The organism is Paenibacillus sp. KS1, from assembly GCF_001680695.1.
Lineage (GTDB): Bacteria > Bacillota > Bacilli > Paenibacillales > Paenibacillaceae > Paenibacillus_B > Paenibacillus_B suaedae.
Map to the genome: position 1 here is coordinate 1 of NZ_MAIS01000031.1, position 57,671 is coordinate 57,671.

The 57,671-nt window shown below is 50.0% G+C and carries 51 protein-coding genes (1 of these 51 running past the window's edge); 13 read left to right on the forward strand and 38 right to left on the reverse strand.

Going from position 1 to position 57,671, the window contains the following annotated elements; genetic code table 11:
• Window positions 1-80: 80 nt before the first annotated feature.
• The 13 genes from paaD to BBG47_RS12430 form a co-directional block, all read right to left on the reverse strand.
• Entirely contained in the window at window positions 81-581 is a 501-nt protein-coding gene (paaD, locus tag BBG47_RS12370) for a 1,2-phenylacetyl-CoA epoxidase subunit PaaD (protein WP_483310720.1), read from the reverse strand.
• A gap of 15 nt (window positions 582-596) precedes the next feature.
• Window positions 597-1,430 (reverse strand): 1,2-phenylacetyl-CoA epoxidase subunit PaaC, encoded by an 834-nt coding sequence (paaC, locus tag BBG47_RS12375; protein ID WP_065291951.1) that lies wholly within the window; start codon window positions 1,428-1,430, stop codon window positions 597-599.
• Between the two features lies 1 nt (window position 1,431).
• Entirely contained in the window at window positions 1,432-1,776 is a 345-nt protein-coding gene (gene paaB / locus BBG47_RS12380) for a 1,2-phenylacetyl-CoA epoxidase subunit PaaB (protein ID WP_065291952.1), read from the reverse strand.
• Complete coding sequence (gene paaA, locus BBG47_RS12385; RefSeq protein WP_065291953.1) at window positions 1,773-2,765, reverse strand: 1,2-phenylacetyl-CoA epoxidase subunit PaaA; 993 nt, start codon at window positions 2,763-2,765, stop codon at window positions 1,773-1,775. Before paaA ends, paaB begins: the two co-directional genes overlap by 4 nt.
• Window positions 2,758-4,200: a dihydrolipoyl dehydrogenase gene (lpdA, locus tag BBG47_RS12390; RefSeq protein ID WP_065291954.1), complete on the reverse strand. Its 1,443-nt coding sequence runs from the start codon at window positions 4,198-4,200 to the stop codon at window positions 2,758-2,760. Before lpdA ends, paaA begins: the two co-directional genes overlap by 8 nt.
• The gene (locus BBG47_RS12395; RefSeq protein ID WP_065291955.1) at window positions 4,201-5,550 is read right to left on the reverse strand and encodes a dihydrolipoamide acetyltransferase family protein; all 1,350 of its coding nucleotides are present in this window, start codon (window positions 5,548-5,550) and stop codon (window positions 4,201-4,203) included.
• 22 nt (window positions 5,551-5,572) lie between these two features.
• Window positions 5,573-6,556, reverse strand: a complete 984-nt coding sequence (locus BBG47_RS12400) for an alpha-ketoacid dehydrogenase subunit beta (protein ID WP_065291956.1) — start codon at window positions 6,554-6,556, stop codon at window positions 5,573-5,575.
• A complete protein-coding gene (gene pdhA, locus BBG47_RS12405; RefSeq protein WP_397376489.1) occupies window positions 6,553-7,659 on the reverse strand; it encodes a pyruvate dehydrogenase (acetyl-transferring) E1 component subunit alpha in 1,107 nt (368 codons plus the stop codon). Before pdhA ends, BBG47_RS12400 begins: the two co-directional genes overlap by 4 nt.
• A gap of 86 nt (window positions 7,660-7,745) precedes the next feature.
• Window positions 7,746-8,534, reverse strand: a complete 789-nt coding sequence (locus tag BBG47_RS12410; RefSeq protein WP_065291957.1) for an ABC transporter ATP-binding protein — start codon at window positions 8,532-8,534, stop codon at window positions 7,746-7,748.
• A complete protein-coding gene (locus BBG47_RS12415; RefSeq protein ID WP_065291958.1) occupies window positions 8,521-9,471 on the reverse strand; it encodes an ABC transporter permease in 951 nt (316 codons plus the stop codon). The genes BBG47_RS12410 and BBG47_RS12415 overlap by 14 nt, the downstream gene beginning before the upstream one ends.
• Before the next feature lie 27 nt (window positions 9,472-9,498).
• Complete coding sequence (locus BBG47_RS12420; protein ID WP_065291959.1) at window positions 9,499-10,500, reverse strand: ABC transporter substrate-binding protein; 1,002 nt, start codon at window positions 10,498-10,500, stop codon at window positions 9,499-9,501.
• 685 nt (window positions 10,501-11,185) lie between these two features.
• The gene (locus BBG47_RS12425; RefSeq protein WP_065291960.1) at window positions 11,186-11,710 is read right to left on the reverse strand and encodes a hypothetical protein; all 525 of its coding nucleotides are present in this window, start codon (window positions 11,708-11,710) and stop codon (window positions 11,186-11,188) included.
• Between the two features lie 109 nt (window positions 11,711-11,819).
• Window positions 11,820-12,581, reverse strand: coding sequence for a DUF3891 family protein (locus BBG47_RS12430; protein ID WP_065291961.1), 762 nt, complete (start codon window positions 12,579-12,581; stop codon window positions 11,820-11,822).
• Window positions 12,582-12,723: 142 nt separating this feature from the next.
• On the opposite strand from BBG47_RS12430, the gene BBG47_RS29905 reads away from it, so the two are divergent.
• Both BBG47_RS29905 and trhA read left to right on the forward strand, forming a co-directional pair.
• On the forward strand, window positions 12,724-12,900 hold the full coding sequence (locus BBG47_RS29905; protein ID WP_175400524.1) for a hypothetical protein: 177 nt from the start codon (window positions 12,724-12,726) through the stop codon (window positions 12,898-12,900).
• 153 nt (window positions 12,901-13,053) lie between these two features.
• Window positions 13,054-13,701, forward strand: coding sequence for a PAQR family membrane homeostasis protein TrhA (trhA, locus tag BBG47_RS12435; protein WP_065291962.1), 648 nt, complete (start codon window positions 13,054-13,056; stop codon window positions 13,699-13,701).
• A 126-nt stretch (window positions 13,702-13,827) separates the two neighbouring features.
• Here the strand turns inward: trhA and BBG47_RS12440 are convergent, their stop codons facing one another.
• Both BBG47_RS12440 and BBG47_RS12445 read right to left on the reverse strand, forming a co-directional pair.
• Complete coding sequence (locus BBG47_RS12440; RefSeq protein ID WP_065291963.1) at window positions 13,828-15,021, reverse strand: GntR family transcriptional regulator; 1,194 nt, start codon at window positions 15,019-15,021, stop codon at window positions 13,828-13,830.
• Window positions 15,022-15,166: 145 nt separating this feature from the next.
• Window positions 15,167-15,724, reverse strand: coding sequence for a GbsR/MarR family transcriptional regulator (locus BBG47_RS12445; protein ID WP_065291964.1), 558 nt, complete (start codon window positions 15,722-15,724; stop codon window positions 15,167-15,169).
• 323 nt (window positions 15,725-16,047) lie between these two features.
• Between BBG47_RS12445 and BBG47_RS12450 the strand changes: the two genes are divergently transcribed.
• Genes BBG47_RS12450 through BBG47_RS12460 form a run of 3 tightly spaced genes read left to right on the forward strand, consistent with a single transcriptional unit; the run spans window position 16,048 to window position 19,119 of the window.
• Window positions 16,048-17,367 carry a quaternary amine ABC transporter ATP-binding protein gene (locus BBG47_RS12450; RefSeq protein ID WP_083189256.1) on the forward strand — a complete coding sequence of 440 codons (1,320 nt, stop codon included), beginning with the start codon at window positions 16,048-16,050 and terminating at the stop codon, window positions 17,365-17,367.
• Window positions 17,348-18,187, forward strand: coding sequence for an ABC transporter permease (locus BBG47_RS12455; protein ID WP_065291966.1), 840 nt, complete (start codon window positions 17,348-17,350; stop codon window positions 18,185-18,187). Before BBG47_RS12450 ends, BBG47_RS12455 begins: the two co-directional genes overlap by 20 nt.
• A gap of 5 nt (window positions 18,188-18,192) precedes the next feature.
• The gene (locus BBG47_RS12460) at window positions 18,193-19,119 is read left to right on the forward strand and encodes a glycine betaine ABC transporter substrate-binding protein (RefSeq protein WP_065291967.1); all 927 of its coding nucleotides are present in this window, start codon (window positions 18,193-18,195) and stop codon (window positions 19,117-19,119) included.
• 209 nt (window positions 19,120-19,328) lie between these two features.
• Here the strand turns inward: BBG47_RS12460 and helD are convergent, their stop codons facing one another.
• Together helD and pcp are read right to left on the reverse strand one after the other, a co-directional pair.
• Window positions 19,329-21,626 (reverse strand): RNA polymerase recycling motor HelD, encoded by a 2,298-nt coding sequence (gene helD, locus BBG47_RS12465; protein ID WP_083189258.1) that lies wholly within the window; start codon window positions 21,624-21,626, stop codon window positions 19,329-19,331.
• Window positions 21,627-21,704: 78 nt separating this feature from the next.
• Complete coding sequence (gene pcp, locus BBG47_RS12470; RefSeq protein WP_065291968.1) at window positions 21,705-22,364, reverse strand: pyroglutamyl-peptidase I; 660 nt, start codon at window positions 22,362-22,364, stop codon at window positions 21,705-21,707.
• A gap of 84 nt (window positions 22,365-22,448) precedes the next feature.
• On the opposite strand from pcp, the gene BBG47_RS12475 reads away from it, so the two are divergent.
• The 3 genes from BBG47_RS12475 (at window position 22,449) to BBG47_RS12485 (ending at window position 27,390) form a co-directional block, all read left to right on the forward strand.
• Window positions 22,449-22,901: a DUF441 domain-containing protein gene (locus BBG47_RS12475; RefSeq protein ID WP_021260612.1), complete on the forward strand. Its 453-nt coding sequence runs from the start codon at window positions 22,449-22,451 to the stop codon at window positions 22,899-22,901.
• Between the two features lie 613 nt (window positions 22,902-23,514).
• Window positions 23,515-25,251, forward strand: coding sequence for an ABC transporter ATP-binding protein (locus tag BBG47_RS12480; RefSeq protein ID WP_065291969.1), 1,737 nt, complete (start codon window positions 23,515-23,517; stop codon window positions 25,249-25,251).
• 24 nt (window positions 25,252-25,275) lie between these two features.
• The gene (locus BBG47_RS12485; RefSeq protein WP_065291993.1) at window positions 25,276-27,390 is read left to right on the forward strand and encodes an ABC transporter ATP-binding protein; all 2,115 of its coding nucleotides are present in this window, start codon (window positions 25,276-25,278) and stop codon (window positions 27,388-27,390) included.
• Window positions 27,391-27,472: 82 nt separating this feature from the next.
• Here the strand turns inward: BBG47_RS12485 and BBG47_RS12490 are convergent, their stop codons facing one another.
• The 12 genes from BBG47_RS12490 to BBG47_RS12535 all read right to left on the reverse strand — a co-directional run bounded on the left by BBG47_RS12490 (window position 27,473) and on the right by BBG47_RS12535 (window position 38,335).
• The gene (locus BBG47_RS12490; protein ID WP_021256963.1) at window positions 27,473-27,661 is read right to left on the reverse strand and encodes a hypothetical protein; all 189 of its coding nucleotides are present in this window, start codon (window positions 27,659-27,661) and stop codon (window positions 27,473-27,475) included.
• A gap of 334 nt (window positions 27,662-27,995) precedes the next feature.
• Entirely contained in the window at window positions 27,996-28,133 is a 138-nt protein-coding gene (locus tag BBG47_RS29910; protein ID WP_175400525.1) for a hypothetical protein, read from the reverse strand.
• 108 nt (window positions 28,134-28,241) lie between these two features.
• Entirely contained in the window at window positions 28,242-29,039 is a 798-nt protein-coding gene (locus tag BBG47_RS12495) for an ABC transporter ATP-binding protein (protein ID WP_065291970.1), read from the reverse strand.
• A 2-nt stretch (window positions 29,040-29,041) separates the two neighbouring features.
• Window positions 29,042-29,953, reverse strand: a complete 912-nt coding sequence (locus tag BBG47_RS12500) for an ABC transporter permease (RefSeq protein WP_094183158.1) — start codon at window positions 29,951-29,953, stop codon at window positions 29,042-29,044.
• Window positions 29,954-30,193: 240 nt separating this feature from the next.
• Window positions 30,194-31,240, reverse strand: coding sequence for an ABC transporter substrate-binding protein (locus tag BBG47_RS12505; protein ID WP_065291995.1), 1,047 nt, complete (start codon window positions 31,238-31,240; stop codon window positions 30,194-30,196).
• A gap of 398 nt (window positions 31,241-31,638) precedes the next feature.
• The gene (gene sda, locus BBG47_RS31070; protein ID WP_083189260.1) at window positions 31,639-31,779 is read right to left on the reverse strand and encodes a sporulation histidine kinase inhibitor Sda; all 141 of its coding nucleotides are present in this window, start codon (window positions 31,777-31,779) and stop codon (window positions 31,639-31,641) included.
• 10 nt (window positions 31,780-31,789) lie between these two features.
• A complete protein-coding gene (locus tag BBG47_RS12510) occupies window positions 31,790-33,223 on the reverse strand; it encodes an NAD-dependent malic enzyme (RefSeq protein WP_021256967.1) in 1,434 nt (477 codons plus the stop codon).
• A 38-nt stretch (window positions 33,224-33,261) separates the two neighbouring features.
• A complete protein-coding gene (locus BBG47_RS12515; RefSeq protein WP_065291971.1) occupies window positions 33,262-34,398 on the reverse strand; it encodes a M20 family metallopeptidase in 1,137 nt (378 codons plus the stop codon).
• Window positions 34,399-34,414: 16 nt separating this feature from the next.
• Window positions 34,415-35,233: an ABC transporter permease gene (locus BBG47_RS12520; protein ID WP_021256969.1), complete on the reverse strand. Its 819-nt coding sequence runs from the start codon at window positions 35,231-35,233 to the stop codon at window positions 34,415-34,417.
• Complete coding sequence (locus BBG47_RS12525) at window positions 35,230-36,093, reverse strand: ABC transporter permease (protein ID WP_065291972.1); 864 nt, start codon at window positions 36,091-36,093, stop codon at window positions 35,230-35,232. Before BBG47_RS12525 ends, BBG47_RS12520 begins: the two co-directional genes overlap by 4 nt.
• A 3-nt stretch (window positions 36,094-36,096) precedes the next feature.
• Complete coding sequence (locus BBG47_RS12530; RefSeq protein WP_065291973.1) at window positions 36,097-37,206, reverse strand: ABC transporter ATP-binding protein; 1,110 nt, start codon at window positions 37,204-37,206, stop codon at window positions 36,097-36,099.
• Between the two features lie 31 nt (window positions 37,207-37,237).
• Window positions 37,238-38,335: an ABC transporter substrate-binding protein gene (locus BBG47_RS12535; protein ID WP_021256972.1), complete on the reverse strand. Its 1,098-nt coding sequence runs from the start codon at window positions 38,333-38,335 to the stop codon at window positions 37,238-37,240.
• A gap of 236 nt (window positions 38,336-38,571) precedes the next feature.
• Between BBG47_RS12535 and BBG47_RS12540 the strand changes: the two genes are divergently transcribed.
• Window positions 38,572-39,324 (forward strand): IclR family transcriptional regulator, encoded by a 753-nt coding sequence (locus BBG47_RS12540; protein ID WP_065291974.1) that lies wholly within the window; start codon window positions 38,572-38,574, stop codon window positions 39,322-39,324.
• Between the two features lie 135 nt (window positions 39,325-39,459).
• Here the strand turns inward: BBG47_RS12540 and BBG47_RS12545 are convergent, their stop codons facing one another.
• The 5 genes from BBG47_RS12545 to BBG47_RS12565 form a co-directional block, all read right to left on the reverse strand.
• On the reverse strand, window positions 39,460-40,992 hold the full coding sequence (locus BBG47_RS12545) for a copper amine oxidase N-terminal domain-containing protein (protein WP_065291975.1): 1,533 nt from the start codon (window positions 40,990-40,992) through the stop codon (window positions 39,460-39,462).
• A 411-nt stretch (window positions 40,993-41,403) separates the two neighbouring features.
• Window positions 41,404-42,276, reverse strand: coding sequence for a hypothetical protein (locus tag BBG47_RS12550; protein WP_028531373.1), 873 nt, complete (start codon window positions 42,274-42,276; stop codon window positions 41,404-41,406).
• Window positions 42,277-42,557: 281 nt separating this feature from the next.
• Complete coding sequence (locus tag BBG47_RS12555; RefSeq protein ID WP_065291976.1) at window positions 42,558-44,168, reverse strand: UDP-glucose--hexose-1-phosphate uridylyltransferase; 1,611 nt, start codon at window positions 44,166-44,168, stop codon at window positions 42,558-42,560.
• Window positions 44,169-44,181: 13 nt separating this feature from the next.
• Entirely contained in the window at window positions 44,182-45,168 is a 987-nt protein-coding gene (gene galE / locus BBG47_RS12560) for a UDP-glucose 4-epimerase GalE (protein ID WP_065291977.1), read from the reverse strand.
• A 4-nt stretch (window positions 45,169-45,172) separates the two neighbouring features.
• On the reverse strand, window positions 45,173-46,378 hold the full coding sequence (locus BBG47_RS12565) for a galactokinase (protein WP_065291978.1): 1,206 nt from the start codon (window positions 46,376-46,378) through the stop codon (window positions 45,173-45,175).
• A 168-nt stretch (window positions 46,379-46,546) separates the two neighbouring features.
• On the opposite strand from BBG47_RS12565, the gene BBG47_RS12570 reads away from it, so the two are divergent.
• Window positions 46,547-47,500 carry an AraC family transcriptional regulator gene (locus BBG47_RS12570; protein WP_083189262.1) on the forward strand — a complete coding sequence of 318 codons (954 nt, stop codon included), beginning with the start codon at window positions 46,547-46,549 and terminating at the stop codon, window positions 47,498-47,500.
• Between the two features lie 35 nt (window positions 47,501-47,535).
• A complete protein-coding gene (locus BBG47_RS12575; RefSeq protein WP_065291979.1) occupies window positions 47,536-47,748 on the forward strand; it encodes a hypothetical protein in 213 nt (70 codons plus the stop codon).
• A gap of 170 nt (window positions 47,749-47,918) precedes the next feature.
• Here the strand turns inward: BBG47_RS12575 and BBG47_RS12580 are convergent, their stop codons facing one another.
• The 4 genes from BBG47_RS12580 to BBG47_RS12595 all read right to left on the reverse strand — a co-directional run bounded on the left by BBG47_RS12580 (window position 47,919) and on the right by BBG47_RS12595 (window position 53,740).
• Window positions 47,919-49,403: an FGGY-family carbohydrate kinase gene (locus BBG47_RS12580; protein WP_065291980.1), complete on the reverse strand. Its 1,485-nt coding sequence runs from the start codon at window positions 49,401-49,403 to the stop codon at window positions 47,919-47,921.
• A 4-nt stretch (window positions 49,404-49,407) separates the two neighbouring features.
• Window positions 49,408-50,187 carry an NAD-dependent protein deacylase gene (locus tag BBG47_RS12585; RefSeq protein ID WP_251482243.1) on the reverse strand — a complete coding sequence of 260 codons (780 nt, stop codon included), beginning with the start codon at window positions 50,185-50,187 and terminating at the stop codon, window positions 49,408-49,410.
• 206 nt (window positions 50,188-50,393) lie between these two features.
• Window positions 50,394-52,700 (reverse strand): thiamine pyrophosphate-dependent enzyme, encoded by a 2,307-nt coding sequence (locus BBG47_RS12590; RefSeq protein ID WP_065291981.1) that lies wholly within the window; start codon window positions 52,698-52,700, stop codon window positions 50,394-50,396.
• A 29-nt stretch (window positions 52,701-52,729) separates the two neighbouring features.
• Window positions 52,730-53,740 carry a 2-oxoacid:acceptor oxidoreductase family protein gene (locus tag BBG47_RS12595; RefSeq protein ID WP_065291982.1) on the reverse strand — a complete coding sequence of 337 codons (1,011 nt, stop codon included), beginning with the start codon at window positions 53,738-53,740 and terminating at the stop codon, window positions 52,730-52,732.
• Window positions 53,741-54,858: 1,118 nt separating this feature from the next.
• Here BBG47_RS12595 and BBG47_RS12600 point away from each other — a divergent pair.
• Together BBG47_RS12600 and ilvD are read left to right on the forward strand one after the other, a co-directional pair.
• A complete protein-coding gene (locus tag BBG47_RS12600; RefSeq protein ID WP_065291983.1) occupies window positions 54,859-55,950 on the forward strand; it encodes an acyltransferase family protein in 1,092 nt (363 codons plus the stop codon).
• 288 nt (window positions 55,951-56,238) lie between these two features.
• On the forward strand, window positions 56,239-57,671 hold the 5' portion of the coding sequence (gene ilvD / locus BBG47_RS12605) for a dihydroxy-acid dehydratase (RefSeq protein ID WP_065291984.1). Its footprint extends 253 nt past the window's final position; 1,433 of the gene's 1,686 nt are visible here — the first part of the coding sequence; it begins with the start codon at window positions 56,239-56,241; the stop codon falls past the right edge of the window.

Genomic DNA, 57,671 nt, shown 5'->3' on the forward strand with positions numbered 1-57,671 from the left:
AAGCATTAAGCATTAAGCATTAAGCATTAAACACTAAGCACTAGAGCATTAAAGGCATTACGAACCATACAAGCCTAGCCTTACAACACTTTCAAAGCTTCGAACGGATTTTTGCAGTGCCTGCAGTATAAAATGCTGCGGCAAGCCGCCGGACCGAACATATTGTCCATGCGTGTGTACGGAGAATCGCAGTAGGGGCACCGCACCTTCCACTCTTCGCCCGGCGTACAACCGCGCGGCGGTGCAACAATGCCGAATGAACGCAGCTTCTCCCGGCCTTCGTCGCTAATCCGATCCGAGATCCAGGCTGGTTCCCGCAGGAAGTGGACGATCGCCTCGCGCACTTCCTCGATGGAAAGCAGCTTCTCCTGAATTTCGCTCCTCATCAATTCCAGAGCAGGACAGCCAATGAAGGTCGGCAGTACCTCCACCTCAACCACGCTCTCGTCTACAACTACCCTGTGAATCATCCCCATCTCGATCATGCTGATAACGGGGATTTCTGGATCCTTGACCTCCTGCAGCAGTGCCCAAATTCGTTCCTCAAGCCCCGTTGGCATCTGCCGCATCATCTGCGTCACGATGAACCGCCTCCTTTACCAGCTGGCCGCCGGGTCAATCCGGTACACCTCCGACAAGATGGCGACGACTTTCTGCAAATCGTCGGTATGCTGCCCGTCGCGTCCAGTCCTGACAGGAATAATCCAGTCTCCTGGCCATGCGAGCCTACTCGCTTCGAACAAGCTCTGCGCCGAAGTCTTCCAGAGCCGTGCCAATTCATCGCCACCTATGCTCAGACCGAAGCGTACGATCGCCTCCTCCTCGCTGCCTAGCGGGAACAGGCTTCCTATATCGCTCCACGCCTGGGCTACGGCCGCAATCAATCGGGAACGCGCCTCGTTCGTGCCGCCTGCCAGCCGCGTGAACCAGGAGCGCCAATACCGGCTGTGATACTGATGCTCGCGCAGCATTTTGCTGGCCTCCTGCCTTAGCGGCACATACGAAGAATGGGTCAGCACTTCCAGCCGGATTTCCTTGAATATGCCGTATAGGCTGCAGCGGGCAATCGCGAACGCCCAGTCGTAATGCGGCTCATTCGCATACTCGCCTGGTCCATTCGGTCGCTCGAGCAGTATGGCATTGCGGAAAGCCTCCGGGCTGCGCAAATGCGCCAGGTCATCCGCCTTGCCAGCTCCCAACTCCTCCAGCATCTCGTATAGCATCGCTGCATGCCCCATCATGTCCTGCGCCATCGAGGAGAAAGCGACATCTTCTTCGATGTGAGGGGCCAGCCCAAGCCATTCCGATCCCCGGTATGCCAAAATATAGTCATCGTCTGCAATCTGCAGCAAGAGCTCCTGCAGCGCCCGAGTATAATCCGGGCGGCGCTTGGCCTCTTCCGCCGCCGCTACTTCGATATGCTCCGACATTTCACCCCTCCTTCTGTGCTGCGATATCCACCTTGCTCTCATACTCTTCCTTGTGGCGCCGCCACCTCGATTGGATGTCGCCATATCCCTTTGTTTCGCGGTAGCTTTTGTTGTCCAGTCGTTCGAGGCTCTCGCGTTCCTCCGGTGTCAGTCCGTGAATATCATCGCGCTTCACAACCCAGATGTTGATGCAGGGCTCGCGGCGCATGAAGTTCTCCCGCGCCATCAGGAGCGCGGCTTCCGGGTTAGGCGCCAACAAGCTGAACTGGTGCACGAAGCCGGCAGACGGGCTCTTTTGGCTGAATACCTCATAGACGGCAAATTTCTCTTTCCGTTCGCTGCTCATATCGCCCCTCCTCCAGCCGCATAGGATGTACGGGGCGGAGGCGCCACCATCGCTTCCCGCACCCATTCCGCCTCTTCGTAGGACGTTTTCCGGAGCCGCAGCCGCTGTGCCGAGCAAGGTCCGTTCCCACGCACAATTTGTACAAAGAGATCCCAATCGGGCTGCTGGTAATGCCAGACACCCTCCGCTTCGTCGTAACGAATCGTGTCGTCCGGAAGCGTCAAGCCCAAATGATAAATCCGGTTCACATATTTATGGAAAAAGGCCTGCCGCAGCTCCTCGTTCGTCTGCGTGCGAATCTTGTAACGCATGTTCATCTGCTGGTTGCTGGACACGGTTCCGCCTTCTGGCGGGCCAAAGAACATCAGCAAGGAAGGCCACCAGCGGTTTACGGCCTCCTGCAGCATCCGGCGCTGCGCTGGCGTTCCTTCGGCCAGCTCCAGTACGATGCTCTCGCCGTGCTGAGCATGGAATTTCTCTTCCGCGCATATGCGCTGGAGCGCGCGGGCATATGGCGCGTAGGATGTCTCCAGCGACATGGACTGGGTAATGATTGCCGCACCGTCTACACGCCAGGCGATGACGCCTGCATCTGCCCATGTGGGCGCCTCCATATGGAACACGTTGTGGAATTTCAGCTTTCCTGAGAACAGATTGCGCAGCAGATCCTCACGAGTCTGGCCAAGCGGCGCCATTAGATCCTCCGCGACCCGCAGCAGCAGCTGTCCATGTCCCATCTCATCCTGCACCTTGGCCATAATCGCCAGTTTGCGGCGCAGCGTCGGCGCCTTCGGAACCCATTCCTTCTCCGGAAGCGCCCCCATTATTTCACTAACGCCATGCATCGATATCAGCTTAATTAACTGGTTGCGGTAATCGTCTGGCATCCAATCGTCCGCTTCAATCTTGTCGCCCCGGTCAATTCGGTTCAGAAAATGCGCCAAACGCTCGTCGTCCAGCGATCCATCCTGGCCCTTCCGATTACTCATCTTCCAGCCTCCTCTCGTTCACAATGTGTATGGCATGCCCCAAAGCGGCGGCGGCGGCTTCCAGCCAGCCTTCACTAAGCGTCGGGTGCGGATGCACCGTCATAGCCACATCCTCCGCTCTCGCAGCCATTTCGAGGGCGAGGACCCCCTGGCCAATCAAGCTGCCGGCATCCGCCCCCACCGCATGCATGCCCAACAGCAAGCCGGTTTCCTCTTCGACGACTACTTCCGCAAAACCGTCTGTCTTCCCAGCCGCCAATGCGTATCCGTTGGCACGGAAAGGAAAGCGGCCCGTCTTCACCTTAATGCCCTGCCGCTCGGCTTCCGCCCGCGTCAGTCCCACTCCGGCAATTTGCGGGTCAGAAAAAATAACGTACGGCACATACGGCGAGTCGAAAGCACTCGGCAATCCGCCGATCACCTCCGCGGCGACCGTTCCCTGCCTCGCGGCGCGATGAGCAAGAGCAGGCCCCGGCGTAATATCACCAATGGCGAAAATGTGGCGCACATTGGTTCGGCATTCCGCATCGACCGGAACATAGCCGCGCTCATCCATTCGTACCCCGGCCTGACTGAGACCGAGTCCTTCTGTGTTCGGCATGCGTCCGACCGTCACAAGCACCTTGTCGCAGCGGACGCTCTCCTCCCCTTGCTGTCTCGATTCGAGTCGCAGCTCGACATCATCGTCATGCTCCATAATCGCGCGCACTTCCGTGCCCGTCTTGATAACCATCCCTAGCTTGCCGGCGCGCCGCTTCACTTCCGCAGCGAGGCTGCCTTCCACAAGGGGGAGAATCCGCTCCTCGCGCTCAATAAGTGTGACGCGGCATCCAAGCTTGGCGAATGCCATGCCCAATTCGATGCCGATATAGCCGCTCCCGATAATGGCTAAACGCTCTGGTATACTGTCCAATTCCAGCGCCCCCGTGGAAGTGAGGATGCGGGAACCACCTGCCGCAGCAAATGCTGGAAGATGCGGCCGCGATCCTGTCGCGATAACCGCCTGCTTGAACTTGTAGGTCTCGAAGCCGGATTCCGTCTCTACCCCGACGCGGTCATCGGACAGGAAGACTGCGCTCCCCTTCACGACCGTAACCCCGTTAGCGGCGCAGAGCTGCGCCACTCCGCTTCCCAGCCTGCCGACAATGCCGGACTTCCACAACTGCCAATCGGACATATTGAAGGAAAGAGCCCCAGGCTCTATCCGCAGTCCCAGCTTGGAAGCCGCTCTGGCTTCGTCATACAATCCGGCCGCATGAATCAGCGCCTTGGATGGAATGCAGCCCGAATGAAGACAAACACCGCCGAGCTCCTCCTTTTCCACCAACACGACCGATTTGCCCAATTGGCCCAGCCGGATCGCTGACGTATAGCCGCCAGGCCCGCCGCCAATGACAACAACATCCGTTTCTACTGAAATTTCACCGACGACCATCTATACCATCTCCGCCCATAATAAGTCAGGCTGCTCCAGCAGCTGCTTGATCCGATTCGTGAATCGAATCGCCTCCGCCCCATCGATAAGCCGATGGTCGAAGGAAAGCGCCATATTCATCATGAGGCGGATAACACCTTCCCCATTGCGAACGACCATGCGCTGCTCCATTTTGTGCAGCGCCAGGATGGCCGCCTCCGGATGGTTAATGATCGGCGTTGCGAGAAGACTGCCAATCGAACCGACATTGCTGATCGTGAAGGTACCTCCGGTAATTTCCTCAAGCTTCAGCTTTCCTTCCCGAGCCCGCTCCGACAGCTGCCCAATCTCTTCTGCCAGCTCAAATACTGTCTTCCGGTCAGCGTCCCGGATAACCGGAACAATTAGACCGTCCGGTGTATCGGTCGCAATCCCGATGTGATAATAGCGCTTCAACACAATTTCCTTCGTCTCGTCATCAAGCGAAGCGTTGAAGAATGGGAATTCCTTAAGCGCGATGACAATTGCCTTGATGAAAAACGGCAAGTATGTCAACTTCACCTGCCGTTCGGCCGCCAGCGGCCGAATCCGCTCACGCAGCGCCTGCAGGGCATCGGCTTCCAGTTCATCCACCTGCGTGACATGCGGGATGATGCTCACTGCCTTAACCAGCCTCTCGGCGATCCTCAAGCGAACGCCGCGCAGCGGAAGCCGTTCCTCGGCACAAGAAGTCGGTGCGGCCCCTTGCAACCTGGCAGCGGCATTCTGCGGCCGGACAACGGAAGCCGTTCGCTCCAGCGCAGGCTGAACCGCATTTTCCCATGTTAGGTCTGCCCCTGCCCCTTCCGCTTCCTTAGTCGTGCCCGCAGCAGCATAGCGCCGTACGTCCTCTTCGGATATCCGCCCGGCGGCTCCGCTTCCCTTCACCTGCTCGATGTCGACATTCAACTGCCTCGCAAGCTGGCGAACATAGGGAGCTGCGCGCACTCTTCCCACAGGTAATTCAGCAGACACCGACGGCGATGCCGCTGCAGACAATGGCAAGGCCTCTGCTGGTGATGGCGAAGGAGCGTTGACAACCGCTGCTACTGAAGCCGCCTGTTCCGCCTTGCCCGCTTCTATCGCAGGAATGCGCCCCTCCGCTTCGAGAAGGAACAATACCTCGCCTACTCGAACTCCAGCGCCCTCGGCGAACATCAGCTTGCGCACTACGCCGGCCGCCGGAGCGGTCAGCTCGGCGTTCACTTTGTCCGTCTGCACCTCGACGATCGGCTGATCGCAGGCCACCCATTCCCCTTCCTTAATGAGCCATTTTCCGATCTCCCCTTCGTGGATGCCTTCTCCTACGTCGGGAAGCTTGAACTCTATCATTCGCGTTCCTCCTCCTGAACGGTCAGAACTGTATCGCTGCAGCGATTCCCTCTCTTACCCGCCCGACCGTCGGAACATAGACATCCTCGAGCGAGAACTGCGGAACTGGCACATCAAAGCCAGTAATTCGCTGAATCGGAGCCCGCAAATACATCAGCGCTTCATCATTGATCAGCGAAACAATTTCTGCTCCGACGCCGGCCGTTTTCTGCGCCTCATGAACAATTATCGCGCGGCCTGTTTTCTTCACGGATGCGGCAATTGCATCCCGATCAAGCGGATACAACGAGCGGAGATCGATGACCTCACAAGACCAGCCCTTCTCCTGCTCCAGCTGCCGCGCCGCTTCAAGCGCCACCCGCATCATGGCCCCCCATGAAATCAGCGTCACATCTGTGCCTTCCCGGACAATGTTCGCCTTCCCTAGCGGAATGCGGTACATCTCTTCCGGCACTTCTGCCTTGAAGGCCCGATAAATCCTTGCCGGTTCCAAAAATACGACCGGATCGGGATCCTCAATGGCGCTAACAAGCAAACCCTTGGCATCGTAAGGATTGCTCGGTACGACCACCTTAAGCCCGGGCGTATGAACGAAGAATGCTTCCACACTCTCCGAATGAAGCTCTGGCCCTCTAATTCCCGCGCCGTAAGGCGTGCGAATAACAAGTGGGACATTGTACTGTCCCCGCGTCCGATATCGCATGCGGGCCGCATGTGTGACGATCTGCTCGAAGCCGGGATAAATGAAGGCCAAAAACTGAATTTCAACGACTGGAATGAAGCCATTCAACGCCAGCCCGATTGCTGAGCCAATAATGCCGGCTTCAGCCAGCGGCGTATCCACAACCCGTTCCTGGCCGTACTTCTCGAACAGTCCTTCCGTTGCCCGAAATACACCGCCGTTGACGCCAATGTCTTCTCCTGTAAGCATGACGCGCTGATCGTCCGCCAGCTTCTGATCGAGCGCTTCATTAATCGCTTGTAATATCGTTACGTTCCGGCTCATGCTTCACCCTGCCTTTCCGCACACAGGCCGCTCTGTTCCCGCTGCTCAGCCACAGGCCACAACATGTCAGCGTTTACGTGCATGAACATATCTTCAGGCTGGGAATTCGGATAGCTCTCCGCCTCTGCAACCGCGGCCTCGATAAGGCCGCTGATCCGATCCACCAGACGCTCCTCATGCTCCTGGCCCCAAATCCCCCTCTTCACGAGATACCGCTTCAAGCGCTCTATTGGATCGCGCTGCTCCCTCCACTCGGCAGAGAGCCGGGCCTGATCCCGATATTTGCGCGGATCGTCGCTGGTCGTATGCGGCCCGTAACGGAACGTGACTGCCTCGATAAGCGTCGGTCCGCCGCCGTTCAAGCCGCGTTCAAGCGCTTCGCGTACGGTCAGCCAGACGGCGAACACATCGTTACCATCCACTCGAACACCCGGCATGTCGTAAGCAGCCGCGCGCTGGGCGATCGTTCGGGAAGCGGACTGCGCATGGAACGGCACGCTGATGGCGTAGCCGTTATTCTGGCAGAAGAATACAGTAGCCGTCTGATATACCCCGGCAAAATTCAAGGCCTCATGGAAATCTCCCTCTGAGGTTGCCCCTTCGCCGAAGTACACGATGCTCGCCTGCTTCTCACCCTTCAGCTTAGCGGCCCAAGATGTGCCTACGGCATGCGTCAAATGCGTGGCTATCGGCACGCATGGCGGCATAATATGGCGGCCTTCCGGACTGATCGAGCCTTCCATATGGCCCATCCAATAAAGCAGCACCCTGCTGAGCGCCTGCCCATGCGTAATTGCAGCAGCATGATCGCGATAGCTGGGAAACAACCAATCATTGGGGGACAGTGCCAGTGCACTCCCGACCTGCGAGGCTTCCTGCCCCTCATAAGGGGCGTACGTGCCCATTCGGCCCTGCCTTTGCAGGTTGACCGCCTTCCGATCGAACATTCTTGTCAGCATCATGTTCTCGTACATTTTTATTGCCAGATCCTCGTCAATGGCTCCCTCGGTAGGGTGGCGAAGCTCTCCGTCCGGCGCCAGCACCTGATAGGGTTCAAGCACTTGATACGGCTCAAGCAGCCCGCGCATATCTTCATGCCGCATTCTCTTTCCTGCCTTCTCTATAACTGGCGAGGCAGACGGATGCCCCTGACTTTGAATCATCAATACCGCTCCCTTTCCCTTTTTTGCTATCCCAACAGCAAGCGGTCATCCGCGACTCCCTTCAACTGGGCGAATTTTTTCAACAATACCTCAATCGTCAAATGCTTCTTTTCCTCTTCCGGCACATCCAAAATAATCTCGCCTGCATCCATCATAATCAGGCGGTTGCCGAGCTCGATGGCTTGCTGCATATTGTGCGTCACCATCAGCGTCGTGAAGTTGGAACGCTCGACGACTTCCTTTGTCAGCGCTGTAATCAATTGCGCCCGCGCCGGGTCAAGCGCAGCCGTATGCTCATCCAGCAGCAACACCTTCGGCTGCGTGAAGGTCGCCATCAGCAGGCTAAGCGCCTGCCGTTCTCCGCCTGACAGCAGTCCGGCCTTAGCTGACAGCCGATTCTCGAGCCCTAGGTGCAGTGAGGCAAGGCTCTCGCGGAACAGATCCTTCCGCTTCTTGTTCACACCCCGGTGCAGGGTACGTCCTTTGTCACGCGAGTAAGCAACCGCGAGATTCTCCTCAATCGTCATCGTCGGCGCCGTGCCAGCCATCGGGTCTTGGAACACGCGCCCGATCTTGCGCGAGCGCTCGAATTCAGAGAGGCTGGTCACGTTCTCGCCGTCGATTTCAATGGCTCCGCTATCTGGAGTCATCCCGCCCGAGATCATATTCATCAGCGTGGACTTGCCCGCCCCATTGGAGCCGATAATCGTTACGAATTCACCCTCACGAAGCGTTAAGTTTATATGTTGCAGAGCAATTTTCTCGCTCGCCGTCCTGCGGTTGAACACTTTTCGAATCCCCTCAAGTTTCAGCATGGCTTTCCCCCCTTGCTCCGTGGTCGATGGATAGGTGTGGAGCATCTTCTTGAAAGGATCTCATCCGCCTTTCTTTCCATGTTGTTAGAACCCGTGACATGACAAGGGCGGCAACCACAATGACAGCGGTTAGCAGCTTCAGGTCATTCGGATTCAACCCAATGCGGAGTGCCAGCATAATAATGAGGCGATAGACAATAGCTCCTCCGATTACGGCGAAGGTTGCCCGCCGAATGGAAGCATGACCGAACACGGCTTCCCCCATAATGACGGAGGCCAAACCGACGATGATAATGCCGATTCCCATTGAGACATCCGCAAACTCCTGATATTGGGCAAAAAGCGCGCCGGATAGCGCTACCAAGCCATTAGACAGGCTCAGCCCGATAATTTTCATATTGTCGGTGTTCGCAGAGAGGCTGCGGATCATTTTCGTATTGTCGCCGGTGGCCCGAATCGCGAGGCCAATCTCTGTATCCAAAAACCAGTCAATGGCCCATTTGATGAGCAGAACGAATATCCCTACGGCTGCCAAAATCGCAAGCGGCTGCAGACTGGACAAGAAGGATTTGAGCTGTGTGAATAGAGTGCTTTCCCCCAGCAGCGGTGTATTCGCCTTGCCCATAATCCGCAAATTGATCGAATATAAAGCAATCATCGAAATAATACCGGACAGCAGCGTATTGATTTTCCCTTTTGTATGGAGCAGTCCGGTCACGGTTCCTGCCACACATCCTGCCAGCAGCGCCCCCAATGTAGCGAGCAGCGGGGAATAGCCGGATGTAATCATGACAGCCGCAACGGCCCCGCCGGTGGCAAAGCTGCCATCTACGGTCAAATCGGGAAAGTCGAGAATTCGAAACGTTACGTAAACGCCCAGAGCCATTAACGCGTAAATGACCCCTGCTTCCAAAGAACCTGTCAGCGCATATAGCACGATAGCATCCTCCTAATTTGGAACGACTTATTTCTCTATCAGGATTGCGCCTTGTGTCATCTCTTCCGTCAATTTGATTCCTTGCGCCTCCGCCGCCTTCGGGTTAATCATCAGATCCAACTTCTTGGAGACCTCAACGGGGATATCTGCCGGCGATGTGCCCTTCAGAACCTTCACAGCCATCTCACCTGTCGCATAGCCGAGATCATAATATTTGAATCCGATTGATGCGAACGCGCCTTCCCCAACCGATTCACTGCTCTCGCAGAAGAGCGGAATGTCCTTGTCATTAGCGACCGAAACGACTGAGCTTAGCGCCGAAATGACCGTATTATCAGACGGGAGATAGATGATATCCGCGCGGCCTACCAGCGAATCGGCAGCCTGCTTCACCTCCGAACTGTTCGTCACGGTGGCCTCGACCGTCTCCAATCCGCCTTCCTGCAGCACCTGCTTCACATTGGCGATGTTGACAACAGAGTTCTGCTCCCCGGAATTGTAGATAACGCCTACCTTGCGGGCCTCAGGGAAAAACTTCTTCATCGTCTCCATCGTCTTCTTGATCGAGTCTGGATTCGTGTCGCGCGTGCCTGTCACATTGCCTCCTGGCTTTTCAAGACTGTTGACCAGCTTCGATGCAACCGGATCCGTCACAGCCGTGAACAGCACGGGAATGTCTTTCGTCGCCTTCACAATCGCCTGTGCGGTCGGTGTAGCGATTGCCAAAATGAGGTCATTTTTATCGCCCACCAGCTTTTGGGCGATCGTGAGATTGTTGTTCATATCCCCCTGCGCATTGTGGAAATCAACTTGCAAATTAACATTTTCCTCGTACCCGGCGTCCTTCAGCGCCTGCATAAAGCCTTCTCTCGCCCCATCCAGCGAAGGATGATTTGCGAACTGCGCAATGCCGATTTTGATCATCTTTTTGCCGTCTGCATCCTTACCCATGTCCTTCGGTTCGTCTGAGTTCCCACATGCTGTCAGCAACAGTGAGCAAACCATAAAAATCGGGAAAAACAGTTTCATCCAACCTCGCTCCTTTGCAACAATAATTGGTATTGATTGCGCTTTCAATATAATAATTAGATAAAAAGCGTATTGGCGAGTTGTTTTAGATATAAGGCTTTCAAGGCTCTCTAGTGGTATCAAGACATGTTAGGTATTCGCTCTGCTGCTTCGTAGAAAATTCGTTCCTAATCTGTTGCTGTGTTTCATCTGGAAGGATAAATGTGAATGCGCTTGCCCTCGTGGCTGAGCGCTGCTGCCTGATGGCTTAGATGTGGAGATGTCGCGTATGTATGCGTTGTAAAGATCGCGTAGATGCACAGGGCCGTGCTAAATGCTGGAGTTTTTTCAATTCGAAATCGTTGAGTTGCTCAACATAATCGAACATTTGTAATACGTTTTTTCTGTGGTGCGTTATTTTAACGTTATATTATCACACCGTCATAACTAATGTCAATATTTGGACAAATTTTTATATGAAATGTATGATTTATGTTATATCCCCTGCCGTAAAAAACAAAAAACTGAATGGTACAGGGCCATTCAAGGTCGATTGAGCACTTATGCAAGCTTGTATAAATTTGTTGACTGGTCAAAAAATAAAGCGGTGACACCGCGATCATCAGATCACCAGCGTACACCGCTATCCCCTATTTAGGGCAATAATCCCTGTTCCTTTTGCTCAAAAAATCCCGTATGTATAGGCTTAAAAATCCGAAATCTCCGGTTTTTTCCACAGCATCGCTGATCCACCCACAATAAGGAGTGCTGCTAATGTAATCCCGATTAGGGAAGAGCTCGCAAACGCGCTTAATGAAAAGACGGCAAAGAACAAAAGCGAAACACAGGTCAGAATACATATCGGAATCAGGAGCCATTTATTACGGTTCCCCATGATATAAAATTCAAATAATCCGAAGGCCACCGCAAGCGGAAATCCAGGCCAAACCGTACCGAATGCATCGAACAGCATCCCAATTTGACATACTACACCGCTAACGATCAAGATCCCGCCAGGTATAAGCAGCCCCGCTGCGCGCCCCTTGGTAACAAAGAAGAACATAAAATGAAAAAACAAACCGAGTGGGATGACAAACAATGTTGGCCAAAAATAACCGAATATGCTCCCCGCAGTTGCAAATTTCTCAGCGCCCCATCCGCTCCATGTAACCAGCATCAGCAAAATACCGAAGCCGATTAATGAGAGCGCCTTAATACTTCTACTATTCAAGCTCCTCTACCTCCCTTTACTTTCCCAACCCCTATTTCGTTATCCATACGTCGCTTCATAAGACGACATTCCCTTCGTTAATCCCTTCATTATCTTTATGAAAAAAATTTTATGTGACATGAATGACCTGCTCTCTCCGTTCAGCCTCCTTATAGGCGCTTGCAATCCCTGACTTGTGTATTTGCTCCTTGGCTACAACTTTATAAGATAACACGGCGGTAAACGGTTCCGTAAATGGAGTTGGAGTTACCCGAATCGTCCTGTCATCCAGCCACACGGCTTGCAATTGCTCACCTGATTCCATATTAAAAGGCTCTGTGCGCTCGAAGCCGTCCTGGTACCAAGGGAACTCTTCTGCTTTTTGTACTCCTGGTTCATTCAGGCACACATACAGGGACAGGTCATCACAAAATTGAAGCATTCGAAAATGATTGGCTATCGTCGAATCCGACAAATCCACAACTTGTTCCCTAATTCGCTGCTGACGCTGCCGTTCATGCTGGAGAAATACGATTACGTCCTGCTGCTCCTCTACATGAAAGAAAGAGGCGAAATGCTTGCTGCACAATAGGCTGGCATATGGATTGGCTGTCTCGATATCGTCCAGCCCCTTACGATAGAACGCAAGCTTTAAGGCCATCGGATAATCCATGAATGTATACGGCTCCTGTTGTGCGTCATTCCAAATTGGTGTATCGTCAAGTCCGATCCAGCTGCAATCATGCTCGTAGGCAGCATATATGGCATCCTCATATCTGTCACGGGTACCAAGCAACTCCGTGCGGAACTTTGAAGCGATCTCGCCAGATAGATATCCATGGTCGTGCTGTGCAATGCATACGATTTCATCTTTCCTTGTCCGAATAATCATTTCCATACAACTCCTTTATCGTCGTACTACCTTTATAAAGAGAAAGAAGTGCCATCCTTGATCCTTAATTAGGACTCACGGTTATTGATTTTTCCATTGGCAGCAGTTATGCTGTGTGAGATGAACAATTAGGAGGGATATTATGAGCAAGACATCCAACAAGCGCCGCAAGTCAGAGCGCGCAGGACATTTAGACCCGAGCTTACTGCGGGGAAGCTGGACACGGAAGCCGTATACACAAGTCGTGCCGAATAAGAAAGCAGAGCAGCGCCGAAGCCTATGCCGGAAACGGGTAGATGACGGCGCTGTTGCTTTTTAACGACATCTAATCTTTTTGTATCTCCTCATCTCCTCGAATTTGTTATCTTTTCGAAAAGTGCCTTTGATCATTTGCAGCTTCTTCCCTGCTTCGATACAATATGAATAAGCAGATCCGATTGGACGGATCCCACAGAAAGGAAGGTGCCGCCGTATGGCTAACACTCACACCTATTCGCGCGGCGAAGAAATCGCTAACGCGATTACGCACGGCATTGGAGTCGTTATGAGCATAGCTGCCCTGACGCTGCTTATCGTATTCGCCTCATTGTATGGACAACCCATCCATGTCGTCAGCTTCACGATTTATGGCATATCGATGCTTCTCTTGTATACCTCATCGACATTGGTGCACAGCTTTCCTGAAGGAAAAGTAAAGGACTTGTTCGAGACCTTCGATCACGCATCCATCTATTTATTCATCGCGGGCACTTATACACCGCTTGTCTTAATCGCATTGCCTAAGCTTATCGGCTGGACACTGTTCGCCATCGTATGGACTATTGCTGTCGGAGGCGTTGTATTCAAAGCCTTCTTCACGAAGCGATTCCTCTTCATGTCCACGCTGCTCTATATTGCTATGGGGTGGTTGATCGTGTGGGCGTGGCATCCACTGACAGAGGCTATGCCATCCTTCGGACTGACGATGCTGATCATTGGCGGTATCCTGTATACACTTGGCACTATATTCTACGTATGGAGAGGTTTCCCCTTCCATCATATGATATGGCATCTATTTGTGCTTGCAGGTTCCGTTGCTCACTTCTTCTCCGTACTGTCCTTAGTCCAAATTCACGTATAGCTCGTAAGTAGAGGTTGTTCACAAAGTCCGCTTTTGATCACGTACTGTAGGATTTACCCGATTGATGAAGCCGCCAATCTCCTCTTGCCGCAGAGATTGGCGGTTTTGTGTAGGTTATTGCAGAAGTTATTGTTCGCTCTGGCATGGGCCAGTTGAACGTCTATTTACGAATTGAGGCTCGAGGATAACCTTGTGGTACGCTTCCTTGCCGGCTTGGCCTTCCTGATCAGGACGCTCCATAATATCCGCTAATATAGTAGCGGCACGGCGTCCAATCTGTGCTTCATTCTGATAAATATGACTAAAGAATGTCTCTCTCTCCTCCAAGTGCTCCGGGTCATCAAACGTTACGATCGAGATATCCTCTGGCACTCTCAGTCCCGCCCGCTTCGCGATCTGATGCATGCGCATGCCAAGCTTGCCATGCAGCGCAATAAACGCAGTGGCCATCTCGCTCTTCATATACCGAGCAAGTACAGAATCATCAGCTTCCTCTCCGACAGGAAGCGTAAAATCCGTTAGAATGAGTGCTGGATTGATCATGGCCCCCCGTCTCTGATATTCATTCATATACCCTGCTATGCGATCCTGCACACTCACACAATCTCGGAACGCATCTGTGCAGATCGCAATATTCCGGTGACCGAGTTCCCATAAATGAGCTACCGCCATCTCCGCGCCTTTGCGGTTGTCCGAGCATACATAATGGGTGTCCACTCCAGGCAAATATCGATCGATAAGCACGAATGGGAAACCATTTACCTTCAGTGACAATATTTCTTCATTGTAGATATCTTCATCCACAGGGAATAACAGCAAGCCTGATATGCCCATGTCCAGCATCTCCCGAATTGTCTGCTCTTCCCGCTCCTTCGAGCCTCCGCTAAAGGCCACGATTAGAGAGTATCCACGCTCGTTCAACGTCTGCTGAATCGAATTAATAAGCCGCATCGCAAAATAATCATCCAATGTAGGCATCATGAATCCGACTACATTTCGTCTTCGTTCCTGGCTTCCAGAGCCTGCTCCATTGACATCCAGTCCTTCTGTACCTCCAGCTTGCTCCTCACGTACCGTGCTGGAGCCAATTGATTTCTGCTCCGCTACGAAGCTGCCTCTTCCGGGGACTCGATAAATCAACCCTTCCTTCACAAGAGCTGCAAGCGCATTCACAACTGTAATGCGGCTAACTTGGAACTGCTCCATCAGTTCCTTCTCTGTCGGAATCCGGTCATTCGTCTTCAATTGTTTCGTATGAATCATATCCTCAATATATCGCTGAACTTGCAAATATAGCGGCGATCGAGAATCATAGCTCATTTAGATCATCCTTAATTATTAATTTAATATATATAATATAGCATTTAGGTAGAAGAGACAATGATTAGGGAAAATTCGGAAGCAAAAAAAAGAGCGATGCACCACTCTCCACCGCTCTTTCCTCGATTCATATCTAAACGGACGACTATCGCCCGTGCTTCGGGATATACGTAAAGATATCACCGGATTCAAACGCATCTATCAATTGATTAAGCCATCCATAATACGCTTCCGCCTGCTCCATCTTGGCGATATCCTTCGCAATGACTGCCGCAAGCTGTTCATCCTCCGAGCTGCCGCGCAGAAGCTCCAGCTCTTTGACTGAACGTCGAATCGCAGATAAGTTTATTTCTACGGCTTTTCTCCATTTCAGACCGAAGTAATCCGCAAATGTCTGATGCCAATCCTGTTCTGCCTCATATAAATCCTTGCGCGTCCCCTTCTCCCACACTTTATGCACCATCTTCATGTCCACAAGTGTGCGAACGCCCGTACTCATGCTTGTCTTGCTCATCTCCATCTCCTGCTTCATGTCATCCAACGTCATCGGATGATCGCTGAAGAACAGTAGGCCGTACAAATGCCCAGTAGAATGGGTCATGCCGTACAAGTCCATATTTTGTCCGATCGCTTCAATGACACGATTGCGAGCCTTCTCCACGGCGCTCTTCTGCTCCTGTGTCAACTGTGCGAACGTAGTCATGAGTCATTCCTCCTGTGCCGAATCCTATCCCTGCAGCAATGGCAGACCGATTCGAAACCGCCCTATATATATTTGTCGAACATTGCTGTAAAAGCTCATTCTCTATGTTCCACGAACATTGTAAGAGAATAGGAACAAATTGTAAAGAAGCAAATGGGATAGCAATATTTAGCATATTGGAGTATTCAAAAGAATAAGTTCATAAAGTTTTTTCTGAACGTATCTTACAAACTGTTTTCATGGTTGTTCTCTGTTTTTTCCAAGGGTTAAAATGGATATAGCGTAAATAACGCTCAATTCCATACGCAAGAGAGGTGACAGGATTGTCCATGATCAAGGTCAACCAAGTGACTAAAATATTTGGACAGCACGAACAAAAAGCACTCACTCTACTGCAACAAGGGTGGTCAAGAGAGCGGCTCGCCAAAGAAAAACAAGCGACCGTAGCTGTGAACCAGGTATCCTTTGCCGTGGAAAAAGGAGAAATCTTCGTTATTATGGGTTTGTCCGGCAGTGGCAAATCCACACTCGTGCGCATGCTAAACCGACTCATTGAGCCAACCTCAGGTGAAATCTGGCTGAAGGATCGGAATATTTCGAGACTGAATGCAGCCGATTTGCGAGAGGTGAGGCGAAGGACAATTGGGATGGTATTTCAGAAATTCGCACTCTTCCCCCACCGTACTGTGCTTGACAATGCCGCATATGGCCTCGAAATACAAGGTCTCTCCAAGGAACATCGCTACCGCAAGGCCACTGAAGCGCTAGAGCTCGTCGGCCTAGGTAGCTGGGAAGACAAATACCCGGAAGAACTAAGCGGCGGCATGCAGCAGCGAGTTGGATTGGCACGTGCCTTAGCTAATAATCCAGATATCCTCCTTATGGATGAAGCATTCAGTGCACTAGATCCGTTAATCCGCCGCGATATGCAGGATGAACTGCTTGCCCTGCAGCAGAAAATGCACAAAACCATCATTTTCATTACCCATGACTTGGATGAAGCGCTGCGCATCGGCGATCGCATCGCCTTGCTGAAAGACGGCAAGCTTATTCAGATTGGAACCCCCGAGCAAATGTTGATGCAGCCAGCTGACGAATATGTAGAGCGATTCGTTGAAGGCGTAGACTTATCCAAAGTCCTTACCGCCTCGCATATTATGCGCAGGCCAGAGACGATATCCTTAGATCGCGGTCCGCGAGTGGCGCTGCAATTAATGAGGGATATCGGTATTTCCACACTGTTCGTCGTCGGAAAGGATAAGTCCCTTCAAGGGGTCGTTACAGCCGAACAGGCTAGCGAGGCAGCTCGCAGAGGCCTATCCTTGCAACAAGTCATGCACATCGACGTTCCCATCGTATCGCCCTCTATTGTTCTTCATGAGCTGCTAGCCTTATCTGGCGAAGCGAAACTTCCTATTGCTGTTGTCGATCCGGATGGCAAGCTAATGGGCGCCATTGTACGCGGTGCCGTACTCGGAGCGCTTGCAGGCAATCTAATTGACTCAGCGGATGAGATGGATGATTCTACGAAATCTATGCCAACTGCCTCATCAGGACTCGAGCGCCTAGAACCCTTAGCTAACGCAGACAATAGCAGTCGCTCTACGGAAGGAGTGACACTCGATGCAGCTGAGAATCGGTGATTGGGTCGAGCACGCCGTCAATTGGCTAAGCACGAACGCAGATGGATGGTTCCGACTGCTCTCCAAATGGATTGAGCGAATTGTAGAGAGCATCTCGGATCTCTTTCTGCTGCCACCGTCTTATGTGCTCATTTTCATGGCTGCATTGCTTGCCTTTGTCATCGGCCGATGGTCACTATCGCTGCTTACGCTTATCGGACTCTTTATCATCGATTGGCTTGGATACTGGGAACCCACAATGAATACACTTGCGCTCGTAATTGTCGCCACGATCCTATCAATCATCATCGGCGTCCCGCTAGGCATCGCTTGTGGGAAAATAGACCGATTGTCCCGCATTGTCAAGCCAATACTGGACTTCATGCAGACGATGCCGGCATTTGTCTACCTGCTTCCCGCCGTATTTCTATTCGGTCTAGGAATCGTACCTGGCGTGATTGCTTCTATTATTTTTGCCGTTCCTCCTACCATTCGCCTAACTGAACTCGGCATACGTCAAGTTCCGCACGACATGATCGAAGCCGCTTCCGCGTTCGGCTCTACATCCATGCAGACCTTGTGGAAGGTACAGCTTCCCGTAGCCATGCCGACACTAATGGCGGGCGTGAATCAGACCATCATGCTGACGCTATCCATGGTCGTGATCGCATCCATGATCGGGGCACAAGGGATTGGCACCGAAGTCTATCGAGCTGTCACAATGCTCAAAATCGGCAAGGGATTCGAGGCAGGGCTGTCTGTTGTACTGTTAGCCATCATCTTGGATCGTTTCTCTCAACAATGGCTGAAAAAACGGAAAACGAATAAACAAGGAGCGTGATGGAAATGAAACAACGTCGTACAAAGTATTGGGTGCTGGCTGGACTTGTTGCTATGTTAGGCTGGACTTTGGCCGGATGCGCCGACTCATCTAGCAGCACGGCTGGCAATGATGGAACCGCGAGTTCAACAGGCGGCAGCATCGGAAAGCAGGTTGATTATAAGATTATCGGAATTGATGCCGGTGCAGGCATTATGCAATCGACAGAAGCAGCTCTTAAGGATTATGAGCTGACCGATTGGAAGCTGATCGAAGGCTCTGGGGCTGCGATGACTGCCGCTCTAGATAAAGCAATCAAGAAGCAGGAGCCTATCATTATTACGGGCTGGACGCCGCACTGGATGTTCGCGAAGTATGAATTGAAATACTTAGAGGATCCGAAGGGTATCTACGGCGGCGATGAGCAAATTCATACGATTGCTCGCAAGGGATTGAAGGAAGATGAGCCAAGCGCGTACAAGACATTGGATCAATTCGAATGGGCGGCTGAAGACATGGCGAAGGTAATGGTGGACATTCATGATGGTCAGGAGCCGAAGGATGCAGCCAAGGCTTGGATCGAAGCGAATGCAGACAAAGTCCAGGCTTGGACGAGCGGAGTCGACAAGGTTGAGGGTAAGAAGCTCAAGCTTGGATATGTGGCTTGGGATTCCGAAATAGCGAGTACAAATATTATTGCTTCCGTATTAGAAAATGAAGTTGGGTATAAGGTCGATCTGATTCAGGTAGAGGCTGGTCCAATGTGGACAGGTGTTGCCAATGGTGACGTTGACGCAATTGTAGCAGCTTGGCTGCCTACTACCCATAAGGACTATTATGAGCGCTTCCAAAATAATGTGGACGATCTTGGCCCGAATTTGAACGGTACCAAAATTGGTCTCGTCGTCCCTTCTTATGTTACTATTCAATCGATTGAGGATATGAAGAAATAGACCCCACATTATGGGCAGTCCTTGTCTGATAGATAGAGCGGAAGCATCGTTCCGTGATATCCAATCCATCACAGATGATTATGCGCATCGTAATGGCGAATACACGATAACATTATCCATTTAAAAAAAAGCGCCTGTGGCAAGGATCGGATTCCCGATTCAATGTCACATGGCGCTTCTTCAATTGCTTACATATAAGTTGTTATCCGTTAGCTTCTTCCTTGATTCATGGAACCAAGGAACGGTGTCACTGATCCAACTGCCAACAAGGCAAGGCGATGCATTGCTCGCGTACACACTGTGTAGAACAGCTTGCGATCTGCTTCATTCCCATAAGCCTGCTCGTGCGCGTCAAATACAATAACTCCATCGAATTCAAGACCCTTCGCCAAGTAGGATGGGACAACCCATAGTCCGGATACGAACTGCTTCGTATGCTTCGATACCCGCTTCAATTGCGGGAAGCTGTGCTGCAGGCATTCGTGAACCTGCGCCGCTGTCGCTTCATCCTTCGTAATAATTGCAATGGAAGCAAGCTCCCCTGCCTCAGTCCATGCCGATAGCTGCTTACTAGCTTGATCCAGCTGCTCCTCCTCGTCCTCGCAGCGAATGAGAATAGGCTCTTCACCCTCTCTACTGAAAGGCTCTACCTTCTCGCCATTTGGCAGCACACTGCTCGCGAGCTCCATAATATTGCGAGTAGAGCGATAGCTCTTGCGAAGCGTAATAACATCGGACTTCTTCTCTGAGAATACAGCTTGCAGCGCGGACGCTGACCCCATACGATTCGATTCGTAGATCGCTTGATTCCAATCGCCCAATATCGTGAAGCGGCTGCGTGGGAATAATCGAGTCAGCAGCGCATATTGGAACGGCGAGTAGTCCTGCGCCTCATCGATCACCACATGTCGAATATGGTTAAAGGTGTCGAATCCTTCTACACTTTCAATTAAATACAGCAATGGGGAAGCGTCCTCAAATGGAATCATCCCTGATTCGAATTGATTTACTGCCCGCTGGCCAATTGCCCGTATCGTCTCCACGTCAATGGTTCCATTGACGCTCGCGATACCATCTGTCTGACGCGCCCAATGCTCAAGCTTGCGCATGCAGTCACAATACATCTCTTCCCAATCGACGAAGCGAAGCTCCTTCGCCTGCTTGCGGAACCGCTTCAACCACTTGTTCACCTGCTTGCGGCTCAAGTCGCGAAGCTCTTCTTCCGTCCCTAAATAATTCGGCTGCTGCTGCAGCTTGCGATAGACACGCTTCTGTTCCTTCACTGCCCAAGCACGAAGCTGTTCCAGCAGCCAATCTCTTAGCTTGTCCATCCGAGCAGGCAATGACCAATCCGCAAGCTGGCTATAGAATTGCTCCGCAAGCTGTTCGGTGCTAATTATCGTCCGCTTCGGCGTCCCAAAGCGAATGAAGCGCATGCCTTCCCGCTGCAATGATTCAATATAGCGATCGAGGATCTGCTGATAGCCCGCCGAAGCTTTCCATCTTGCCGCGGCCGCTTCGACTCTTGCCTCTCTAGAAGCTGTCCAGCGTTCCATGCCCTGCATGAGGCGTTCCGTCTGATCATAAATATCCTCAATGCTGCGCTCGGTGACGAGCCGATGCTCGATATAAGATTGGAACGTCGTCTGCGTCATATTCTCCTCGCCAAGCTCAGGCAATATGCTGGACACGTAATCGTTGAATAGATCATTCGGTGAGAATAAGATAATTTGCTCGGAACGCATGCTGCTGCGATATTTGTACAGCAGGTACGCAATTCGCTGCATGGCTGCTGACGTCTTGCCGCTTCCTGCCGCTCCCTGCACAATAAGCACATCATGCAGGTCATCCCGGATAATGGCATTCTGCTCGCGCTGTATCGTGCTGACGATACTCTTCATCTTCGTATCAGCACTCCGCTTCAGCATCTCCTTCAGCATGTCGTCGCCGATCTGAATACCGGTATCGAAGACAGCCTCCAAGCGGCCATTTCGGATGAGGAACTGACGCTTGAGCGTCATCTCTCCTTCAATAACTCCTGCTGGAGTCCGATATTGCACCGGACCTGGCGCATAATCATAGAACAACCCAGCAATCGGCGTACGCCAATCGTAAACAAGATGTTCTCCACTCTCTTCATCCGACACGGACATGAGCCCGATATAGACTGGTAGTGTCTCCATGTCTCCATCTTCTATAAAGTCAACGCGCCCGAAGTAAGGCGCCTGAATATGCTTGCGCAGCTTGTTCAGCCATTTGGCTGCATGCTTCTGTACGCGTTCGTGACTTGCCAAGTCCTTCGCCTGCTGCATGATGCTCACATACGTCTCGAACATCTCGTCATTATCGACCGATACCTCGTCCCAGAATTGGCGCTTCATCTCCACAATTTCTGCTTGACGTTCCTCAGCGGTCGCTTCTAATGCAGCGATCTGGCGATCCATTAAGCGAAGCACGCCTGTTAGATATAATTCTTCCTCATCCCTCATGGATGGTTGTTCGTTCACCTTGCAACTCCTTTCCGCCTGCTGGCCGATTCGAATCCTCTTAGGATCTGTATCGAAAAGTACTATTATATCCTAAACTTAGGCTCCGTGTAACGTCCCTGCACTTTCGTTTGCATTCTCCGCATCGTCTAAGTGAAGAATGACCGTTTCAAGCGCCTTCACCACATCATCCTGCGACATACTCGGCATGTTGGAATAACGAGCTGCCTGTACGGGCAAAAATGGGATATGAATAAATCCGCCGCGCTTATGATTTGGATCTTGCTGCTCATTAAGAAGGTGCATCAGCCGGTAAAATATCGCATTACACACGAACGTTCCCGCTGTATAGGAAATCGAGCAAGGGATGCCCTCTTCTTGTACAGCCGCGCGAATTGCCTTCAATGGCATACGGGCCCAATAGGCGACTGGCCCATTCTCGACAATGGCTCCATCAGTTGGCTGCGCCCCATCATTATCAGGTATGCGTGCATCCTTCAAATTAATGGCTACACGTTCCAGTGTAATATCCGGTCTGCCTCCGGCTTGACCGACACAGATCACGGCTTCCGGCTTCACTTGCTCCATTGTTTCCGCCAGCACGGTTCCCGCCCGCTCGACCGAGGTTGGAAGCTGGATGGCATGAACGTCGTAACGTCCGATACTGCGACCATGAAGCAGCTTAACTGCCTCCCAAGAAGGATTAATCGTTTCATTGCCAAATGGGTCAAACCCTGTGATGATTACTGTGTTGCTCATCGATACAGCACCCCGCTCTGTTTTATTTTCAATACGTAGGAAATATGCTATTCTTGTCAACGAATGTGAAAGGAGATACATACCATGTCACAACTAGATATTTCATCCCTCATCCTGCTCGGATTTGCAGGACTCGGCATTGTAAGCGGCAATTCTACCGTTACGATCGCAATGGTCGTTCTTCTGCTGCTCCGCGTGACGAACATGCAGAGCCTATTCCCTTGGATTGAGAAGTACGGATTAACTGTTGGCATCATTATCTTGACGATCGGAGTCATGGCACCGATTGCAAGCGGCAAAATGTCCATCGATACGATCGCGCAATCCTTTATGAATTGGAAGTCGCTGTTAGCTATTGCCGTCGGAATCCTCGTTGCGTATTTGGGAGGCCGCGGCGCCCAATTAATGACTCAATCTCCAACTGTGGTCGCTGGTCTGCTCGTAGGCACCGTTCTTGGCGTGGCCTTGTTCCGCGGTGTTCCGGTCGGCCCTCTCATTGCAGCAGGCATACTGTCATTGCTGCTCGGGAAATCATAACGACGACCTCGAATCATCTTCATCATACGATGATTCCTGATATACGGCAAATCACCTATTAGGGCTATTTTGCTCACATAGCAGCTGCTTTAGCTGTCGCATATTAGCAGTTCAGCAGCAAATATGATCAATGGGATAAGGCACGTCAAATGTTAAATTTGTGCAACAAAATGATTGACAATATTTCATCCACAGTGCTAGAATCAACAAGCAGACAGGACGATAACAATGAATCGTCCAACTAAATTCATGCAGAAAGGCAGGTAAACTCCATGTTGACAGTACAATTGCTAAATCAACACATTGATAACGCAGCCGCAGCACAAGCAATTTCATATCAGTGGAGCCCTGCTGAACCGAGCGATCTGATTGGTTTCTAACGATTAGATCGAACGGAAGAATGAATCCATTTCGATAGATCATGAGGTACTGATTGGGTAATCGCCAATCAAGTGCCATGATGGATTTCGGATCGTGGAATCAGGATTGGACAACGGGCGCTCACCGCTCGTACATATGACCTTATTCATCAAGGGATATCGTTTACGAACGGTATGCCCTTTTTTTATTGTCTGGCGATCAATCTGCAACAAATGACAAAGGATGTGAATGTATGTTTTCCGTACTAGGAAAGCTCGGCTGGTTCTTTAAAGAACACAAAACGAGATACTTAATCGGGGTAACCCTGCTCATCGCAGTAGGCATACTTGAACTTCTGCCTCCCCGACTGCTCGGTAATGCTATCGATGAGATCGTAACAGGTGCGATCACGTGGCAGTCTCTAACGAAGTACCTATTTTACATTCTCGGTTCCATGGTGATCATTTATGGAATTACGTATGTATGGATGTATCAAATCTTCGGAGGAGCCAACCTTGTGGAGCGCAAGCTGCGCTCCAAGCTGATGCGCCAGTTCTTGAAGATGACGCCTCCGTTCTTCGAGAAGAATCGTACAGGCGACTTAATGGCGCGATCAACGAATGACCTGCGTTCCGTTGCCATGACAACTGGCTTCGGCATGCTTACCTTAACCGACTCGACTGCATTTCTCGCGACCGTGCTTGTCGCAATGCTTATAATGCAGTGGAAGCTGACACTTGCGGTGCTGCTCCCGCTGCCCTTCATCGCCATCGCGATGAAGATATTCGGCAAGAAGATTCATGAGCGCTACACCATTGCACAGGATGCGGTCGGCAAAATGAATGATCAGGTGCTCGAATCAGTTGGCGGTGTACGCGTACTTCGCGCCTATGTACAAGAGAAATCAGATGAACAGCACTTCCGCAACATCGTACAGGACGTGTATGAGAAGAATGTCGCTGTTGCCAAAATTGATGCGTTGTTCGATCCCGTTATTCGCTTGTTTATCGGGCTTAGCTACATGATCGGGCTTGGATTCGGTGCTTATCTGATTATTCATAATGAGATGACACTAGGTGAATTGCTGACATTCAATATGTACCTTGGATTTATGATCTGGCCAATGTTTGCCATTGGCGAACTTATCAATGTTATGCAGCGTGGGAATGCCGCAATGGATCGGGTAAACGAAGTTCTTCATTACACCCCAGATGTACAGGATGCAGCGCAACCTAAGGAAGTCGATGTTCCAGCAACCTTCACTTGGAAGCATTACAAATTCCAGTATCCATCGTCGACGGTGCCTAATCTGGAGGACATTTCACTTACGCTGCGCAAAGGTCAGACGTTGGGCATTGTCGGACGTACCGGCAGCGGCAAGTCAACGTTCATTAAACAATTGCTGCGGGAATACCCGATTGGGAATGGTCAGTTCTTAATCAATGACGTGCCGCTCGATCAAATTCCAATGGATCAACTCCACAGCTGGATCGGTTATGTGCCGCAGGAGCAAATTCTATTCTCAAAAACCGTGAAAGAAAATATTCTACACGGTTCAGAACATGGTACGGAACAAGATGTGATGAATGCCATCGATACGGCCTCCTTCACACATGACCTTCCTACCCTGGTCAACGGTATCGACACGATCGTTGGTGAGAAAGGTGTGGCGCTGTCTGGCGGTCAGAAGCAGCGTGTATCTCTGGCACGTGCCTTCATTAAAGACCCAGAAGTGCTTATTTTGGATGATGCCCTCTCTGCGGTAGATGCACGGACAGAAGCGAATATTATTAAGAATATTCGTGAGCAGCGTGCTGGCAAGACGACACTCATTACAACACACCGTCTGTCTGCCATCGAGCATGCAGATATGATTATTGTCATGGATGACGGACGCATCGTCGAGCAAGGCACGCACGAGCAACTGCTCCAGCAAGGCGGCTGGTATAAGGAACAGTATGACCGCCAGCAATTGGAGTCTGGATTGTAAGAAGGGAGGAAATACAACGTGGAAATGGAACAACAAAAAGAAGCGCCTCGTCATGTAGGCAGACGATTATGGCGCTATGCGTTGAAATATAAAGGTACGTTCATACTTGCACTACTCATGTTGGCGCTGGCCGTGGCGGCAGAGCTGTCCGGCCCATTCATCGCCAAGACGATTATCGATACGCATATCTTGGGGATTGAGAAGCCCTATTATGAAGTTAATGCGCTAGCAGAGGGTGCCATCACATACGAAGGACGTACCTTAAAGCGCGAGGATCGCTTTGAGCCTGGCGAGGAGAAAGGCGCCGAAGCACGCATTCTGCAAGTCGGCTCCCAATTCCTATTCGTGAATGGACACATTCCTGAACAAGCAACGGGTGATCGGATATTCAAGGATGGAACCTTGACGATCGGAACGGGCGATACGGCTTATAGCTCCCCTGCTGTCGTCATGTCTCTGCAAGAAATATTGCATTTCTACGAGCCGGAGATTGCAAGCATCGTGAAGTTGATGGCTCTCTATTTTGGATTGCTTGTCGTGAGTATCTTCATGAGCTTCGGCAAGACACTTGGCTTACAGACGGCTGCGAACCGAGTTATTCGAACACTTCGCGGCGATGTCTATGCCCATGTGCAGCGTCTGCCAATCCCGTACTTCGATAACCTGCCCGCAGGGAAGGTTGTCTCACGTGTAACCAATGATACCGAAGCAGTGAAAGACTTGTTCGTCTCCGTACTGGCGAACTTCACATCCGGGATCATTACGATATCTGGTATTTATGTCGCACTGTTCATCTTGGATGTAAAGTTGGCGCTCGTCTGCATGTTCGTGCTGCCACTTATCGTATTGTGGGTTATTCTGTACCGTAAGTTCGCAACTCGCTACAACAAGATCATTCGTTCGCGACTGAGCTCCATTAACGCCATGATCAACGAATCGATCCAAGGGATGCCTGTCATTCGTGCATTCCGCCGTCAGCGTCACACAATGGATGAATTCAATGCCATGAACGACGAGTACTTTACGTACCAGAATAAGATGTTGAACTTGAATGCATTCACCTCGCACAACTTGGTTAATGTATTGCGCAACATTGCATTTGCGGTTGTGCTCTGGTATTTCGCTGGCGCTTCCTTGAGCGGCTCCGGGATCATCACGCTCGGTGTGCTGTATGCATTCACCGATCTGTTGAACCGCTTGTTCCATCCAATTATCGGAATGGTGAACCAACTAGCCAATCTCGATTCATCCATCGTCTCGGCTGGGCGTGTCTTCGAGCTCATGGATGAATATGGCGAAGAGCTCGACGAAGGCTCCATGCCGCGCTATAAGGGGCATGTTGAGTTTGACAGCGTCTCCTTCGCATATAAGGAAGATTACGTCCTGAAGAACATCAATTTCGAGGCGAAGCCAGGACAGACGGTTGCTCTCGTCGGCCATACTGGTTCCGGAAAGAGCTCGATAATGAACTTGCTCTTCCGTTTCTACGACCCGCAAAAAGGGGAAATCCGCATTGACGGTACGCCTATCACGAGCGTTCCGAAGCAATGGATTCGTGAGCATATGGGAATCGTGCTGCAAGATCCGTTCCTCTTCACCGGAACAATCGCCAGCAATGTCAGTCTCGGCGATCCGCGCATTTCGCGCCAACAGGTGGAGGACGCCTTGAAGGCCGTCGGCGCAGATCGAATATTGAAGCAGCTTCCGAACGGTATTGATGAGCCCGTTATCGAGAAGGGAAGCACACTCTCAGCCGGACAGCGTCAGTTGATTTCCTTCGCCCGTGCTCTAGCGTTCCAGCCTTCCATCTTAATCCTGGATGAGGCAACTGCGAACATTGATACGGAGACAGAGGCTCTGATTCAAGAGGCACTCGATGTATTGAAGCGTGGACGTACCACATTCATCATCGCCCACCGCTTATCGACGATTCGCAGTGCGGATGTGATTCTTGTGCTCCATCGTGGTGAGATTGTAGAACAAGGCTCCCATGATGAGCTTATGGAACTGCAAGGACGTTACTATAAGATGTACCAGCTCCAGCAAGGTTCAGTCGCTGCACCTATAGAGCATACCGCAGCAGTTTTATCCAGTACGAAGCTTGGCACGAGTTCGGCTTCTGCTGTCCCTACGACCTAATCGATCATGTTCAATAAGAAGAGCGTTCACTACGTCTGCATAAGCAGACATGGTGAACGCTCTTTCTGATCGATACAATCATTTAACGCAGGGAACACTTATTTTTAATAAAGTGGATTTGATTCTCTACTCGATTGAGTTCCTGCTCCAGATCATAAGACATGCCTCCAATCGCCTTTGAACGAAGCGATTCAAGTTCTGCCTTAAGCTGCGGCAAATCGGTACTTGCCTGAGAGCAGGAGTAGTCGCTCTCCAGATTCAGATGATCCATCGATTTGGCATCCTCCTTGAAAGGCGTTAGACAACAGGAAAGGCAATACTTCATAACTGCAATATCGAGGATAAGCCAACATGATTGCTGTATACATGCTTAATTGTTATTGCAGTTACTTGTGTTTGCCTTTTGCATTATTGGCATCTGAAGTACGCGTCGTCGTATTTTGACGGGAATGTCCTTGTTGTTTATGTGCCATTTGTTTACACTCCTTTGTCTTGTGCTTTGTCGTCTGTCATCCATGAGTTGGGAAGGTCAGCATTGCACGCAAGTTCATTCCTTCTTCCGGAAGTACGAGGCATCAGGCATCATATAATGAATGAGTATCCGTCTAGCCTTGCTGCTTCGGAATCTGGTTCAAGCTTGCTGCCCGGTGGGCAATCTTGCCTAGCTTCGGAGTTACTTGCTCCTCCATGATGCTGGCCTGATTCTGTTGTTGATGAATTCGCTGCGCTTTGTTATGCGGCATATCACTCACCTCCACTTATAGACTTCCCGCTTACCCCACATTTATAACGTCTTATGCCGATCTAATTCCTGTAGGATCTCTTCAAGTATCTTCAAACATATCTTGGGACTATCCTCCGAGCACAACCCGATCATCCACAAATTTCTCCCCACGAACACGCTCGAACTCGCGAAGCAAGGAATCTACCGTTAATGTCTGCTTCGACTTCGACGGAATATCAAGCACGATTTTCCCCTTATCCATCATGATAAGGCGATTGCCTAGCCGAATGGCCTGCTCCATGTTGTGTGTCACCATGAGTGTAGTAAGCGCTGATGCTCGCACAATCTCTTCTGTTAGACGAGTAATAAGCTCTGCACGGCCAGGATCAAGGGCTGCCGTATGCTCATCAAGCAGCAAGATACTAGGCTGCGTGAACGTGGCCATCAATAAGCTTAAGGCTTGGCGCTCACCGCCAGATAATAATCCCACCTTAGCGTTCAAGCGATTCTCCAAACCAAGCTTAAGTCTGGACAATTCCTCTTTGAACAAGGTTCGGCGAGCGCGCGTAACACCGAATCCCAGCCCCCGTCTCGTTGCACGGCGCAGGGCAATAGACATATTTTCCTCAATCGTCATATCCGGTGCCGTTCCAGCCATCGGGTCTTGGAACACACGACCGATCCAGCGACTCCGGCGATGTTCTGACATGGATGTTACCTCATGACCATCTAACGAGACGCTACCTACATCAGGCGCAATCACTCCGGAAATAATATTCATTAGGGTCGATTTGCCTGCTCCATTGCTACCTATAACCGTAACGAAGTCGCCAGGTTGTAAATGCAGTTGAATATGAGACAATGCCATCTTCTCATCAGCCGTATTCGCATTAAAAAACTTACTTACCTGATTGACATGCAGCATCCCTATTCACCACCCTTTTGAATCATCTGGATAGCACGAAGCTTGCTTGCACGACGTTGATTCCATGACTTGCGAATCATCGGTATCGTTAAGGCAACAATAACGATAATTGCTGTGAGCAGCTTCAAATCGGTTGCATTCATTTGCATTCGCAAAGCAATTGCGATAATGACCCGATACAGCACAGCACCTAGCACCACAGCTAGCGTAGCACGCATGATCGTGCGATGGCCAAATATCGCCTCACCGATAATGACAGAGGCCAGCCCCACAACAATCATGCCTACCCCGGATTGGATATCCGCGAACCCTTGGGATTGCGCGACAAGTGCGCCTGATAGAGCAACAAGTGCATTCGAGAGACTGACGCCAAGAATAATCGTATTGTCGGTATGCACACCGAAGCTGCGAATCATCCGCGGGTTGTTCCCCGTCGCGCGCAGTGACAAACCAATTTCCGTACGCAAAAACCAGTCCAGACCAAATTTAATAAGCAGCGCAAATGCTCCCATTACCAAAAGCAGCGTAAATCCATGCGATAGAGGCGTCAGCAGCGTCTCATTCTGCATCAGGCCAATATTGGCCTTGCCCATAATCCGCAAATTAATGGAATGCAAAGCAATCATCATCAATATGCCAGATAGAAGTGCGTTGATTTTCCCCTTCGTATGAATAAGACCCGTAATCATGCCTGCAATTCCACCACCGAGAAATGCAAGCAGCGTACCAATCCAAGGCGATATGCCCGAAGTTATTGATAATGCAGCGATCGCTGCACCCGTCGTAAAGCTTCCGTCTACCGTTAAATCCGGGAAATCAAGTATGCGAAATGTTAAGTATACCCCTAACGCCATTACAGCATATAACACGCCTAACTCGGCCGATTTCAGCATCGCTAATCCAAATCCATCCACGAGCCATCGCTCCTTCCTCGATTCGTATAAATGAACGAACGGCCCGTATCGAAATCAACTCGAACAACCAACATGATTGCGGTCGCCAAGCCGTTATCGTACAGGCCGTATGTAGTGCAGTAGTGCGGCTGCCTGTGCTTACACTTGATGCGCGATTAGAGCCTCATAGAACGGTTCGGTAAAGCATGATTCTGCTCTCTTTCGTCTTCCGCATGTGCAGCGAAGCAATGCCTACCGTCTTTATTGGAACAAGTTCTCCGGCTTGACCTGCTGCTTCATCGCATCCGATACATCGAATCCTTGAGCAGCTGCAGCCTTCAGGTTCAACGCCAAATCGAGAGATTCAGGAATACGAGCAGGAACATCAGCCGGTTTCTTGCCGTCCTTAAGGATTTCAACAGCCATCTTGCCGGTCGTATAACCTAGATCGAAATATTCGAAGCCGAAGGAAGCAACACCGCCGTTCTTTACTGAGTCTTTCTCTGCAACGAACACCGGAATCTTATTGTCATTGCCCACACCAATAACCGAGTTCAACGCACTTACGACTGTATTATCAGAAGGAACATAAATGGCCTGCACCTTGCCAATAAGCGATTCCGCAGCTTGCTTCACTTCCGAGCTATTCGTTACAGGGGCTTTGACAACCGATAACCCGAGCTTTGTTAGAGCTTCCTCAGCTTTCTGGACATTGACTACGGTGTTTTGCTCGCCTTCATTCGCGATGATGCCTACTGATGCAATATTTTTGACATTGTCCTTAATGAACTCCATCAACTTGGAGATCGCTTCCGGATGCAGATCTGTCGTTCCCGTCACATTGCCGCCAGGGCTCTCCATGCTCTGCACAAGACCCGCTCCTACAGGATCCGTAACCGCCGTAAACAGCACAGGAATATCCTTCGTCTCCTTCGCTGCAGCTTGAGAAACCGATGTGCCAATCCCTAAAATGAGATCCACTCCGCCCGTCGCGAATTTCTGCGCGATCGTAGCTGCATTTGTCTGATCACCCTGAGCATTCTGATGATCCAGTACTAAGTTCTCTCCTTCGACATAACCATTATCCTTTAATGCTTGAACGAAGCCTTTATAGGCCTCATCGAGGGATGCATGATTGACAACCTGGGTAATGCCAATTTTGACTTTCTTGCCTTCAGCAGAGCCCTTAGCTCCTCCGCTCCCTTCACTAGTGGCATTATTGGCAGATCCACCATTCCCACATGCAGCTGCAAACAGCATCAGAAGCGACATAATTGCAGTCATAACAAGATGACGACGAGATTTCATCATGACCATTCTCCCTTTCACATCATAAATTCTTGTAAACTATCATTTTTCTTGGTTCACCACAACACTAACGTTGTTAGCAGTGGTCAATTTCAACAAAAAAATGATTTACCACATAAAAGCATAAAACCACAAAAGCTTAAAAGCATGATCCAAGTAACGCGTTATAGGCATATTGTACCTACATATTCCAACTCGTCAATAATAACGTTTGATAAATATGGCATTTTCTAGTATTTTATTTCATTTTTTTGTGTTTTTCTCTACTTTTTAAATAATCGCTGTCCTACATATAAAACAGCCACCCCTTCAGACATCGTAGTTTGAAAGAGTGGCTGTCATGTATGATTGTTTTCAAATGTATTTCTAAGCATGAAACGCAAGCAGAACAAGGTGCATCAGGAAGCCTCGAGACTTATCCGCTTCCTACGATATTCAATTTCAGCAAGAAGCATATCGACAAATGTAGCCTCCAATTGCATACGAACAGCTTCCTCATAAGCTTCTTGTAGTGATTCGTCGGTCAATAACGTGTACATAACGTGTAGATTATACCCCTTTGTTCACGTCTCTGTAATCACGTCTGCGTGCCACGCCATCCGCATAGGCCGCATCTACGACCGCATCACGAACCTTCGGCACAACTTGTGCATTAAAGACGCTCGGAATGATATAGAGTTCATTCAGCTCATCGGCAGGTACAACTTCAGCAATTGCATGTGCCGCTGCCAGCTTCATACGTTCTGTCACCTTGGACGCACGGCAATCCAGCACGCCGCGGAACAGCCCTGGGAAACAGAGAACATTATTGATTTGGTTCGGGTAATCCGAACGGCCTGTTGCAATAATGCGAGCAATATCTTCGATTTCGTCCGGATCGATTTCTGGAGTCGGATTGGCCATAGCAAATACGATTGGGTCGGAAGCCATTGTCATGACATCCTCTCTCTTCAATACACCTGGCCCGGATACGCCGATAAATACATCCGCACCTCGGATAACATCACTCAGAGAACCGCTCTCTAAGTTCGGATTTGTCTTCGATGCGTACCGATTCCATGCTTCATTTTCATACACGGTATCGCGTACTAGCGCACCCTGACGATCGACACCAATGATATTCACAACTCCTGCTGTGAGCAGCATCTCCGTGCATGCCATTCCGGCTGCACCTACGCCGCACAGCACAATCTTGCAATCCTCGATCGACTTGCCAACGATACGCAACGCATTGAGAATTCCCGCCAGCATGACTACAGATGTACCATGCTGATCATCGTGGAAAATAGGAATATCCAATTTCTCGCTTAATCTCTGCTCAATTTCAAAGCAGCGCGGTGCCGATATGTCTTCCAAGTTAATGCCGCCAAATGCCGGCGCAATCGCTTCAATCGTTCGTATGATTTCTTCCGTGTCCTGCGTATCCAGACAGATCGGGAAAGCATCTACATTGGCAAACTGCTTGAACAGCATTGCCTTCCCTTCCATAACTGGCATTGCTGCTAGTGCTCCAATATTGCCAAGCCCCAGCACTGCCGTTCCATCCGAGATGACGGCAACCGTATCCCGCTTAATCGTCAGCGTATAGGCGCGGTTAGGATCTTCGTGGATAGCCATACATACACGGGCAACGCCTGGCGTATACACGCGTGACAGATCGTCACGGTTACGAATCGGTACTTTCGGGGTCATTTCAATCTTGCCGCCGAGGTGCATCAGGAATGTCTGATCCGAGACGTTCACGATCGTAACACCCTTCAGCTGCTTCAACCGCTGTACGATGCGATCACCTACACTGCCATCATACACATTGACCGTAACGTCTCGTACTGTAAATGCCGGTGTGCCGCGAATGACGTCTATCGCAACAATATCCCCGCCGCTCTCGCCGATTGCTGCTGCAATCTGAGCAAATGTACATACATGCTTGTCAATTTCCATTCGAATAATAATATTCGTGCTTGAACCTAGTGACTTGGCCATGGCTTGCACTCTCCCCTGAATCAACTGCTTCCTTAACGTTACAGACGTTCCAGTATACTAGCCAACAATGCAGTTCGACGCGGCAACTCATGCAGCCAAATAAATTCCGACGGTGAATGTGCGCCATCTCCGCGCACACCTAATCCATCGAGCGTTGGTGCTCCACATGCTGCTATGAAATTCCCGTCGCTTACACCGCCCGTGCTTGTCTCCTCCAACTCCAAGTTCAATTGTTCTTTCGCTGCTTCTCTAGCTATCTGATACAGCTTCGCAATCGAATCTGTCCGCTCCATAGGGGGACGATTCATGTCTCCAGTCAATCGGAGACGAACATCGGGATGAATTGAAGCAAGTCCATGAATCCTCTCTACAAATCGATTGAAATCTTCCATCGTCCGGACGCGCACATCAATGTCTGCTTCGGCATAATCGGCTACCACATTGGCTCCAATCCCACCGCTTATTTTACCAACGTTCACATGTATGCCGCGTTCTGGATCCGACATACGGTGAAGTTGAATAATTTGATGTGCTAACTCTTCGACCGCAGATACGCCCGATTCGGGATTGACACCCGCATGTGCTGCTTGTCCCTCAACAGATAGATAGAATCGACCACTACCCTTGCGAGCTGTCTTCAATGCTCCAGTAGGCTCCATCGGCGGCTCTAGCACGAAGGCCGCCTCGCAGTCTCTCGCATAGAATTCAATCCATTGTCGCGAAGTTGGACTTCCAATTTCTTCATCACTATTAATTAATAACACAATTGATAGCTGTTCGGGAAGTCTGTTTGTAAATTGTAGAATTTTTATCGCAAATAATGCTTGGATCAAGCTCGCCTTCATATCATATACACCGGGCCCGTAAGCTCGTTTGCTGTCTACGCGGAATGGCCTTCTCTTCGTCTCTCCCGCAGGCCATACGGTATCCGCATGGCCTACGAGCAATATGCTCCTCGGACCGCTGCCTACGCGAACGACGAGTCTATCTCCATATCTATCATTCGGAACTCGTTCTACTACTGCTCCAAGTTCCTTCTTGAAGCAAGCCTCATACCAATCTATCATCCGGTCGGTTAACTCTTTATTCGTTGATGGGGAATCCATATTCACACTCTGCTCCAGCAGGGCAAGCATTTCGGGCAGCCACCGTTCCAATTGCTCTACGAATTTCATATCTACTTTACCTGCCTTAATGGGATTGCGAATTGGAGCCGAACAATCGATCCAACCCGTACACCCGTTCTAAGATGAAGATAAATACGAGACTTAGCAATATCATGATGGAAGAAATAGACGCGACAAGCGGTGTTAACGATTCCTGCATATAATTGAAGATAGCCATCGGAAGTGTTGTCGTTGATGGAGATATTAAGAATAAGGATACCGTGACATTATCGAATGACGTCAGAAACGCAAACACCATTCCTGAGAAAATAGCAGGCCGGATAACTGGCAGGGTAATGTCCCAAAACGTGCGAATCGGATTCGCACCTAGAATAGCCGCAGCCCGCTCCAATGTATAATCGAAGGAACTGAGCCCGGTCAGCACAAGCCGTACGACGTATGGTACCGAGATCAAGATATGAGAGAGCAGCAACCCCGTAAAGGTACCAGCAAGTCCAATTCTCGTAAAAAATAGAAGTGCAGATATCCCTATAATCAAGGAAGGTACTGTCAATGGGGACAAGAGCAGCGCGTTGATCGCTCCACTCCCCTTGGGCTTATATTTGTGCAGTGCGAATGCAGCCAGTGTACCAATGATTGTCGCGATTACAGCTGTAATGGATGCCAGCTTCACACTTACCCAAAATGACTCAATGAACTCTGGACGGTCAAAAATTTTCACATACCACTGCAGCGAAAAGCCCTCTGGTGGAAAGCGAAGCACCCCCGTCGAAGTAAATGAGGTGGGCACGATAATAAGGAGCGGCGATATGACCATTAGAACGACGAGAAACGTAATGATGCCAAGCGGCGAAATTCGAAATCGTTTCGATTCGTTCATCATGACGAGAACACCTCCTTATATCGTTTCGTCTCAACCAATCGTGTAAATAGAGCCACGAGGCCAAGCGTCGAGCCAAGAAGCAAAAAGGCAAGCGCTGCGCCAAGCGACCAATCATAGGCAGCCATCATCTTCTCGTAGGCGATAACCGGCATTACCTTCACAGATGTCCCCCCCATAAGTGCAGGCGTGACAAAGGCACTCATCGCCAAGCTGAACACAAGCGTCGTGCCGGCAAATATGCCAGGCATGCTTAGCGGCAGCGTCACACTGAAGAACATCCGCGAACGGGAAGCACCTAGTATCCCTGCGGCCTTATACAGGGAAGCATCTACTGCATATAGGCTCGTTGCAATCGCAAGTACCATATAGACAATTAATGAATCTGCAAGGCCGATAACGACGCCAAGCTCGTTGTACAACAGACGCAGCGGTTTCTCAATTACTCCTAGCGAGATAAGGGTGTTATTAATGAAGCCATTGTCGCCTAAGATGACCACCCAGCCGAAATTCCGGATGACGACGCTAATAAGATGAGGAGAAATAATGAGAAACGTAATGAATCCCCGCATTTTGGGCGTTGCCTGCGCCATATACATGGCTACGGGATAGCCAAGTAGCAGGCACACGATAACTGTGTACAGACTAAGCTTGATTGTTCGCCACAGCACCTCTACATAGTACGGATCTTGAAAAAATAATACATATTGCTCCAGTGTGAATGCACCAGTTCCTCCATCTTCACGAATGCTAATTACGAACATGTACAGCATCGGCAGTACAAATACACCCAGTATCACGATCAGGCTGGGAACAAGCAGCAGTAGAGCTGCCCAGGACTTACTTCCTGCGGGCTTCGCCATATGCTAGCCCTCCTTCCGCGGGAAGACGATGACATCTTGCTCATCCCATGTAAGCTTCACCAGCTGTTCGTCTGACACATGCTGATGACGACGCTGGGAATGAGTTCGCACACTGATCAAACCATCGGCTGTTCGTACAACCATCTCTCCATATGAGCCAAGGAAGGACACCAGCGAAACAGCTCCATGCGAGCAATTGGATTCAATCGAGGAATCTCCAGCTTCCGATCGTGCCGCTTCCATTCGAATATGTTCAGGCCGGACATAAGCGAGCACCTGCTCTCCTTCCTTGAACGAGTATCCCTTCCGTTCAGCCTTCAGCCTTATTCCTCCTGCTGTACGCAGCTCCCCCCAATGATCGTTTACAGCAACGACAGTAGCTTCGAAGCGATTGGATTTGCCAATAAACTCATGCACGAACGCTGAGGCTGGCTCATGATAGATTTGCTCAGGAGTCCCAATCTGCTCTACAGCTCCGTGATCAAGCACGACAATTCGATCAGAGAGATACATTGCTTCTTCTTGATCATGTGTGACAAATATCGTCGTTACGCCGATTTCCTGCTGCAGACGCTTCATTTCCTCCCTTAATTCCTCTCTTAGCTTCGCATCGAGATTACTAAGCGGTTCATCCAGCAGCAGCAGTGACGGCTCCGTCACAAGTGCCCGAGCGATAGCGATCCGCTGCCGCTGTCCTCCTGACAATTGCTTCGGATATCGATCAATGACATGCGGAAGCTTCACGAGATCAAGCACCTTCTTCACGCGATCCGCCATCTCCGACTTCGATGTCTTTCTCAGCTTCAAGCCGTATGCAACATTTTCCCCGACTGTCATATGCGGAAATAAAGAGTACGTCTGAAATACCATGCCGAGATCTCGTTTATTCGCAGGAACACCACGCATGGATTTGCCTTTAATTCGCAGTTCTCCTCCATCCGGTTCTAAGAAGCCGGCGATCATATTTAATGTCGTCGTCTTCCCACAACCCGAGGGCCCGAGGAAAGTAACACACTCTCCCCGTTCCACTCCCAAGTTGAAATTGTCAACGACGACCGTTCCACCGAAGCGCTTATGAACGCCCTGCAATTCTACGTCGTACGTGATCGTCATGAGCATATCCCCCATCCTGATTATCTATAAGTTATTTACCTACGAGAGGTGCTACTTCCTTATTGAACTGATCGAGCCATTGCTTCGTATTGTCACTAATGACACCATAGTCAAATTTCACAATTTTACTTTTATCAAAATCAAGCAGCTTCGCCGTATCCTCAGGCAGCTTCACATCAACAGCCGTGTTGTAATACAACTTCGTCGCGTACAGCGTCTGTACTTCGTCCGTCAGCAGGAAATCGATGAATGCTTTGGCCGCATTAGGATGCTTCGCACCCTTGATTAAGGAAGCGACGTTCGGCACGATGTTGGCGCCTTCTTTCGGAATGACGAACTGCAAGTCCACGCCTTGATCCTTCTGTACGATACTTCTTGCCATCGTCCAAGCTGTATAGGCTGCCGTGTTATTTTGCAAATTCTGCTGCAGCTGAGCCGCAGTCTTCGCGAATGTCGGCATATAACCTGCGATTGTCTTCAGTTTATCGAAGCCTGCAGCCATGTCCTTCTCAGAACCGCCATTGGCATAAGCAAGCATAATGGTGGCTGAACGGCCGAAGTTGCTCGACATTTCTGTCAGCGTAATATTTCCCTTCATGGCAGGAAGAGCAAGATCATTCCAAGACTCCGGTACAGGCAGTCCCTTCTCCTTCACCAGCTTGACATTGTATGAGATGCCCATTGGGGTATAGTTGACCGTTACGCCGCTGTTTTCATTGATCTTCAGTTGTTCGTCAACTTTGGACATATTCGGAATCTGTGCAGGATCGAGTGCTTCCCATAGTCCCTTCTCGCGGCCTGCCTCCTGCTCGCCACCTTCAATGACGGCTACATCAATTTGCGGAGATCCCTGCTGCGCCGTGACCTTGGCCACAATATCTGTCGATACGCCCGATACATAGGACAGCTTTACGTCTGGGTATTTTTCATTGAACTTTTTGAAAATTTCGTCCTTCATCAAGGTCTCCACCGTAGCTCCATTCCCGGCGATAACCAGTTCACCTTCCACAGACGAACCATTGGAACCGCTTCCATCTTTGCTGCTGGAATTTGAAGATCCGCAAGCAGCCAACAAAGAGCCGATCAAGGTTAAAGTTAATATCAATGATGCCCAGCGACGTGCTTTCATTGTATTCCTCCCCCAAATTTGTTCACTATTCGTGAACAGTGTTTATAATTGGTGAATCTTGGTTTGATTTTAGCATAGGGGCATGGTATGTTCAATATAGAACCATGAAATTTGTCACATTTTAACACAATTTGTACCCAGCCTCGCACAATTACTTGAACAACGCCATATTTCCATTTGTCAGCATCATGCCATCAATTGAAAATATCGGCTAGTACGATCATAGGAGAGAGAATATGGAGCACTATCTGTCATCCGTTCAGAAATGCTGTACACTGCTGAAGCTGTTTCTTCACGGATCGAAGGAATGGGGAGTCACGGATTTAAGCCTCGAATTGCAGTGGTCTAAGGGGGCTGTCCATAAAATGCTGACCACCTTGGAGAGCGAAGGACTGATCAAGCAGCATCCACGGACGAAGCTGTATTCATTAGGGTATACACTGCTGGAATTACGAAATAAGGTAAAAAATGATGATGATATGGTCAGCTTTGCAAGACCTTACTTGCAGCAGCTCGCAGACTTGACGAAGGAGTCGGTATGCTTATGTATTCGCGATCAGCAGGATGCTATCTATGTCGACAAGCTCGACTCCCCGCTGCCAATCCGCTTTATCATTGATGCCTATAGGCGGTTTCCGCTCTATGCGACAAGTGCCTCGCGCGTTATTCTGGCCTATAGTTCGGAGTCGCTGCAGCAGACCTTGCTTGAAGAACCAATGACTGCCTTCACGAACTACTCCATCACGGAGCGCGAGCAAATGAGCGAGCGTCTTGCAAATATCCGTGAACAGGGCTATGAGATGAGCTCGAACATGCGCAATATTGGCGTAACCGGCATTGCTGCACCGATTTTCCATGGTGATGGCTCTGTACATGCATCTATTAGCTTAATCGGCCCGAGTGATCGAATGGAGCCTCATGTCGATCGCTGGATCAGCATGCTGCTGCAGGTGACCCAAGAGATGTCGCGCCTGCACGGCTTTAGTTAGACGCGTATCCTTGCAAGCAACGCATCGCCCTCATCATACATAAGGGAAGCTGGATTGAAGAGGAACCTTCCCCTTAATCCGCTTCCCTTATTGTTGTTTTGCTATTAGATGAGTACGATTAGCATACCGTAACCGTTACTCACGGTTCAGTTCGAGCCACTGCGACCCGTCATGTTTATTGATCGTAAACGTGAAGCCTAGCATTTGCGACAGTGAGCGGAGCGGAACATATAATTGCCCATCCTTCACTTCTGGTGCTAGCGGCATGACAAGCGTCTGCCCACCAACCTTCGCCTGCTTGCTATTCATCGTTAGTTCCGCTACTGCTCCCGTAATATCATCAGTTATGGTCAGCTTCGTCTTGCCTTCCCATTTCAGCTTCGCATCGAATTCCTCCGTAATAAAGCGCAGCGGAACCATCATCGTTCCACTCTTCGTATACGGCAGCGCCATATCATCATAGAACCAGTCGTCATAGTTCGTTGTTGAGACTGGGATTGTCGTCCACTTCTTCGTTACTCCCACTTGCTTCAGCCATTTGTGCGCTACAGATGAAGGGTCGAAATGTCTGAGCCACTTGCCAGGCGTCATCTCTGGATCTGTTAGGGATACGTAAGAGGAGAAATCCACGTCATCCACCTTCACATTACCATTTAGGTTGCTGTATTCGGTTGATTGGTTAATGGTAACCTTCTTGAACGGAGCGCCAGCAGAAGCCGGAACAGCGATCGCCAGCGATGCATTCAGCTTGCGAATATTCGATTCCTGATCTGCATACAGATCCAAGACGAGCTTCGTATCTGGCCCGAGCAGAACGGCCGCGTCCGGATTGCTCTTCACCCAAGCCTCATAACCTTGATCCAGCTGTGAAATGATGGATGGCAGCTGTTCCTTGAACATTTTGTACGCCGATAATCCAAATGCCTCGCCATCCTTCAGCATATCTGGAACCTCTCCCTCCATCTCAGGAGCTGCTTGCGCTAGCGCAGCCGTTAGCATCGGTACGTACCACTTGCCCATTTCCAGAAACCAAGCCTTCATGCCCTCTTCGTCCTTCAGAGCGGATTGAAGCAGTTGCTTCACCCATGGCACCAGTTCATTGCCTCCGAATTCAATATGGAGCTGCGATAATGGCAGCGATTGTCCCATTATTTGCTCTGTGACTTGCTTTACAGATGCATTTTGAGGATTCGGTGCATGCTTGCCAAATAGCGTTATCGTAGATTCAGTAAAAGCCTTCAATTGCTTTGAGGCAGGTTGAACAGTAGATAAAAGTTGAGTATTCATATCATTGCTCATTACAATAGGGGATTTAGCTCCCTCCAGCTTAAGCGCCATGCGATTGTCTTTCCAGCCGATTGTGAACGGAACCTCGTCGCTTGCCACCTTCAGCTTGCCACTCATCGAAAAACGCTGGGCATCCTGCGCCTTCACTTGAATCGTCAATTGCGCATCGTTGAATGCTTTTATCATTGCAGTATCATCATCTTGCAGCTTGCCAGATGCCGGCTCAAAATGAATGCTCATCGTCTGCTGTGCTTCATACGAGTTGATGTCCAGCTGCTTCTTCATGACCTTCGTTACATCAAGTCCGCCAATTGATTGACAGCCTGTAAGCAGCACAAGCACTGCCGCCATGCACATTGCTAACCACTTGCATGTTTTCATGTCCCGTTTCCCCTCTTTCCATTTCATATCGAATACCTGCCTTTACAATTCCGCTCCGATACGTAAGCTGTATGTATCTCATGACCATTATGAAGGACATCGGAATACCGTGTAAAGAAATAATTCCAACAATATATCGGAGATCCCCTGTTGGCTGCAGTTACTCCTGCAATTACTCTAGTGGTTGTTCTTGTAGTTGTTCTTGCAATTCATCTCCATCTATATCAGCAGTCCTCCAACCGTCTCACTGCCTGAATAGAAAAAGCGCTGCCAGCTATATTCCAAGAATACAGCGAACAGCGCCAATTGTAGCAATGCCTATTCAATCATCATATGGAAGTACTAGACATCTAATTAGCTATTCGTTCATTGTGGAAAATCACTGAACTCCGCTTCATTCCACATTGCAAATTACAGAACCTTGATTGGAGCCAAGCTCCACACTTCCTGATGGGTTGCTACAGCTTCTGGTTCCAAGGTAACAAGCGGTCCGAGTGACTCTAGTTCCAATATATGCTCGTTCGTATACAATTCAAAGGAGCAGCCCCCGTCCGGATAACTCGCACCAGAAATCGGTTCATAGCGCTTCTCAAAAACGATTCCATTTCTTGTATAAGACGCCTTGCCCTCCTCTTGAAGCATACCGAACTTGAACGCTTGCTTCAGGTGAGCAACTTGCTTCACTTCGATGTGTCGTTCTCCCCATGTCACCCGTTCATCATTCATAGCAGCATATGGCCACAGCGAAATGGAGCGGTTCGGGAGCAGGCCGGTATCTCTTGTAATCTGCGGAACAACAGCTGTACCACCCGGTGCCATAACCGTGATCGCCCACGGTGCCAGCTGAATCGGCCATGCTCCCTTATTGGCAATACGGTGGATGACAACGACGTCGTCTTGCTGAAAAATCAGCTCGATCTCCTTGGCGCATTGCGTCCATGGTTCTACCGGAGCAATCAATCTCACGCCTGACGCTGTTCGTACGTATTCAATAGGCCGATCATCCGGCGTGTACGTCCGTGGATAAGCTTCTGGACTTGCCCATAACCGATGCCCGCCGCGAAGCAGCCAACCGTCGCTGCCTAAGGCATGGAACGCTTCTCCCTCCTGGCGGATTGCCCCTTCACGATCCTCGAACAGCATATTTTCTTGACCGCATAAGCTGAAATGCATAATTCGGATGCCAAATGTTAGCGGCACAATTACCTCATAGGTTCCATTCTCTAGGTGCAAACTCTCGCCCCAGCGTTCATGCTGAATGGTATTCATCTGTAAAGCAGCCACTGCCGCTCCCCCTTCCGTCCTCATTCCCTTTTGATCTTCTCTCTATACTGCTTTAATGGAACTATTACGTACTTTACTATCTATGCGATTCAATCGTTTATACTAACAATCAATAACACTCAGCAACACTCGTTAATACTTATGTTTCACTATCACTTACATCTCAGTATCAACAGAATTCAGTATCTCTTATATCTCAGTATTAATAGAATTCAGCATCACTTATATTTAAGTATCAATAGGATTCAATTGTTAATATTACGATGTCTTCCAAAATTCGCTCATGGCTTTACTTGCTCATACCCACATGCCATGGCGAAGCGGCAGAAGGCCTCGCGTCCCAACTCATCATGCTTGAATACGCCCGCTTGACCCAGTATGGTCACAAACTTATTGCCGATCTCATGCAAAATGACCTGTCTAGCCTTATCAACTGCCATAATCCCGTATTGATCCAGTAATTGATCCACCCAAACACGATGAGGATATAGGCTATCGGTTTCTTTCAGTTGATCCCTTGCCTCCCCCCATTGTCCTTGTTCGGACAACAGAGTCGTAATCCGCTCAATATCTTGCTTCAGACGCCCTGGGAGAATCGCAAGCCCCATCACTTCAATTAAGCCGATATTTTCTCTCTTAATATGGTGATGCTCTCGGTGTGGATGGAATATGCCCTCAGGGTGAACCTCATCTGTGCGATTGTTGCGAAGCACCAAGTCCATCTCGAATAACGAACCCCGGCGCCTTACAATTGGCGTAATCGTATTGTGACGAATCGATTCCCCGCCACGAGTCGTACTCGCTGCAATCCCTACGCTGTCATCACTGTACAGCTTCCACTGCTCATAGATTTCATCCGCACATTGAAGCAGGACATCCGGCTGCTCACCTTGCAGGCGCAGTACTGACATCGGCCAGCGAACAATCCCTGCGGTTACGCCAGGGTATGCCGAATGCGTGAACCGAGTCTCGATCGGCGCTCGTTCAATTGGGAACGTATGTCTGCCCGCTTGGAAATGATCATGACTGAGGATCGATCCGCCTACAATGGGCAGGTCAGCATTAGAACCAATGAAATAATGCGGGAATTGCTCCGTAAAGTGCAGCAAACGTGCAAACGTATTACGCGTTAGCTTCATCGGAATATGCTCACTGTTGAAAATAATGCTGTGCTCGTTATAATACACATACGGCGAGTATTGGAAATACCAGGATTCTCCGTTCAACTCCACTGGGAGAATGCGCAAATTTTGCCGGGCAGGATGATCCAGTCTTCCTGCATACCCTACATTATCCGCGCAGAGCAGACATTCGGGATAGTGAGATGCGGACAACTGTGCAGCAAGCGCAATTTCCTGCGGATTCTTCTCCGGCTTCGACAAGTTGATCGTCATTTCGATTTCACCGAACTCACTCATATGGAGCCAGTATTCATTGTTGCGGACACGATCAGTCCGAATATAATTGCACTTTTGATTGAGACGATAGAAATCATCGGTTGCCCGCTCCATTCCATCCGTCATCCGTATCCGTTGGAAACGGTCCTGCATCTCAGAAGGACGCGCCATGAGAAGCCCCATAATCCGAGCATCAAGTAGATCGCACTGCGTAATAGTGCAATCTGGAAGAATGCCGCTCTCATAGGCATAATCCAGCAGCTCATCGAGTATAGGATGCGGTTCATCCGGAATTGCTTCCCATTGCCCATCTCGGAAGCTTGAACAAGGCTCTGGCAATTGGAATAAAGCTAATAGCTGATTGCGAACATAGGGCATATCAAGCCGATTCATCAGATCATGATGTACTGCATATCGAATCAAGGTCTCAACCGCGAAGCTTGCCCGCTGGGCAGATGCTCGCGACAGAGCTAATCCTTCCACACCTTGTGTCATCTCGCATTCCTCCTCAGCTATCGTATCCGTGTGGACGTGCTTGATGCCATTTCCAAGCACTCTCGATCAACACATTCAGATCATCCCGCTTCGGATTCCAGCCCAGAACAGACTTCGCTTTGTTAGCCGATGCGATAAGCACAGCAGGGTCTCCGGCTCGGCGCTCTTCCACCACAGTTGGTACACTTCTTCCCGTAACCCGTTCTGCTGTCTGGATCACTTCCAGAACCGAAAACCCGTTGCCGCTGCCCAGGTTGAACACATCGCTCTGACCGCCGCCGCGCAAGTATTCAACTGCCAGCACATGGGCATCAGCCAAGTCGCTGACATGGATATAATCACGAATGCATGTGCCGTCAGCTGTAGGATAGTCGTTGCCGAACACCTTCATTTCCTTCCGCTGGCCAAGTGCTGTCTGCAATACAAGTGGAATGAGGTGCGTCTCAGGTCTATGATCTTCGCCGATCTTGCCATTCGCATGAGCGCCAGCCGCATTGAAGTAACGCAGCGAAACGTAGCGAATATCATGTGCTTGATCGAACCAGCGCATCATCCGCTCCATCGTCAGCTTCGTCTCCCCGTATACATTCGTCGGGTTCGTCGCTTCTGTCTCTTCGATCGGTGTGCGCTCCGGCTCCCCATAAGTTGCTGCAGTTGATGAGAATACAATCCGGGACACTTGATGCTTGCGCATCGCTTCAAGCAGAACAAGCGTGCCGTGGACATTGTTATCGTAATATTTCGCAGGATTGCTCATGCTCTCGCCTACAAGTGAGTAGGCAGCAAAATGAATGACTGCATCAATAGAATGTTGCGCAAATACAGAATCGAGAAATGCGCTATCGCGAATATCACCAATATGAAGCGTACCGCCAAGAACCGCATCTTTATGTCCAGTCTCTAACGAATCTACAATCACGACCTCTTCACCGCGCGCCAGCAATTCTGCAACCGTATGCGAACCAATATACCCTGCTCCACCTGTAACTAATACTGCCATGCTATTACCACTCCTCACCAATTGTTGCTGTCTGTATAGAAGGCTTGATCTCTCTTACCCCATCTCCTACGCGACAGATATAAAATTCCGGATGTAATCCGGTCTGCTGTTCATATGCGGAACCTACTTGCGCGACAAATTGTTCAGCATCCCCTTCACGTACGAGCGATACCGTGCAGCCGCCAAATCCTGCTCCCGTCATTCGAGAACCAAGTGTCCCTTCGATATGTCGTGCTTCCTCTACCATAATATCCAACTCGTTGCAGCTGACTTCATACAAATCACGCAAGGAGTCATGCGATGCATTCATCAATTCGCCGAAACGAATCAGGTCATTGTTCTTCAGCGCCTCAACCGACTGCTTCACGCGATCATGCTCTGCAATGACATGCGCTGCACGTGCACGCACGATATCATCGGCAATCGTATCGGCCGCAGCTTCGAATTGCTCCGCGGTAAGCTGCGCCAGCAGCGTCATATGCGGATATGTAGCTTGCAGCGCCCGTACCGCCTCATCACACTGTGCTCTGCGCTCATTGTACTTCGAATCGACTAGCCCGCGGCGCTTATTCGTATTGCCGATAATAAGACAGTACCCCTCTGTCTGGAAAGGTACATGCGTATATTCCAACGTATCGCACATTAATAGAATGGCATGATCCAGCTTGCCTTGCGATACTGCGAATTGATCCATGATGCCACAATTCACGCCGACGAATTGATTCTCTGCTCGCTGGGACAATACAGCGATGTCTGTTCGATCGATACTGTGCCCTTCCATCGTAAGCAGCGCATAAGCGGTCACCACTTCCAGCGATGCAGAAGAGGACAATCCTGCCCCATTCGGAATATCTCCGTGGAACAGCAGCTCATATCCTATAGTCAAGCCACGAGCCGATTGCGAGAGCTGATTCATGACTCCGATTGGATAATCTGTCCATTGATCCTGCTTCGCATCACCAAGTGCATGCAGCTCAATATCCAGCTGATATTCAAAATTCGTCGACGCCAGTCGTATGCATTGATCCTCACGTTCACGAATTAATAGAGTCGTCCCGAATTCCAATGCGGCAGGGAGCACATATCCTCCATTATAGTCAATATGCTCTCCAATCAAATTCACTCGTCCTGGAGCATGGAAAAAACGAACCGGTGCAGAACTCGTTCCATATCGTTGTTCAAAACCTGCCAGTAGTTTGCTTGCATCCATTACAATGACCTCCCGTTGTTTCACGTGGATACGATACCGTTACATCAATCATACGAATATCCGCTGGATTCCGTAATATATCGATGTGCGCTACATATGGACTTATGTGACTCTACCATCATTTTCATGCTACAATACAATTATTGGACACGCAAGGAGGATCTCATTATGACTGACTCCCTTAATTATGAAGCGGCAGAGGCAGCAACTGCAACGATCGATGCAGAGGCTAGTGTCGTCAGCGCTCTAGAGACCTATACGGTTGCATCAAATCCAACTTACGTCGAACAAGAAGGAATACGCGTTCTATTTGCAGGGGAAAGCCAGACCGTCCCCTCTCATAAGGTCGGCCCTAAACTTTACGACTACTATTTGCTTCATCATATCATGGATGGACAGGGAAAATTTTCAACGGAAACGAAAACTTACGAGCTTCAGGCGGGAGATGCGTTCCTCATCGCACCCGGACGCCTCGTCAGCTATGAATCCGATGCAGCGCAGCCATGGAAATACTGCTGGATTGCCTTTCAAGGCAGTTCTGCTGATGACCTCGTAGGCCGTGCTGGGTTCTCGGAACAAACCCCCATTATTCGTGCAGACGATCGCATGGATGTTCCCTATCAGATGAAGCACATTACTGCAGCATTTCAAGAGCGAAGTGTAGCAGCAGATCTGATTGCACACGGCTGTCTCCATCTCATTATGGCGAAATATGCAGGCATGCAGCGGCAATTGGATGACACGAATAGGCTGCGTCCCGAGTCTGAAATGCAGCAGACCGTACGGCAGGCTATCCAGATGATGTCTACTCAATATGCGCATCCATTATCTATCGAGCATATCGCGGAGAGTTTAGGGTACAGCAGGGCCTATTTTTCTCGCATATTCAAGCGGATAACGGACATGACACCTGTTACCTTCCTGTTGAAGCTGCGCATCGATAAGGGCCGCCAATTGCTTCGAGAACGCCCTGATCTGACGGTTGAGCATATAGCCGCCTCGGTCGGCATCCCTGATGCGCTCTATTTTTCGAGACAATTCCGGCGGTTCTATGGACAGCCTCCTACAACCTATCGCAATCAAGTTATGCAACCCGACAGCACTTATCAGCGTAAATCTTAGTATGGATGTACACCAAGAATTAGGAGGGAACACCTATGAAAAGACTGAGCATCAAGGAAGAGTGGGAGCAGCAGGCGCGATTAGCGGAATCCAGTCGTAAGGAAGCTGCATCCAAATCCATTTCAGAGCTTATTCAAGACCTTACGAATACTGGTGGAGTCTACGTACAGGATCACAAGCAGACTAGCGCAGTTGGCGAGCTGTTCCGCCGTGCGGTAGACAAGCTGAATCCATCTCATAAATCCTGATCTATCTAACAAAAAGGAGCGTCGCCCTGTTGAACAGAAAAAAGGCGTCGCTCCTTCTTATGTGTGACTGACATACTCACTCTAATGCTGTAGTTGTTTCCATGCTTATGTTATGAATCCCGCTCTGTCTTTCCACGCCGATGGAACTTTCATTTCTCTGTAATGGATCGCTACATCTCGCGGAGCACTTCAGCGAAAGGCATATAGCGTGAGTCGTATACCTGTCGATAACGAAGGTGACGCTCTGCATGAGGGTGATAGGTGTCTACGCCTCGACTTTGCATCGCCTGACGCACTTCCTCTGCATGGGCATAATACCCGCCCCCAAGTGCAGCTGCGCATGCAGCGCCAAGCATCGTCGCCTCCTCAATAGGCGGCACGACGAGCGTTGCATTCGATATATCCGCCTTCATTTGCAACCATGCAGGAAGCCTTGTTCCGCCTCCAACTGCGCACATATTGCGAATCTCATGCTCCGAATTGCGTTCCGCACTTTGACGAATCATCTCCAGCTGATAAGCCGTACCTTCAAATACTGCCCGCAATAGCTCCTTCTTGCCGTGCGACTTGGACAGACCGATAAAGGCAGCACGCGTCTTCGAATTCGGATAAGGGGCGCCGCTTCCCGATAAATACGGGAAGAACAGAGCTTCCCCCGGGCCATCGTTCACATCGTTCATGAGCTGCTTAATCTCTTCGTAGGACAATGTCTCATCGGCAAGCTGTCTCCGAATCCATTCCACTGCACCGCCTGAAGAAGCATTGCCACCCATCCAGAAGTGATAACCCGGCACAACATGATAGCCGTAGGATAATCCGGTATCAAACTCTGCTTGTCCGAGTGGACGCTTCGCGATTGTGCCAACGAGCGTCTCTGCTGTTCCCATAGAAACATATACGTCACCCGGCTGCACAGCCCCAACTGCAAGTGCTGCACAGACATGATCATGCCCGCCAATTGCAACTCGTGTATGGGCAGACAGACCAAGGGCTCCCGCTACCTCCGGCGCTACAGTTCCTAGGGGTGTGCCGCTTGGCAGAACTTCTGGGAAAATCTGCTCATCCAATCCGAAATGCCGAATCCACGGGACATCCCAGCTGTCCGTCTCCATACTGTATGCAAATGTTCGCGTCGCAAGCGATGGGTCGAAGGCCATTGCACCAGTTAATCGGTATGCAATATATCCCGATACGGACAGCCACACAGCCTGCTCGAACATACCCGCCTCTCGATCCTTCAGCCAGAGCAGCTTCGGCAATCCATGCTTGAACGACAGGTGCAAGCCTGTGCGCTGGAACAGCTCCAACGGCGTTCCTTCTTGACGAACCCGCTCCGCTTGCTCGGAAGAGCATGTGTCGAACCACGGCAGGAGCGGAGATTGCACCTTGCCCGTATGACGGTTCACGAGCAGTCCACTCTCCGCCATGCTCGTAATCCCGATATAATCAACAGGAACTTCACCGTGAGCATCCATTAGCTCGCGAACCATTTCGGATACGTCATTCCACATCGCATCTGGATCATATACAACGTAGCCTTCATTCGTATCTACGGTAACGGTTGGACGACTCGCTTGTCCTAGAAGTCTGCCTGACTCATCGAATAGTCCGACCTTGCGATTGGTCGTCCCGAGGTCAACCCCGATCATGCGCATAGGGCTATACCTCTTTCCCTGTCATCTTGTAATATGCGAGTGCGAACAATTCCCCCATTGGTTCACGATATACCGCATCCGCATGTCCATCCATGCTCGTCGCCGTCCGATTCATCAGCACCAGCTTCGCCTTTGTTGCTAATCGAACAAAGCTGGCCGCTGGCTGCACAGTAAGCGAAGTACCGCCCACGATTAACAGATCCGACTCCCGGATCCGTTCAATCGCTCTTGAGATAACTGCATCATTCAACTGCTCTTCATACAGTACAACATCAGGCTTCAATGTCCCTCCGCATTGCTTGCAGGAAGGGATAACCTGTTCACTGTTCAGCACTGCATCCAGTCCATATTCCGCTCCGCAAGCGGTGCAGCGGTTCCGGTGCACCGAGCCATGAAGCTCCCATACTTCCTTGCTGCCTGCTGCTTGGTGCAGTCCATCAATATTTTGTGTGACGACTGCCGACACGATACCATCCTCTTCTAGCCGGGCCAATGCACGATGCGCTCCATTCGGCTTCGCAGAGGGATGCAGCATCTTCGCGCGATAGAAACGATAGAACGTCGCCGGATCACGATCATAGAAGGAGCGGCTCAGCATGACTTCCGGAGGATATCGGAATGCCTCATCATCCGCAAATACCCCATTGTCCGATCGGAAATCGGGAATCCCGCTCTCTGTCGATGTTCCTGCTCCGCCAAAAAAAACAACATGCCTGCTGCTGCGCAATAAATCTGCCAGCTCCTCTGCATGAGCATGAAGAATAGGATTCATTTGTTCTGTCATCGTCGTCGCTTCCTCCCTTTTCCACCTAAATAGTTCAATTTTAAGTATACCGTACCTATTCATCTAGGGAAAGATTTCAAGGGCGGCATGCGCGATCCCACACTGACAAGCTATTCTTCTGCTCCTACGAAGAAGGCCTGAGAAGGCATCAAGTACAGATGCGTTCTCAGGCCTATATGGATTGAGTAAAATATATACCTAGCTTATTATAGATACGGGTTCTCGCTCTTCGCCTTGAGCACATTCCAGCGCCGCTCTACTTCTTGCTCGAACGACTGCAGCGCCTCTGCATTCTCCGGCTTGCTCATATGCTTCGTCTTGCCCATCATAACCAGCCATTCGAGTAACGGGACTTTCTTATTCTTATCCTCCGGATTGTACGTAATTGTTGTAACCCCTTGTTCCACTTCATACAACGGGAAGAAGCAGGAATCTACGGCTGCATTGACAATCTGTGTGCCCAGCTTGTCTTCGGACAGCCAGTTAAGAGGACAGGTAATTAAAATTTTGCCGTATACAAGCCCCTCATTCTGAGCATACCATTGTGCTTTAGCCGCCTTCTTAAGCAAATCCTGTGGGAATGCTTCACTGCCTGTGAAGACATATGGAATGTTCGTTGCCGCCATAATTTGCGCGGTATCCTTATGATGGAACATCTTGCCCGCCTGCACTTTGCCTACGTTAGAGGTCGAAGTGCGGTGGCCAAGCGGAGTCGAATATGATAATTGCGCACCCGTGTTCATGTAGCCTTCATTATCGTATTCCAAAATAATCATCTTATGATTGCGCAGAGCCGCTCCAATCGCCGGCCCCATACCGATATCCATCCCGCCATCGCCTGTAATCATCACAAACGTGAAATCATCTGGCAGGTTCAGGTGATCCAGCTCACCGCGCCGCTTCCGTTCCCAGAACATTTCGACGACTCCGGACAGCGTTGCTGCCCCATTCTGGAACAGGTTGTGAATATATGTCGCCTTGTGGGCAGAGTAAGGATACCCGGTTGTGACAACCATTGCGCAGCCCGTATGGAACAGTGCTACAATATCCCCCTCGATCCCCTTGAAGAACAGCTCAAGACCGGAAAAGATGCCGCAGCCTGGACACGCGCCGTGGCCTGGAGCAATTCGCTTCGGCTTCTTCGTCAATTGGCGCAGCGGCGGAACGCGGACTCTTAGCTTGCCGGACTCCTCATCCTGCTTCACCGTAATTAGTCCTGTCTTCAAATCTTCATATTTCATCGGTTCAATGACACGCTGCGGGGCCTTGGCTGGGTCACCAGGCGTATGACCATGGTAATCGAATGGCTTCTCCACATACCCCTTCTGTGCTGCCTCAATGGCACACTCGAACAGTGCATGACCATCCTCAGCATAGAAATCCTTGCCGCCAAGCCCGTAAATACGGCTGATAATCATCGTATCACGGTTACCATGCGTGAACAGTGCCGACTTCACTTCATTGACCATATTGCCGCCGTGACCGCCATAAGAATCAGCACGGTCTCCCACTGTCACGACTTTAATATGAGCCAGCGCATCCGCTATCTCCTTCGCTGGGAATGGGCGGATGATGTTCGGCGATATGGAACCGGCTTTAATTCCCTGCTCCCGAAGCTGATCGACGACATCCTTAATAATTTCCGCTGCGGAATTAAGCAGGAATACAGCTACTTCTGCATCCTCCATCCGATATAAATCCAGAATCGGATAATCTCGTCCCGTCAGCGCAGCATATTCGGTGCGGATGCGATCGAATACCTCTTCTGCCTTATACATAGCCATGGACTGCTGATAGCAGTTATTAATATAATCCGGCTCATTCATATAAGGCCCTACCGTGATCGGATTATTGCGATCCAGTGTATCAGCGAATCCGCGCACTGGCTGTTCGCCAACGAAGCGATGTACGTCTTCTCGCTTCGCGAAGGTCTGAACACGCCGCTTCTGGTGCGAGGTGAAGTAGCCATCGAATGCAACTAGCACTGGAAGCCGAACCTCTGGATCCTCTGCAAGCTTAAGCGCCATAATGTTCATATCGTACACCGCTTGTGGATCTCGGCAGAGCAGAATCGGCCAGCCTGTATTCAGTGCAAAGTACAAATCCGAATGATCCCCATGGATGTTCAACGGACCCGATACGGAGCGGCACACTAAATTCATGACCATCGGGAATCGCGTACCTGATTGGACAGGCATTTGTTCAAGCATATACATGTATCCGTTCGCACTCGTCGCATTGAATACCCGTCCACCTGCAGTCGAGGCTCCATAGCATATTCCTGCCGATCCATGCTCACCGTCTGCTGGAATTAGCTTAATGTCATGCTGTCCGTTCGCCTTCATCAGATCAAGGAATTGTGCCACTTCTGTTGATGGCGATATCGGAAAATAGCCCATAACATGATAATTAATTTGATGTGCGGCATATGCAGCCATTTCATTGCCTGACTCATACACCATCCGCTGCTCAACCGTACCGCCGGTCACTTCTTTTTCATACTCAATTGCCATAGCTACTCATCCTCCTTACCTTCTATCTATCAATGGCGTTCAGCCAGCTCGAACATATGCGGAACACGATGTTCATCCGCATATCCGTCCTCTTCCCGCTCATCGGTCAATGCTTCTGTAGGACATGCATATACACATTTCAAGCAGCCTTTGCAATATTGATAATCAATGCCTTGGAGGAACATTTGCGGTCGACCCTTCTTGTCCGGCTGTTCTTCCCACACAAAGCAAAAATCAGGGCACACATTATCACAGGCCGCGCAATGAATACATTTATCTGAGGCAAAGTGCGGCATCATACCGGCACGAGAGATGCTTAGATCCTTCAAAATGGAGTTGCCTGGATTCACGACGGTACCGCCGATAGGCTGCGTCTCATATCCAAGCGCTGGCGTATCCCAACGAATTGGCTTCGGCAGCAGAACTCCCTCAGGGAAGGAAAATGACTGGAATTTCACTTCATCATATCCACGTTGGAACGTATTCAGCGCTGGCTGAACCGCCCCCGGATATTTTTTTTCCAGTGATTTGCGAATAACGCTCTTCATTTGCTCCGCATCCAAGAAGTCGCATAAGCGGAACAGCGCACCGAGCATCGCCATATTCACGCGATTTTTCTCTTCCAATGCAATTCCGATTGCATCGACCACCGCGATGGTTCCACCCGGCAGCTTCAGCTTCTCCTTCAGTTCCTCAGGAGATTTGGCAGAGTTGACGAGTATGAGGCTGTCCTCATATATGCCGCTCGTTACATTGACTGTCTTGTATAAAGACTCATGAAAAACACCCACGATATGAGGACGTTCCACCGGTGTCGTATCTCGGATTAGCGTTTCTGGCATGCAGAACCGGATGTGCGCCTTAACTGGAGAACCCTTTTTCTCTGATCCATATGAGGAAAAGCTGACGCCGTTCAAATCGCTGCCGGTAACTCCAGCTTCAGCCAGCATTTTGCCGGCCAAATTCGCTCCAAGCCCCCCGATTGATTCCAATCGGATTTCAAAAAAACCTAGATCATTTACTTTAGGCAGTGTAACCATGTAGGCACTCCTTTCCTAACTGCTCCTCCCCTAACGGCGCTTACAACGCTGGGAGCAGAACCTTTGTCGTTATGTGCAGCTGTCTCGTAGACAGATAGAACCGAAAATGGTGGAGGTTGTTCACATCGTCCGCATTGATTTGCAGGATGCAGGTTAACTTAGACTGAATTCGGGCAGCAAAATACACCACTTTACCCGCACTAAATGTGACGAACCAGTTCTAAGTGATCTGCGCTGCACCACGAATGCACCACAAATGAAACATTGGTAACTCGCACTTGTTACGGTATGACAAAATGGTAAGTCTGATGGAATGGTACAAAGTATGATTTATGTCACTAATGACTAAGGGTAAATTGACCAATCGATGAAATGTGAATAATGAATGACTGCAATCTAATAGAATGAAAAGACTAGACAGCCCAGATGCGTGGTAATGTGAGAATGAGAATCCAATAGATCCTTGAAGGTTGAGGTGAAAAGTCGTGCAATGCCATGCATGATCATGCACGCATACGGATTAGATACCGTGTGCCGAAGTAAGATTTGATTCAAAAAGTTATGATCTGCCTCAAATAAAGACATGTGTCATAGTTCGTAACATATATGCTAGAGGTCTATTATGTTATGACTGTCGGGGCTCAATCATGCCTAATTGAATCCATTGCAAGCGCGCGAGCCGATGATAAGCAGCTCTCTCAATGTTGGGGAAATGCTATGTTTCTATCCATAAAAGGAATATACCAATGCTAGCAAATATCCGCAGCCCCAAATTAAGAAGGAGTACGGTTGTCACGAGTTATTACGAATCAAATTACGCACCACAAAATGGTAGCGGTTGCAATTGTCATCTCCCTTCTTTTCTTGTAGAAATATGCTCTATTACGGCTTATCATAACCCTATATTTGCCAACTAGTCAACTGAATTAAGCAGTCTTAACTGGCTGCAAACAATGGGCACAATTGAAAGCGTTATTTGTGATTAACATCACAATGTATGCTTACCTTCTATGTTACGTTGAATCTATAAATGACAGCTAATGAGCTCGCCGGCTTACGGTGCCACATTCAAAGAGAAATCCGTAAACCGACTACACCTAGGTAAGGAGGGAACCATCATGCGGGAGCACCTTAGTATCCCCACTGCCCCCGGATGCGGGCCGTCAACGTTAAAGAAAAGTGGAGAGACGTTCGGCTTAAATTTGCGATTTCTACTAATTGTATGCGTCTTTGTCGGCAATGCGATTGAACCACTCATCATGCGCATGCCTGAGATGAAAGCTATTTTCCTTTGGATTTTTACGTTCCACATGCCTTTATTCGTGTTCATCACAGGATATTTTGCACGCAGCAATCTAAACGGTGCGGCAGGTATTCGTATCCTGAAGCAAATCGCACTTCAATATATTATTTTTCAAACGATCTACTCGCTGCTTGATTATCTTGTGTTTCGCGTACCTGGCATTAGTCATTCCTTTTTCATTCCATATTTACTGCTCTGGTTCTTAGTCGGCCATCTATTCTGGAGACTTATGATGAAAATGTTCACGCGTTTTTCGATAAGTCATCCACTGCTTATCTCCATTGTACTAGGATTTCTAGTCGGCTTTCTGCCGCTCCAGGGCGCATGGCTCGGCATTTCTCGTTCGGTCGTCTATTTGCCGTTCTTCGTTATTGGGTACACATTCTCTTATGAGCGATTTCGGGCATGGCTGACACCGTTCGTGCGGTATATAGGGATTTCCATATCCATAACACTGCTTGTAGTGCTCTACGTGATGTCTGAGCCTATTAATCCTATCTGGTTCATGAATCATATGACCTTCCATGAGCTTGGATGGACACAGTCCGGTTGGCTTGCCCTATTCAACCGTACCGTCATCTACTTGACGCAGATAGTAGCTTCCGCTGCCTTCTTGGCTTGGGTGCCAATACGGGAAACTCATTTAACGAGCTTAGGCAAGCGAACTTTGTACGTGTTTCTCCTTCATGGGCTAATCATTCGGTTCGTCGTGCTGACAGGTGTATATGCCCATATTACGTCAGGCTGGAGCGCAGCACTGCTGATCACAGCGTCCATTGTCGGTGCTGTTCTGCTGGCGCAGCCGCAGGTTACGGCATGGCTCCATCCAATTATTGAGCCGAAGTGGGATGCGATTGCTGGATGGATACGCCATAAGCTTTTGCGCGCGAAAATCAAGCACAGCTAATCGATTATTCTTGTTGTCACATACGAGCTGATTTCAGCCCACAATCATTGTCCAAACACCGCGAGAATCTGCATTTTTGCATGCTGTTTTCTTGCGGTGTTTTTGTGCGTGCAACAGCGTGTTCGCCTAGAATGGATTGGTAGAAAAACCCCAACAGTTGTGATAGACTACTAAGAAACCCATTGGCAAGCACTAGAAAAAGCCATTCAAAAGTTCGATTTTATTAAAAAGTAGAAAAATAGGACTCGTCCCGCGCGACGGGAAGGACATGAGATGGAGGTTTACCATATGACAGCCAAAAAGATGCGCTCAGACATGATTAAAAAGGGCTTTGATCGTGCGCCTCACCGCAGTTTGCTGCGTGCCGCAGGCGTTAAGGAAGAAGATTTCGACAAGCCGTTCATTGCAGTATGCAACTCGTATATCGATATCGTTCCCGGTCATGTACATTTGCAGGAATTCGGTAAAATTGTAAAGGAAGCCATTCGCGAAGCTGGCGGCGTTCCATTTGAATTCAATACCATTGGCGTCGATGATGGGATTGCCATGGGCCATATCGGCATGCGCTACTCGCTGCCAAGCCGTGAGATTATCGCGGATTCCCTTGAAACCGTTGTATCCGCACACTGGTTCGACGGTATGGTGTGTATTCCGAACTGTGACAAGATTACACCAGGTATGATTATGGGCGCATTGCGCGTCAACATCCCGACTGTATTCGTCAGCGGCGGGCCAATGAAGGCTGGTAAGGATTCCAACGGCCGCTCCATCTCCCTCTCCAGCGTGTTCGAAGGTGTTGGTGCTTATCAAGCCGGCAAGATTGACGATAAAGGACTTCAAGAATTGGAGCAGTATGGTTGTCCAACATGCGGATCCTGTTCCGGCATGTTCACAGCCAATTCCATGAACTGCTTGGCAGAAGCACTCGGAATTGCGCTTCCGGGCAACGGAACGATCCTTGCTGTAGCGCCTGAGCGCCGCGAATTCGTCAAGAAATCCGCGAAGCAGCTGATGAGTCTCATTGAGAAGGACATTAAGCCGCGCGACATCGTAACAATGGAAGCTATCGACAATGCCTTTGCCGTTGATATGGCGATGGGCGGCTCCACGAATACGGTGCTTCATACGCTTGCTATTGCAAGAGAAGCTGGCTTTGAATATCCAATTGAACGTATTAACGAAGTAGCAGCGCGTGTGCCTCACTTGGCCAAGATTGCGCCTGCTTCCGATTATCATATTGAAGATGTGCACAACGCTGGCGGCGTTAGCGCGGTTCTGAACGAGCTGTTCAAGAAGGAAGGCGCCCTTCACGGCGAGTGCATTACCGTAACAGGCAATACATTGCGTGAGAATGTGTCGGACAGCCCAATTCTCAATACCGATGTGATTCACACCTTGGATAACCCGCACAGCGAGCGCGGCGGCTTGGCCGTTCTGTTCGGCAATCTGGCTCCAGAAGGCGCGATTGTTAAGGTAGGCGCGGTTGATCCATCCGTTGGCGGACATCACATGGGCCCTGCAATCTGCTTCGACTCCCAGGACGAAGCATTGGCTGGTATCGCGAACGGCAAAGTCAAGGAAGGCCATGTAGTAGTCATCCGCTATGAAGGCCCTAAAGGCGGTCCAGGCATGCCTGAGATGCTTGCTCCAACCTCGCAAATTGTCGGCATGGGCTTGGGCGCTAAGGTAGGTCTGATTACAGACGGACGCTTCTCTGGCGC

What these genes read in the sequence shown, in the direction of transcription:
- BBG47_RS12460 (WP_065291967.1), top strand. Translation starts at nt 18,193, where the DNA reads ATGAAACAACGTCGTACAAAGTATTGGGTGCTGGCTGGACTTGTTGCT.
- BBG47_RS12535 (WP_021256972.1), bottom strand. Translation starts at nt 38,335, where the DNA reads ATGAAAGCACGTCGCTGGGCATCATTGATATTAACTTTAACCTTGATC.
- paaA (WP_065291953.1), bottom strand. Translation starts at nt 2,765, where the DNA reads ATGAGTAATCGGAAGGGCCAGGATGGATCGCTGGACGACGAGCGTTTG.
- pcp (WP_065291968.1), bottom strand. Translation starts at nt 22,364, where the DNA reads ATGAGCAACACAGTAATCATCACAGGGTTTGACCCATTTGGCAATGAA.
- BBG47_RS12585 (WP_251482243.1), bottom strand. Translation starts at nt 50,187, where the DNA reads ATGACAGAACAAATGAATCCTATTCTTCATGCTCATGCAGAGGAGCTG.
- pdhA (WP_397376489.1), bottom strand. Translation starts at nt 7,659, where the DNA reads ATGCGGCATGAAGATATGCGCGGGCTGCTTGAGCCGTATCAAGTGCTT.
- BBG47_RS12600 (WP_065291983.1), top strand. Translation starts at nt 54,859, where the DNA reads ATGCGGGAGCACCTTAGTATCCCCACTGCCCCCGGATGCGGGCCGTCA.
- trhA (WP_065291962.1), top strand. Translation starts at nt 13,054, where the DNA reads ATGGCTAACACTCACACCTATTCGCGCGGCGAAGAAATCGCTAACGCG.
- BBG47_RS12595 (WP_065291982.1), bottom strand. Translation starts at nt 53,740, where the DNA reads ATGGTTACACTGCCTAAAGTAAATGATCTAGGTTTTTTTGAAATCCGA.
- BBG47_RS12445 (WP_065291964.1), bottom strand. Translation starts at nt 15,724, where the DNA reads ATGACTACGTTCGCACAGTTGACACAGGAGCAGAAGAGCGCCGTGGAG.
- BBG47_RS12420 (WP_065291959.1), bottom strand. Translation starts at nt 10,500, where the DNA reads ATGAAACTGTTTTTCCCGATTTTTATGGTTTGCTCACTGTTGCTGACA.
- BBG47_RS12515 (WP_065291971.1), bottom strand. Translation starts at nt 34,398, where the DNA reads ATGAAATTCGTAGAGCAATTGGAACGGTGGCTGCCCGAAATGCTTGCC.
- paaC (WP_065291951.1), bottom strand. Translation starts at nt 1,430, where the DNA reads ATGTCGGAGCATATCGAAGTAGCGGCGGCGGAAGAGGCCAAGCGCCGC.
- galE (WP_065291977.1), bottom strand. Translation starts at nt 45,168, where the DNA reads ATGGCAGTATTAGTTACAGGTGGAGCAGGGTATATTGGTTCGCATACG.
- paaB (WP_065291952.1), bottom strand. Translation starts at nt 1,776, where the DNA reads ATGAGCAGCGAACGGAAAGAGAAATTTGCCGTCTATGAGGTATTCAGC.
- BBG47_RS12480 (WP_065291969.1), top strand. Translation starts at nt 23,515, where the DNA reads ATGTTTTCCGTACTAGGAAAGCTCGGCTGGTTCTTTAAAGAACACAAA.
- BBG47_RS12440 (WP_065291963.1), bottom strand. Translation starts at nt 15,021, where the DNA reads ATGAGCTATGATTCTCGATCGCCGCTATATTTGCAAGTTCAGCGATAT.
- BBG47_RS12555 (WP_065291976.1), bottom strand. Translation starts at nt 44,168, where the DNA reads ATGACACAAGGTGTGGAAGGATTAGCTCTGTCGCGAGCATCTGCCCAG.
- BBG47_RS12580 (WP_065291980.1), bottom strand. Translation starts at nt 49,403, where the DNA reads ATGCGCATGATCGGGGTTGACCTCGGGACGACCAATCGCAAGGTCGGA.
- BBG47_RS12530 (WP_065291973.1), bottom strand. Translation starts at nt 37,206, where the DNA reads ATGACGATCACGTACGACGTAGAATTGCAGGGCGTTCATAAGCGCTTC.
- BBG47_RS29905 (WP_175400524.1), top strand. Translation starts at nt 12,724, where the DNA reads ATGAGCAAGACATCCAACAAGCGCCGCAAGTCAGAGCGCGCAGGACAT.
- BBG47_RS12395 (WP_065291955.1), bottom strand. Translation starts at nt 5,550, where the DNA reads ATGATAGAGTTCAAGCTTCCCGACGTAGGAGAAGGCATCCACGAAGGG.
- BBG47_RS12505 (WP_065291995.1), bottom strand. Translation starts at nt 31,240, where the DNA reads ATGAAATCTCGTCGTCATCTTGTTATGACTGCAATTATGTCGCTTCTG.
- BBG47_RS12510 (WP_021256967.1), bottom strand. Translation starts at nt 33,223, where the DNA reads ATGGCCAAGTCACTAGGTTCAAGCACGAATATTATTATTCGAATGGAA.
- BBG47_RS12430 (WP_065291961.1), bottom strand. Translation starts at nt 12,581, where the DNA reads ATGATTATTCGGACAAGGAAAGATGAAATCGTATGCATTGCACAGCAC.
- lpdA (WP_065291954.1), bottom strand. Translation starts at nt 4,200, where the DNA reads ATGGTCGTCGGTGAAATTTCAGTAGAAACGGATGTTGTTGTCATTGGC.
- BBG47_RS12590 (WP_065291981.1), bottom strand. Translation starts at nt 52,700, where the DNA reads ATGGCAATTGAGTATGAAAAAGAAGTGACCGGCGGTACGGTTGAGCAG.
- BBG47_RS12575 (WP_065291979.1), top strand. Translation starts at nt 47,536, where the DNA reads ATGAAAAGACTGAGCATCAAGGAAGAGTGGGAGCAGCAGGCGCGATTA.
- BBG47_RS12545 (WP_065291975.1), bottom strand. Translation starts at nt 40,992, where the DNA reads ATGAAAACATGCAAGTGGTTAGCAATGTGCATGGCGGCAGTGCTTGTG.
- BBG47_RS29910 (WP_175400525.1), bottom strand. Translation starts at nt 28,133, where the DNA reads ATGCCGCATAACAAAGCGCAGCGAATTCATCAACAACAGAATCAGGCC.
- sda (WP_083189260.1), bottom strand. Translation starts at nt 31,779, where the DNA reads ATGTACACGTTATTGACCGACGAATCACTACAAGAAGCTTATGAGGAA.
- BBG47_RS12520 (WP_021256969.1), bottom strand. Translation starts at nt 35,233, where the DNA reads ATGATGAACGAATCGAAACGATTTCGAATTTCGCCGCTTGGCATCATT.
- BBG47_RS12495 (WP_065291970.1), bottom strand. Translation starts at nt 29,039, where the DNA reads ATGCTGCATGTCAATCAGGTAAGTAAGTTTTTTAATGCGAATACGGCT.
- BBG47_RS12490 (WP_021256963.1), bottom strand. Translation starts at nt 27,661, where the DNA reads ATGGATCATCTGAATCTGGAGAGCGACTACTCCTGCTCTCAGGCAAGT.
- BBG47_RS12525 (WP_065291972.1), bottom strand. Translation starts at nt 36,093, where the DNA reads ATGGCGAAGCCCGCAGGAAGTAAGTCCTGGGCAGCTCTACTGCTGCTT.
- BBG47_RS12565 (WP_065291978.1), bottom strand. Translation starts at nt 46,378, where the DNA reads ATGGATGCAAGCAAACTACTGGCAGGTTTTGAACAACGATATGGAACG.
- BBG47_RS12400 (WP_065291956.1), bottom strand. Translation starts at nt 6,556, where the DNA reads ATGAGCCGGAACGTAACGATATTACAAGCGATTAATGAAGCGCTCGAT.
- BBG47_RS12485 (WP_065291993.1), top strand. Translation starts at nt 25,276, where the DNA reads ATGGAACAACAAAAAGAAGCGCCTCGTCATGTAGGCAGACGATTATGG.
- BBG47_RS12410 (WP_065291957.1), bottom strand. Translation starts at nt 8,534, where the DNA reads ATGCTGAAACTTGAGGGGATTCGAAAAGTGTTCAACCGCAGGACGGCG.
- BBG47_RS12540 (WP_065291974.1), top strand. Translation starts at nt 38,572, where the DNA reads ATGGAGCACTATCTGTCATCCGTTCAGAAATGCTGTACACTGCTGAAG.
- BBG47_RS12570 (WP_083189262.1), top strand. Translation starts at nt 46,547, where the DNA reads ATGACTGACTCCCTTAATTATGAAGCGGCAGAGGCAGCAACTGCAACG.
- BBG47_RS12455 (WP_065291966.1), top strand. Translation starts at nt 17,348, where the DNA reads ATGCAGCTGAGAATCGGTGATTGGGTCGAGCACGCCGTCAATTGGCTA.
- BBG47_RS12475 (WP_021260612.1), top strand. Translation starts at nt 22,449, where the DNA reads ATGTCACAACTAGATATTTCATCCCTCATCCTGCTCGGATTTGCAGGA.